At 54.9% G+C, this 56,969-nt stretch carries 54 protein-coding genes, 4 tRNA genes and 3 pseudogenes; 26 read left to right on the plus strand and 35 right to left on the minus strand.

Translation table 11 applies throughout. The features are described from left to right. Positions 1 to 653, plus strand: a 653-nt coding sequence (locus tag ACR0LF_RS20385) for an ABC transporter permease (protein WP_480579178.1), incomplete at its 5' end; no start/stop codon positions are given. Positions 654 to 822: 169 nt separating this feature from the next. Here the strand turns inward: ACR0LF_RS20385 and ACR0LF_RS20390 are convergent. After that, the gene (locus ACR0LF_RS20390; RefSeq protein WP_480579175.1) at positions 823 to 1,578 is read right to left on the minus strand and encodes a carbonic anhydrase; all 756 of its coding nucleotides are present in this window, start codon (positions 1,576 to 1,578) and stop codon (positions 823 to 825) included. A 334-nt stretch (positions 1,579 to 1,912) separates the two neighbouring features. Between ACR0LF_RS20390 and ACR0LF_RS20395 the strand changes: the two genes are divergently transcribed. From ACR0LF_RS20395 to ACR0LF_RS20425, 7 genes are all read left to right on the plus strand, one after another. Further along, the gene (locus tag ACR0LF_RS20395) at positions 1,913 to 2,806 is read left to right on the plus strand and encodes a LysR family transcriptional regulator (RefSeq protein ID WP_480579172.1); all 894 of its coding nucleotides are present in this window, start codon (positions 1,913 to 1,915) and stop codon (positions 2,804 to 2,806) included. Positions 2,807 to 3,174: 368 nt separating this feature from the next. Further along, positions 3,175 to 3,519, plus strand: coding sequence for a peptide-methionine (R)-S-oxide reductase MsrB (msrB, locus tag ACR0LF_RS20400; protein WP_480579169.1), 345 nt, complete (start codon positions 3,175 to 3,177; stop codon positions 3,517 to 3,519). Positions 3,520 to 3,537: 18 nt separating this feature from the next. Beyond that, on the plus strand, positions 3,538 to 4,671 hold the full coding sequence (locus ACR0LF_RS20405; protein ID WP_480579166.1) for a DUF4331 family protein: 1,134 nt from the start codon (positions 3,538 to 3,540) through the stop codon (positions 4,669 to 4,671). 75 nt (positions 4,672 to 4,746) lie between these two features. Further along, the gene (locus ACR0LF_RS20410) at positions 4,747 to 5,313 is read left to right on the plus strand and encodes a cytochrome P460 family protein (protein WP_480579163.1); all 567 of its coding nucleotides are present in this window, start codon (positions 4,747 to 4,749) and stop codon (positions 5,311 to 5,313) included. 366 nt (positions 5,314 to 5,679) lie between these two features. After that, positions 5,680 to 5,916: a competence protein CoiA family protein gene (locus ACR0LF_RS20415; RefSeq protein ID WP_480856461.1), complete on the plus strand. Its 237-nt coding sequence runs from the start codon at positions 5,680 to 5,682 to the stop codon at positions 5,914 to 5,916. A gap of 72 nt (positions 5,917 to 5,988) precedes the next feature. Next, positions 5,989 to 7,005 (plus strand): hypothetical protein, encoded by a 1,017-nt coding sequence (locus tag ACR0LF_RS20420; RefSeq protein WP_480627501.1) that lies wholly within the window; start codon positions 5,989 to 5,991, stop codon positions 7,003 to 7,005. Between the two features lie 965 nt (positions 7,006 to 7,970). After that, entirely contained in the window at positions 7,971 to 8,219 is a 249-nt protein-coding gene (locus ACR0LF_RS20425) for a hypothetical protein (RefSeq protein ID WP_480579154.1), read from the plus strand. Positions 8,220 to 8,684: 465 nt separating this feature from the next. Here ACR0LF_RS20425 and ACR0LF_RS20430 read toward each other — a convergent pair whose 3' ends face one another. Then, positions 8,685 to 9,353, minus strand: coding sequence for an acyl-homoserine-lactone synthase (locus ACR0LF_RS20430; protein ID WP_480579151.1), 669 nt, complete (start codon positions 9,351 to 9,353; stop codon positions 8,685 to 8,687). 186 nt (positions 9,354 to 9,539) lie between these two features. Here ACR0LF_RS20430 and ACR0LF_RS20435 point away from each other — a divergent pair, with 186 nt between their 5' ends. Both ACR0LF_RS20435 and ACR0LF_RS20440 read left to right on the plus strand, forming a co-directional pair. Next, entirely contained in the window at positions 9,540 to 10,070 is a 531-nt protein-coding gene (locus ACR0LF_RS20435) for a hypothetical protein (protein ID WP_480579149.1), read from the plus strand. A gap of 58 nt (positions 10,071 to 10,128) precedes the next feature. Next, positions 10,129 to 10,233 (plus strand): annotated as a pseudogene (locus ACR0LF_RS20440) (IS5/IS1182 family transposase); the annotation flags it as partial. 68 nt (positions 10,234 to 10,301) lie between these two features. On the opposite strand, the gene ACR0LF_RS20445 reads toward ACR0LF_RS20440, so the two are convergent. After that, the gene (locus ACR0LF_RS20445) at positions 10,302 to 12,581 is read right to left on the minus strand and encodes a calcium-binding protein (RefSeq protein ID WP_480579146.1); all 2,280 of its coding nucleotides are present in this window, start codon (positions 12,579 to 12,581) and stop codon (positions 10,302 to 10,304) included. Between the two features lie 230 nt (positions 12,582 to 12,811). On the opposite strand from ACR0LF_RS20445, the gene ACR0LF_RS20450 reads away from it, so the two are divergent. Together ACR0LF_RS20450 and ACR0LF_RS20455 are read left to right on the plus strand one after the other, a co-directional pair. After that, positions 12,812 to 13,678: a transferrin-binding protein-like solute binding protein gene (locus tag ACR0LF_RS20450; RefSeq protein ID WP_480579143.1), complete on the plus strand. Its 867-nt coding sequence runs from the start codon at positions 12,812 to 12,814 to the stop codon at positions 13,676 to 13,678. A 292-nt stretch (positions 13,679 to 13,970) separates the two neighbouring features. After that, positions 13,971 to 14,390: pseudogene (locus ACR0LF_RS20455) on the plus strand (GFA family protein); the annotation flags it as partial. 277 nt (positions 14,391 to 14,667) lie between these two features. On the opposite strand, the gene ACR0LF_RS20460 reads toward ACR0LF_RS20455, so the two are convergent. The 4 genes from ACR0LF_RS20460 to ACR0LF_RS20475 form a co-directional block, all read right to left on the minus strand. Next, the gene (locus ACR0LF_RS20460; RefSeq protein WP_480579140.1) at positions 14,668 to 15,483 is read right to left on the minus strand and encodes a hypothetical protein; all 816 of its coding nucleotides are present in this window, start codon (positions 15,481 to 15,483) and stop codon (positions 14,668 to 14,670) included. Positions 15,484 to 15,509: 26 nt separating this feature from the next. Then, a complete protein-coding gene (locus ACR0LF_RS20465) occupies positions 15,510 to 16,256 on the minus strand; it encodes a hypothetical protein (RefSeq protein WP_480579137.1) in 747 nt (248 codons plus the stop codon). Positions 16,257 to 16,324: 68 nt separating this feature from the next. After that, positions 16,325 to 17,965, minus strand: a complete 1,641-nt coding sequence (locus tag ACR0LF_RS20470; RefSeq protein WP_480579134.1) for a sulfatase-like hydrolase/transferase — start codon at positions 17,963 to 17,965, stop codon at positions 16,325 to 16,327. A gap of 23 nt (positions 17,966 to 17,988) precedes the next feature. Continuing rightward, positions 17,989 to 18,231: a hypothetical protein gene (locus ACR0LF_RS20475; RefSeq protein WP_480579131.1), complete on the minus strand. Its 243-nt coding sequence runs from the start codon at positions 18,229 to 18,231 to the stop codon at positions 17,989 to 17,991. Between the two features lie 116 nt (positions 18,232 to 18,347). On the opposite strand from ACR0LF_RS20475, the gene ACR0LF_RS20480 reads away from it, so the two are divergent. Continuing rightward, positions 18,348 to 19,712, plus strand: a complete 1,365-nt coding sequence (locus tag ACR0LF_RS20480) for a tetratricopeptide repeat protein (protein WP_480579127.1) — start codon at positions 18,348 to 18,350, stop codon at positions 19,710 to 19,712. A gap of 272 nt (positions 19,713 to 19,984) precedes the next feature. Here ACR0LF_RS20480 and ACR0LF_RS20485 read toward each other — a convergent pair whose 3' ends face one another. Further along, positions 19,985 to 20,530: a P-loop nucleotide/nucleoside kinase family protein gene (locus ACR0LF_RS20485; protein WP_480579124.1), complete on the minus strand. Its 546-nt coding sequence runs from the start codon at positions 20,528 to 20,530 to the stop codon at positions 19,985 to 19,987. 438 nt (positions 20,531 to 20,968) lie between these two features. On the opposite strand from ACR0LF_RS20485, the gene ACR0LF_RS20490 reads away from it, so the two are divergent. From ACR0LF_RS20490 to ACR0LF_RS20500, 3 genes are all read left to right on the plus strand, one after another. Further along, positions 20,969 to 21,664, plus strand: coding sequence for a hypothetical protein (locus tag ACR0LF_RS20490; RefSeq protein WP_480856459.1), 696 nt, complete (start codon positions 20,969 to 20,971; stop codon positions 21,662 to 21,664). Between the two features lie 278 nt (positions 21,665 to 21,942). After that, on the plus strand, positions 21,943 to 22,995 hold the full coding sequence (locus tag ACR0LF_RS20495) for an adenylate/guanylate cyclase domain-containing protein (protein ID WP_480579119.1): 1,053 nt from the start codon (positions 21,943 to 21,945) through the stop codon (positions 22,993 to 22,995). 150 nt (positions 22,996 to 23,145) lie between these two features. Next, the gene (locus ACR0LF_RS20500) at positions 23,146 to 23,706 is read left to right on the plus strand and encodes a hypothetical protein (RefSeq protein WP_480579116.1); all 561 of its coding nucleotides are present in this window, start codon (positions 23,146 to 23,148) and stop codon (positions 23,704 to 23,706) included. A gap of 367 nt (positions 23,707 to 24,073) precedes the next feature. Here ACR0LF_RS20500 and ACR0LF_RS20505 read toward each other — a convergent pair whose 3' ends face one another. The 3 genes from ACR0LF_RS20505 to acdA form a co-directional block, all read right to left on the minus strand. Next, positions 24,074 to 24,913 (minus strand): alpha/beta fold hydrolase, encoded by an 840-nt coding sequence (locus ACR0LF_RS20505; RefSeq protein WP_480579113.1) that lies wholly within the window; start codon positions 24,911 to 24,913, stop codon positions 24,074 to 24,076. Between the two features lie 413 nt (positions 24,914 to 25,326). Then, positions 25,327 to 26,949, minus strand: a complete 1,623-nt coding sequence (locus ACR0LF_RS20510; RefSeq protein WP_480579110.1) for a thiamine pyrophosphate-binding protein — start codon at positions 26,947 to 26,949, stop codon at positions 25,327 to 25,329. 8 nt (positions 26,950 to 26,957) lie between these two features. Beyond that, a complete protein-coding gene (acdA, locus tag ACR0LF_RS20515) occupies positions 26,958 to 28,175 on the minus strand; it encodes a 3-sulfinopropanoyl-CoA desulfinase (RefSeq protein ID WP_480579107.1) in 1,218 nt (405 codons plus the stop codon). Positions 28,176 to 28,270: 95 nt separating this feature from the next. Here acdA and ACR0LF_RS20520 point away from each other — a divergent pair, with 95 nt between their 5' ends. Continuing rightward, positions 28,271 to 29,146 (plus strand): LysR family transcriptional regulator, encoded by an 876-nt coding sequence (locus ACR0LF_RS20520; protein ID WP_480579104.1) that lies wholly within the window; start codon positions 28,271 to 28,273, stop codon positions 29,144 to 29,146. A gap of 123 nt (positions 29,147 to 29,269) precedes the next feature. Here ACR0LF_RS20520 and ACR0LF_RS20525 read toward each other — a convergent pair whose 3' ends face one another. Continuing rightward, a complete protein-coding gene (locus ACR0LF_RS20525) occupies positions 29,270 to 29,875 on the minus strand; it encodes a pyrroline-5-carboxylate reductase family protein (RefSeq protein WP_480579101.1) in 606 nt (201 codons plus the stop codon). A gap of 419 nt (positions 29,876 to 30,294) precedes the next feature. Beyond that, complete coding sequence (locus ACR0LF_RS20530; protein WP_480579190.1) at positions 30,295 to 31,269, minus strand: LysR family transcriptional regulator; 975 nt, start codon at positions 31,267 to 31,269, stop codon at positions 30,295 to 30,297. Positions 31,270 to 31,294: 25 nt separating this feature from the next. Here ACR0LF_RS20530 and ACR0LF_RS20535 point away from each other — a divergent pair, with 25 nt between their 5' ends. From ACR0LF_RS20535 to ACR0LF_RS20560, 6 genes are all read left to right on the plus strand, one after another. Continuing rightward, on the plus strand, positions 31,295 to 32,023 hold the full coding sequence (locus ACR0LF_RS20535; protein ID WP_480579097.1) for a TSUP family transporter: 729 nt from the start codon (positions 31,295 to 31,297) through the stop codon (positions 32,021 to 32,023). A gap of 6 nt (positions 32,024 to 32,029) precedes the next feature. Further along, complete coding sequence (locus ACR0LF_RS20540) at positions 32,030 to 33,097, plus strand: D-cysteine desulfhydrase family protein (RefSeq protein WP_480579094.1); 1,068 nt, start codon at positions 32,030 to 32,032, stop codon at positions 33,095 to 33,097. A 22-nt stretch (positions 33,098 to 33,119) separates the two neighbouring features. Then, a complete protein-coding gene (locus tag ACR0LF_RS20545) occupies positions 33,120 to 34,082 on the plus strand; it encodes a TAXI family TRAP transporter solute-binding subunit (RefSeq protein ID WP_480579091.1) in 963 nt (320 codons plus the stop codon). 193 nt (positions 34,083 to 34,275) lie between these two features. Beyond that, on the plus strand, positions 34,276 to 35,409 hold the full coding sequence (locus ACR0LF_RS20550; RefSeq protein WP_480579088.1) for a TIGR03032 family protein: 1,134 nt from the start codon (positions 34,276 to 34,278) through the stop codon (positions 35,407 to 35,409). Positions 35,410 to 35,446: 37 nt separating this feature from the next. Further along, entirely contained in the window at positions 35,447 to 39,058 is a 3,612-nt protein-coding gene (locus tag ACR0LF_RS20555; RefSeq protein ID WP_480579085.1) for an autotransporter outer membrane beta-barrel domain-containing protein, read from the plus strand. A gap of 127 nt (positions 39,059 to 39,185) precedes the next feature. Further along, positions 39,186 to 39,512, plus strand: coding sequence for a hypothetical protein (locus ACR0LF_RS20560; protein WP_480579082.1), 327 nt, complete (start codon positions 39,186 to 39,188; stop codon positions 39,510 to 39,512). Between the two features lie 74 nt (positions 39,513 to 39,586). Here ACR0LF_RS20560 and ACR0LF_RS20565 read toward each other — a convergent pair. Continuing rightward, positions 39,587 to 39,980, minus strand: a pseudogene (locus ACR0LF_RS20565) (IS5 family transposase); the annotation flags it as partial. 221 nt (positions 39,981 to 40,201) lie between these two features. Beyond that, positions 40,202 to 40,277, minus strand: a tRNA-Thr gene (locus ACR0LF_RS20570). A gap of 494 nt (positions 40,278 to 40,771) precedes the next feature. Here ACR0LF_RS20570 and ACR0LF_RS20575 point away from each other — a divergent pair. Together ACR0LF_RS20575 and ACR0LF_RS20580 are read left to right on the plus strand one after the other, a co-directional pair. Next, positions 40,772 to 41,683 carry a hypothetical protein gene (locus ACR0LF_RS20575; protein WP_480579079.1) on the plus strand — a complete coding sequence of 304 codons (912 nt, stop codon included), beginning with the start codon at positions 40,772 to 40,774 and terminating at the stop codon, positions 41,681 to 41,683. Positions 41,684 to 41,912: 229 nt separating this feature from the next. Continuing rightward, positions 41,913 to 42,245 (plus strand): YegP family protein, encoded by a 333-nt coding sequence (locus tag ACR0LF_RS20580; protein WP_480579076.1) that lies wholly within the window; start codon positions 41,913 to 41,915, stop codon positions 42,243 to 42,245. Positions 42,246 to 42,674: 429 nt separating this feature from the next. On the opposite strand, the gene ACR0LF_RS20585 is transcribed toward ACR0LF_RS20580, so the two are convergent. From ACR0LF_RS20585 to ACR0LF_RS20665, 17 genes are all read right to left on the minus strand, one after another. Next, positions 42,675 to 43,502 (minus strand): class I SAM-dependent methyltransferase, encoded by an 828-nt coding sequence (locus tag ACR0LF_RS20585; RefSeq protein ID WP_480579070.1) that lies wholly within the window; start codon positions 43,500 to 43,502, stop codon positions 42,675 to 42,677. A gap of 802 nt (positions 43,503 to 44,304) precedes the next feature. After that, positions 44,305 to 44,379, minus strand: a tRNA-Phe gene (locus ACR0LF_RS20590). Positions 44,380 to 44,458: 79 nt separating this feature from the next. Further along, positions 44,459 to 44,641, minus strand: coding sequence for a DNA gyrase inhibitor YacG (locus ACR0LF_RS20595; protein WP_480579067.1), 183 nt, complete (start codon positions 44,639 to 44,641; stop codon positions 44,459 to 44,461). Continuing rightward, complete coding sequence (locus ACR0LF_RS20600) at positions 44,638 to 45,660, minus strand: ribonuclease E/G (RefSeq protein ID WP_480579064.1); 1,023 nt, start codon at positions 45,658 to 45,660, stop codon at positions 44,638 to 44,640. The genes ACR0LF_RS20595 and ACR0LF_RS20600 overlap by 4 nt, the downstream gene beginning before the upstream one ends. Next, positions 45,657 to 46,235 (minus strand): Maf family protein, encoded by a 579-nt coding sequence (locus ACR0LF_RS20605; RefSeq protein WP_480579061.1) that lies wholly within the window; start codon positions 46,233 to 46,235, stop codon positions 45,657 to 45,659. Before ACR0LF_RS20605 ends, ACR0LF_RS20600 begins: the two co-directional genes overlap by 4 nt. 11 nt (positions 46,236 to 46,246) lie before the next feature. Continuing rightward, positions 46,247 to 46,465 carry a translation initiation factor IF-1 gene (infA, locus tag ACR0LF_RS20610; RefSeq protein WP_005978431.1) on the minus strand — a complete coding sequence of 73 codons (219 nt, stop codon included), beginning with the start codon at positions 46,463 to 46,465 and terminating at the stop codon, positions 46,247 to 46,249. 91 nt (positions 46,466 to 46,556) lie between these two features. Beyond that, positions 46,557 to 47,432 carry a carbon-nitrogen hydrolase family protein gene (locus ACR0LF_RS20615; RefSeq protein WP_480579058.1) on the minus strand — a complete coding sequence of 292 codons (876 nt, stop codon included), beginning with the start codon at positions 47,430 to 47,432 and terminating at the stop codon, positions 46,557 to 46,559. A gap of 68 nt (positions 47,433 to 47,500) precedes the next feature. Beyond that, complete coding sequence (locus ACR0LF_RS20620) at positions 47,501 to 47,770, minus strand: DUF4242 domain-containing protein (RefSeq protein ID WP_480579055.1); 270 nt, start codon at positions 47,768 to 47,770, stop codon at positions 47,501 to 47,503. 63 nt (positions 47,771 to 47,833) lie between these two features. After that, positions 47,834 to 48,427: a GNAT family N-acetyltransferase gene (locus ACR0LF_RS20625; protein WP_480579052.1), complete on the minus strand. Its 594-nt coding sequence runs from the start codon at positions 48,425 to 48,427 to the stop codon at positions 47,834 to 47,836. After that, positions 48,420 to 48,818, minus strand: coding sequence for a ketosteroid isomerase-related protein (locus tag ACR0LF_RS20630; RefSeq protein ID WP_480579049.1), 399 nt, complete (start codon positions 48,816 to 48,818; stop codon positions 48,420 to 48,422). Before ACR0LF_RS20630 ends, ACR0LF_RS20625 begins: the two co-directional genes overlap by 8 nt. Positions 48,819 to 48,820: 2 nt before the next feature. Then, complete coding sequence (locus ACR0LF_RS20635; RefSeq protein WP_480579046.1) at positions 48,821 to 49,273, minus strand: arsenate-mycothiol transferase ArsC; 453 nt, start codon at positions 49,271 to 49,273, stop codon at positions 48,821 to 48,823. Between the two features lie 3 nt (positions 49,274 to 49,276). Then, a complete protein-coding gene (locus ACR0LF_RS20640) occupies positions 49,277 to 49,756 on the minus strand; it encodes a UPF0262 family protein (protein WP_480579043.1) in 480 nt (159 codons plus the stop codon). Positions 49,757 to 49,854: 98 nt separating this feature from the next. After that, the gene (gene hisD, locus ACR0LF_RS20645) at positions 49,855 to 51,156 is read right to left on the minus strand and encodes a histidinol dehydrogenase (protein ID WP_480579040.1); all 1,302 of its coding nucleotides are present in this window, start codon (positions 51,154 to 51,156) and stop codon (positions 49,855 to 49,857) included. Between the two features lie 61 nt (positions 51,157 to 51,217). Beyond that, positions 51,218 to 51,739, minus strand: coding sequence for a GNAT family N-acetyltransferase (locus ACR0LF_RS20650; protein WP_480579037.1), 522 nt, complete (start codon positions 51,737 to 51,739; stop codon positions 51,218 to 51,220). After that, positions 51,740 to 52,216, minus strand: coding sequence for a DUF2948 family protein (locus ACR0LF_RS20655; protein WP_480579035.1), 477 nt, complete (start codon positions 52,214 to 52,216; stop codon positions 51,740 to 51,742). It lies immediately after the preceding gene. After that, on the minus strand, positions 52,213 to 53,481 hold the full coding sequence (gene murA / locus ACR0LF_RS20660; RefSeq protein ID WP_480579033.1) for a UDP-N-acetylglucosamine 1-carboxyvinyltransferase: 1,269 nt from the start codon (positions 53,479 to 53,481) through the stop codon (positions 52,213 to 52,215). The genes ACR0LF_RS20655 and murA overlap by 4 nt, the downstream gene beginning before the upstream one ends. Before the next feature lie 6 nt (positions 53,482 to 53,487). Continuing rightward, positions 53,488 to 53,643 carry a hypothetical protein gene (locus tag ACR0LF_RS20665; RefSeq protein ID WP_480579030.1) on the minus strand — a complete coding sequence of 52 codons (156 nt, stop codon included), beginning with the start codon at positions 53,641 to 53,643 and terminating at the stop codon, positions 53,488 to 53,490. 83 nt (positions 53,644 to 53,726) lie between these two features. On the opposite strand from ACR0LF_RS20665, the gene ACR0LF_RS20670 reads away from it, so the two are divergent. Next, a tRNA-Thr gene (locus ACR0LF_RS20670) sits at positions 53,727 to 53,801 on the plus strand. Between the two features lie 343 nt (positions 53,802 to 54,144). On the opposite strand, the gene ACR0LF_RS20675 is transcribed toward ACR0LF_RS20670, so the two are convergent. The 3 genes from ACR0LF_RS20675 to ACR0LF_RS20685 form a co-directional block, all read right to left on the minus strand. After that, positions 54,145 to 54,221: transfer RNA gene (locus tag ACR0LF_RS20675), tRNA-Met, on the minus strand. Between the two features lie 72 nt (positions 54,222 to 54,293). After that, positions 54,294 to 55,280: an alpha/beta fold hydrolase gene (locus ACR0LF_RS20680; RefSeq protein ID WP_480579027.1), complete on the minus strand. Its 987-nt coding sequence runs from the start codon at positions 55,278 to 55,280 to the stop codon at positions 54,294 to 54,296. Beyond that, on the minus strand, positions 55,281 to 56,753 hold the full coding sequence (locus tag ACR0LF_RS20685) for a flavin-containing monooxygenase (RefSeq protein ID WP_480579024.1): 1,473 nt from the start codon (positions 56,751 to 56,753) through the stop codon (positions 55,281 to 55,283). It abuts the gene before it with no gap. Between the last annotated feature and the right edge of the window lie 216 nt (positions 56,754 to 56,969).

Genomic DNA, 56,969 nt, shown 5'->3' on the forward strand with positions numbered 1-56,969 from the left:
CAAACCGGCAGGTGCCCACCTTCGAGGTGACGCTTTACTTCAACCCCGAGCAGCGGTCGGCGGTCAATATCGTGCCGGGTCTTGTCGGCGTAATTCTGACCATGACGATGATCCTGTTCACCTCAGCCGCCATCGTCCGCGAACGCGAGCGGGGCAATATGGAGATGCTGATCAACACGCCAATCCGATCGATCGAACTGATGATCGGCAAGATCATCCCCTACATCTTTCTGGGCCTGATACAGGTCGCAATCATCCTCGGCCTCGGGCATGTCCTTTTCGATGTCCCGATAAACGGCGGATTGGGCACTTTGCTTGTGGTGACCTTGTTGTTCATCATCGCCAGCCTGTCGCTTGGACTGGTGATTTCCACGCTTGCGCAGAACCAATTGCAGTCGATGCAGATGACCATCTTTGTCCTACTGCCCTCGATCCTGATGTCGGGCTTCATGTTCCCCTTCGACGGCATGCCACAACCCGTCCAGATGATTGCTCAGGTCCTGCCGGCAACCCATTTCATGGATATGATCCGCGGCGTGGTCCTGCGTGACGCGTCGCTATACGAGTTGCGCTGGGGAATTCTCTGGATGATCGGATTTGGGGCATTCGGATTGTTGGCGGCCACTCTAAGGTTCAAGAAACGGTTGGGTTGAAGACGGCCCAATGCCGTCATTCAACCCGTAGTTGGGTCGCTGCGTTGCGGCCCGTCAAATCCGCCGTTCGCTGCGCACGCAAAATCACCCTGCTAACGAATTCACTGATTGCGGGACAATGCTTTCACTCATTGCGTTGAGACGAATGGCCGCTTTAGCTGCCAACGCCTTAGTCAGTGGCCAGGATATATCTGCGTCCTATCTCCTGAACGGGACGCACGTTGGAAGGAAATGTTGAACGCAATTCTTGGAGTTGTTCCGGCGAAAACGTAACCGTGTCGCTTACAATGTGCCATGTGATTATTTCAAAGCATCCCGGCGTGGTCAAAGAGCCCTTGTATCTATACCCAGCAGGGTGGCCGGGTAACAGATTTTCCGGAGACATCACAATTTCTGGTTTTACGAATTGCCCCTTGGCTGGGACGTGTTGTAGCAAGCTGTCCACTTCAATATTCGCCGCGCCGGTCTCTACCAGCACTGCAATTACGAGCAAATCGCCTTCGCCGGATTGGTGCACGAAATGGATTTCCGCATCCGCCTGCTTGCTGTTAATACGGTGTTCAGAGCCGTGGTGGAAATGGAATTGGACAAATTGGTACTTCCGATTTCCTATGGCGGCGCTACCAGCTTGGCCTTGAGTGCTGACTTCCAGAGAACGCCCGCTATTCATGATCGCTGGAGCGAACGCCTGCCAGTGCAGAACCAATGCTGGCGGCTCAGCCTTGACGGTCATTGATGTCTTGATATCGATTGGCGATTGTTCGTGACCCTCAGAGCAGATACTCAGCGCCGGGCTTAATTCTCCCCAATGTTCAGGGCCAGTGTCGCCGACGTAGCCCCAGTTGGTTTCTTCCGCATGTGCGTGCTGTGATGACGAAAGCATGAAGATCACACCCAACAAGAACGCTATGGAGTGCCGTACCATCAGTTTTTACTCCTGCTTGTTCTTTCACTTTACTTTCACCCGTTTGCTTTCGGCATCTGACAGATCTGCCGCTGCCCATTGCGACGTGCCTAGGTGTTTCCGAGGAAGATTAGTTTTTTTGGCAAACCGTTTTGAAATAACGATTTGATCGAAGACGATAGGCTCCGCTTATCGGGCGCGATTAAATTTCCCAACGAGAGCTCTGAATTTTGCCTGTAAGCGAGTATCGGGAGACTTGACGCAAAGGAGATGGGCCCGCCACATCATAGCGGTGTCTTGCCATCGAATGGCTTCTGCGTGACATTTGACGGCCAAACGGGGGAGTTCGGACATCATGGATTTCAATCAAATACGATACTTTTTGGCGCTGGCTGATACGCTGAACTTTACGCGAGCGGCCGAGCAATGCTTTGTGTCACAACCAGCACTGACACAAGCAATCAAGCGGTTGGAAACAGAGCTTGGTGGGGAATTAATCCACCGAGATGGTCGCGAGAATGAACTGACCGAGCTTGGCAGATCATTACGGGCACATTTTGAACAGATTGACCGAACCCGGCATATGGTTCGGGCAACTGCCAATGCCGTGAATGCGGGAGAAATCGCTGAGCTTAATATTGGATTGATGTGTACAGTCGGTCCTGGTGTGCTGGCCCCGATGTTGGATGAATTTCGCATCACATATCCGATGGTCTCCATTTTGCTGCATGACGTTGCCCCCGCCTCCATCCCCGATTTGTTATTGTCCGGCGCTCTGGATGGGGCCTTTTGCGCCCGACATGGCCCTCCCCATCCGCAATTGGACTATGTTGAGCTGTTCGAGGAGTCGATGGTCATTGCGTTTCCGTCTGATCATCCGTTTTCCAAACTGGACACAGTGCCTTTGCGTGACATTGCCAAGCAGCAATATGTCGAGCGGCTTCACTGTGAGTTCCGCGAAGAAGTTCTGGAATATTACCGGGAACTTGACCTTGAGCTTGAAGTTGCTTTCAGAAGCCAACGAGAGGATTGGATACAGGGTCTGGTCAGGGATGGTGTGGGGGTCTGCTGCATCCCCCGATATTCGCTTTTGCGTCCCGAATTGGAGCATCGACCAATTGTCGAACCGACGCTGTCAAGAAAGGTCTCCTTTGCCACTGTGGGACAATCGACACCAACGCCTGCTCTGAAGGCGCTTGCAAAACTGGCAGAGGCGCATGAGTGGCCGGAGTACCAGCCAGCCGATTGACCTCCTTACGGCCAATCGAGTGCCCAAGCCTATCGACAGATCACCCCACATCGCCGCCTATGACCATAAGCGTTGCCTATCGTCTTCGATCAACTCAATATTTCCGTTCAAATTAACTGCGACATACGATCTGCCCAACAACAGACGCTTGCGTCTGTGTAAGGCTCAAGGAGGATCGTAATACACATCTGCTAATGGGTAGCCGAAACCGACGCGGAACTTGCAGTAAATGCAACCATCATTGACTTGTAGCGAGACGCTTCGGTCAGGTTTCAGGTTTTAGCCTATTTCTCATCTTGCGATCCAAAACGGCGACGTGTTCGCGGGTTTGAGGCACGCCTAGAGCCTCAAGTGCAGGAGGGAGTCCGTTGCCGGTTGAGGAAACAGAAGCCGCGTTCGAAAACGAATTTTGGGATCACTGGGAGGTCGGCATCTATGTTGAAGCCACCAGCCGGGAACCTTTGTTCGCGTCATACGACAAATACGATGCCGGAAACGGATGGCCAAGCTTCTTACGACCGATAGCGGAAGAAAAAATCGTGGAAATCAACGAACGCGAACATGGTGCGATACGCATCTTGCTGCGTTCCAAGGCAACAAACCGGCACATCGGGTATCTGCTATTGGACGGGCCGGAACCCACCGGGCTGATCTACTGCATAAAGTCTTCGGCCATTCGCTTCGTGCCAATTGACGAGCTACCCCGGTCATAACGTCGCGCCCAGAAATCCATGCGCGGCATTGAGGCATGCCAGTCATCACAATCTTCAAAATCACACGGGAGAACCAAAATGAAACATGTATCCAGGTCTGCTTATCTGACTTTTTCAACAGCATCTCTGGCGGTGGCAAGCGTTACCGGAATGGCGCTGGCATCAGGGCACTTTATCTCAGGGTTGCAGGGGCAATACCCGGAATACGACCTGAACGACACCTATGTCTTTCAATCCAGTAACGATGGCTACACCACCATCATTTCCTCCGCAAACCCAAGCACGCCGGGTTCAACGGACTCTCCTGCCGGAGTCACGTTCGGCAATGAGGGCATCTACAATATCCATATTGCGCAGGATGACAGCTTTGAAACCGGCATGACATTTGCATTTACCTTCGACGGCGACAGTATCGAAGCTCACAAGATCGGCTCCCCTAATGCAGAGATTGGCGAAAAAGGGGAGACTTTCGGCGAAGGGAACGTCGGCGATTTACTAACGCTGCCTGGTGACATTCGGGTCTGGGCCGGGCGCGGTGAAGAACCGTTCTTTGGCAATGGCATCGGTTTGGCCAAGTTCAATGCCGCTAAGCAGGGCGGAACGTTTTCGCCGGAAATCTTTCAAGAGGACGGGGATTTGTTCCTGGGTGCAACTTCCAGCTTTATTGTCATTGATATCCCGAACTCAATGCTGAGCGATGAGATCAAGGTTTTCACGACAACGGCAGTTCCGCACAAGGGCGAATGGAGCCAGGTTGATCGACATGCCAACGTGCTGTTCCCGTACGTATTCTTGTCCGATACACCAGCGGTCCAGGAAGATCATGAGCAACACCGACCGGATCTTGACGTGGAAGAACGCCGCCAAGCAATCGTAAACAACGTGTTTTGGGCGGTTTCTGCATCCAAAGCAGATGTTGGCAACGGTGTGGACTACGCGGAGAAAGTCGCGGATATGGTCATGCCGGACGTGATCACCTATCGCCCGGGATCAGAGGCCAGTTACGCCGTCGACGATCTGAACGGCCGCGCGCTGCAAGATGATGCGATGAACACTGTGTTGCAGCTTATGATGGGTGTGCCCGTCGATGACAACGCCGATGACAGCCACCGCTACACGGCTGAGTTCCCATACATCCTGCCCACAAACTAACTCCAACCTCGCACATCGACGCTCCCGGCCACTGACCATCGTGGCCGGGTTAGCTACCTAAGCCGGAGAATTGTTATGAAAAAGCTTGTTGCTGGCGCAGCCGCTCTGACCTGCATTGGTGTTGTATCAATGGCCGAAGAGTCGATCCAATTACCAGTATCCTTTAATGCTGATGGAGCCGTAAACCGGCCTTTGAATCACAGACAATGGGTAAATGTTGGTACGACCTTGATACCACAGGGTGAAATCAACATTATCGACGACCTTCCGATACCAACCAGCGAATACATCGACACCTATGTCGAACCCATGGCATTTGCCATATACATGGCTACCGGAACCTGGCCCAATGGCACGCAGATCGTAAAAGAGTTCACGGCTACGAAGCCAGCCGACGCTGGCGAAGTGTTGACGGAGAGCCACTACAACGGGTTGGCCATGTTGGTGAAAGACGTTCAACGGTTTCCTGCGGAAACGGGCCACCTTGGATACTTCAACTTTGGCCATCATTCTGAACCCTACGAGACTACATCACAGGTTCTGCCTCGCGAGCAGTGCTCGGCGTGTCACGAGGCGTTGGCGAGCGAGCAACAGTACATTTTCGCAGACCATCACATTGGATTGACACAAAACTCGAACTGACCGGATTAATAGTCACATGCGGGAAACCAAGAAGGATTGACGGCGGACATTCAATCAGTTTGCAGCGTTCATCACGTTGGGCTCTGAGCAGCCATTCTGTGCAGTGGGTTCAGACAGGTGGTATGAGCCCTGAGCCGTCATTGCTGATCCAACAGGGCGCTGCGTACGCATTCGGCAGGTCGCAGCCCCAAAGCGGACAATGTGGTTTGCTTACAGTTCTCAATAATGTTCCATGTCTCAGGGCTGGCGCGCTTTGGCAGCTATATGGCATTCTGGAGCATGCGCGCGAGCAAGAGTAGCAGTTCACCCAATCCTCAAGAGAACCGATCTTTGTCCGCAATCCACGAAAAACGTCCTGGATGGGGCATGCGGGCATTGGATGGTCGTTTGGTTCATGTGAACGACGTGCAGAACGGCCTGGAATGCGGATGTCTTTGTCTAGCCTGCAAGTCACCCTTGATCGCGCGTCAGGACAAGCGTCGGATTTGGCACTTCGCCCATGTATCAGAAGTGGACTGCGACAGCGCGGGCGAAACCGCACTTCACCACGCACCTAAGCAGAGCCTCGAAGATCTGAATGGGCAAATACTGCTACCGGAGTAAGTCATTCGCAAAACAGGCTGGCCATCCCTAGACCAACGGGCCAGCAAACCTATGGCAAAACTGGACAATCTGATGACGCATACGATCCCTGAACGTCGTGCATCGGAATCCAGTGTTCGCATTGAGCCACAGGATTGGAGGCATCAGGGGTTTCAACCTGATGCGATTTTGGAGAAAGACGGTAGTGCGTTGCTCATCGAAATTCGTGTGACACATGAGGTCGATGCAGAGAAGCGGAAACGGATGCGGGAAGTGGGGCTTGGTGCCATCGAGATTGATCTCTCGGAAACAGACCGCGATATCGCACCTGATGAACTTGCAAGTCTCGTAATCTCAGAGGCTCCTCGCAAGTGGCTGGTCTCCGGAAGGAACGAGACTCGGAAGAAACTGGAAGCCGAGTTCACAAAGATACTCGAAACTGAAGCCTCCCGGCTCAACAGGATGGTTCCGCGCGACCTGACCCGGCATTTCTACGTCAATGCCTGTCCACGGAGACATGAACCGGGCTTTGCATCGGTCTATGTCGATCAGTGTATGAATTGCGACTGTTGTTGGGGACATCTTGTCAAGTTCATGGAGACACCACTTTGGAACATACTTGATGAGCGGTTGAGACATGCGCAGGAAAACTCGGTACTCTGTGCGCACAGAGACAACTCCGTCAATCTGCCAACAGAAAAGCAAAAGGAATTCGTCCTTGAGCTCGCACGTGATGATCTGGACCGGGAAGAAGGTCTAACGGCATGCCTTTCAAATGGCTGGGAGCGGGACGAGAAGTTTTGCCAGACGTTCATTTCCGCGCATCCTGATTGCAACAGATGTGGGGCGAAGATGGTCCTGCGGCGGAATGCACAAGAACAGCTATTCTGGAGGTGCCGCAATTACCCGGGTTGCTGGGGTTCATCCACATGCAGCCTGGGGCCACCTCTGGAATTGATCGTAACATCGCACGAGCATGAACGCCGTAAGGCACAGGAGGCGTGTGAGGCGATCGCTGCGGAGCGGGCGGCGCTAGCCAGATCTGAAGCTGACCCGGATTCCCTATCGCAAATAGCGACGCCTTCATCTCCCCGGCCTTTGAAAGATTAACAAAAGCACATACCCGCGCCGGAAAATCTGCCTGGATGGCCTGAGATCGGTTCATCACCTGTTTCCCGGTTTCTGCCTTTGTTCCCGCTATGTCTCGGGAAACTTCCAGGCCAAGTGGTTGTTGTTTAACGATCCGCGCCAAATTTAGGTTCTGGCGCCGCAAGGTGTGGGGGTTCAAGTCCCTCCACCCGCACCAAAATTTTAATTAAATACCTTTTAAACCAATATGTTATAGGCATTGAGGAAAGATCAGCTCCATCAATAGACCCACTTTTATGCGTTGGTACTCTTGCTTTGTCTGGCGCATACACTGGCGGCGGATCACGGATCATCAGTTGCCAGTAGGTACCGCATGGAAAACTGTATCCACGGCCACGATTAGCGCATTCTCCCATTAGGCCGGTCGTGCTGACGTCAACACTACTTGTCACCGAAGAGTAATTGGTTAGATCGTAGACTGCTCGCGAGGTTCTGGGCACTGAAGCTTTGGCAAGTAACCAGCGATCAATAGGCTCATGAAAGCATACGACGCGTTCGTTAACTTGGGTTACTGTGGATGGTCAGGCAACAAACACAGGTGGTTTTTCAGATTTAGCTTGTTCAAACAGGCACATGTTGTGCCTGATATCCACCAGTCACGGATTGGTGACCACGTACGTGTGACAGTTTACGAAAATTTAAGGATTTCTGAAGAGTTTAGATAAAATTTACTTGGTGGGTGAACAAGGGGCTGTACCTATGGACGAAAAATTTCTGCAAAGAGCGAACGGTATTGAGTTGAGGCTGGAAGCGGAAGGGTTCCATCTCACGGCAATTGCTATGCGCCAAGTGATTGATTCCTACATCCAAAGCCATACACATCAGAAACCTGAAACATTATACGAAAAGTCTCAAAACCATACGCTTAGTTAACTTGACGTTAACCATGGCACCCCGAAGCTGGCCAAAACAAAACGAGGGGTTTCATGAGTAGTAATCATTGGTTTGTAGAGGCTATGTCTGAACTTGTCGAAGATGCAAAGAAAGACAATGAGCCAAATGTGTTAAATGGCCTAGGTGCCGCGTTGGAGATTTTCTGCTTAGAGTCAAAACTAAACGTAGAACAGATGCGACAGATACAACAACTGGTCTCAATTGATACGCGACAGGGAAACGAGGCCTATTTGGACGTTGCCGATGCAAGAATTGGACGTGATAGACGCATGGATGCATGACATTGAGTCGCTGCTGTAAAAAAAATCCTTTTGCACACTGTGAGTTGACTGAAGGGCATTGCCAAGTTGTTTGCTAGTAGTTGAAAAGAGCCTTGTAGGGAGCGATGAGTCCGTCAACTCGAGGGCATAGCCATTCCAAAGATTGTGCGCATCATTGAGAACATGTATGTCGTATCGGACAAGTAGCTTGGTAATTTTACCTCACGGCGCTAAGAGCTGATTGAAGACGGTCCACAAAAGTATGGCTGAAGGCTCAGCTGGGCGACGTCCTGTCGAAAGAACAAGCCCGAAGGTCACTAGAGATTTCACGTCGGATTTCTCTGGATTGGGTTTTCTTCCGACGTTCGCGAAATGATAACGGATAGCTTTTCGAGGCAAAGGCAAAGGCAAATGCGATGCGCCGGTCGGTTCCTCAAAGACTGAACTCTTCGAAGACACAGTTTTCCAATGACAACTTCGGTGCTCCTAGGAGACATTGACGTGTTTGAATTCTGCCGGCTGTTTCAAACTGGGAAAACAGGTAGCTTTTCCAGCGAAAGAGGCCCTTAACCATAGCCGTGACAGATCTCGCGAAATGTCCGCACGTTTGGCCACGCGATTACAATCCCCGGCTGAATATGGCCACAACCCAACTGAAATCTGATCGCGACCCTTGCCTTCTGCCCCTAGAACAAGGGGTGAAGACCCAATCAATCGGTAAATCCGGATCATGCGTGCATCGAAGACACCCGCAATATGTGTCAGACCGAACCATTCCATCAACTCGCCGCCGCTGAGCATAATTGCGCCCGCCGTACGCGGGCCGGCTTTGCGGGACAGACAAAATCGTGTCACCTCCCAGATCAAAGGGCTACAAATTGGTCTGCCGCCGATCAAATGCCCAAATATCTCATTAACCATTACAGGCCCTGTGGTAGGTAGAACACGCATCGAGCCACCGTGGCTGCCGTCCTCTTCTTCCCAAATGACATAGAGAGGGTTTAGATCATCGTACTGATCCTTCTCCTCTCCATTTTCGTTGACGTGAACGTCCCAGCCCAACCGAGTTTTAAACTGGTCCGCCCGATCCCGGAACATACCTTTAGCTAGCTTTGGGAATTTATCCAATTCTTCTGCGAACACGTACCTTAACATTGCTTGCCCCTTGATTCGAACACAGGGCAAGTAGTGGGAAATTATAGTTAACCGTTTTTTAGCAGCCGCTTTAGCCAGTAATCTTTCGTAAACGAGTCATGTAAAAAATTATCCCCCTAGCACTCGTTAAGTAGATTTTCATAAAATTCGCAAAAAAAGGCACGACAACTTTAAGGAGAACGTCCTTTGTTTTGCACAACAACAACACCATTTAAAATTGAGGATGTAGTTGCAACATTAGGCAAACCTACCTCTACAGTGGAGGGTGCGTGGAGATTGCTTCAAGCAGACTTCGGCGCACAGACCATTTTCGGATGTGGCCGTGTCGAACCAATACCCAACTTTTATGATGTTGTTGCGATGGCCGTTTTGATAGCAGTCCTGGCTAAACCTGCGGAGGTTCAGTTTGCTACGGAACTTGCTTTAGAAGTCGCCGATGAAACCTCCCTGGTGCTTGAAAACTCCGATGATGAAAACACATTTAGCCAGCGCAATCAGTTTTGTGTTCTAAAGGACATAAATGTTCTGTTGGATCAGCACTCAATTAGCTCACAATCAAATCTCGACCCTAAACGAAAGCATGACATTAAGGCATCAATATCTTCAATCTTTATTCGCATGCGAGCCAGTTTAGCCTCTGCGCCTAATTATCAAACTAAATCATCTTCTGCATTGAACTTACACTCAGGACCAATTGGTTTCCGGCCCACGGTGTGAATCAGGTCTCAAAACCGAGTGGTCAAAGTATCAAATTATTTGATTGCGCGATGAGCAGATGGTGCGTCTTTAGCCCTTCTTTCCAAAGTCCCACCGTGAGCCTCGCGTTGATGACAGACGAGTTCTGAGCGGGACTTTCTTTATCAATCGTTATGGCTTCCGTAGCTTGTCGATATTGGCTGCCCGAGCAAAGCCTTTGAGAAGGTTTCGCGAATCAACCTTGGATGCACTTTATACAAAGACGAAATCATCTTCCGAAAGGACAATCGGCGCACCGGCGATTACGGCAATAGGGGAATCATCAAGGCTTATAACGGTAGACGAATCCAGAATGGTGATAGTCAGGTCCTCAAAGTTCGCCCCGGGTTGGTCAATTTTGATTACGTCAAGCCCGTCCTGGAAGTCTAGGATTGTGTCAACACCTTCGCCTGAGCGAAAAACAAATACGTCGGCGCCGTCGCCGCCAACTAGCACGTCATTTCCCACCCCACCTTCCAGAACGTCATTATTGGCTCCTCCTTCCAAAAAATCGTTTCCTGCCCCTCCCGTGAGTATGTCGTTACCCTTTCCTCCGGAAAGCACGTCCTTGCCGTCTCCACCTGCCACAACGTCATTTCCACCTCCTGCCAACACCGTGTCATTTCCGCTACCACCATCGAGGGCATCATCGCCGGAGCCTCCAAACAAAAAGTCATCACCGGCACCTCCAGATACAGTGTCGTTACCGACTCCTCCCTGGACAATGTCGTCTCCGCCTCCGCCATCCAACGTATCGTCACCACCACTGCCAACAGCGCTATAGCCGCCATCACTAGCATCCGTGGCGCTGGCGATATTACCGGAAACAGCAATAGCAATCTGAGGTAGTGTTACGGGACTGTAGTCGCCATAGTATACATCCCCTGCATCCAAGGTGACTTCGACAACTTCGTATGGGTCCAAAACAAAGTTTACATCGGACAAATCGTCGAATTCGTACTCTTCGACCTCTACGGTTACATCGACTTCACCAGCAAAATAGAAATCATCCAGACTTGTCGCAGTTTCAGATGTAACTCCGGGTTTAAGTAGTATCGTGGATGGTGGCGGCAAATAGGTGCGGTAAGTTCCTTCCTCATAGGGGCTGATAACTCCGCTACTCAAAATTCCCAGTTTGAATAGGTTTTTTAGTAAATTTTCGAGTTCCAGCTTCTCAGCCTCGTCGATCCTGCGAAGCTTGTTTCGCGAATTCGGAACTAAATTTCCCTCGTCGTCATATACCGCCCTATCACTGAGACCATTTGAGCTACCATCCTGTATTCCAAGTTTTCGGACCGACGCAAAAGTGCTGTAAGGAGCCAGGAAAGACAAATTCAAACCAACATTGACCCCAAACTCATTTGTCCTGCTGGAAATGTAGAGAACAGTTTTTACGCTGTTAGTGTAAGCGTTTATTTCGATGGGCCTATGGTTTTCTTGAAGCCCACCAAGATCCAAGAGAGACAGGCCTTGTCCTTTATCATTGATCAGACTTTCCCTCATCCAAGCGAAAACCTGACCGGCGGGCGATAAGTGAACCGGACTTTCCTCCGTTATTCCTCCGGCGAAAGCATTGTAGTTACGATTCAACACCGACCAGACATCAGCGGCATCAACTCCCGCTTCAATCATGTTTTCGAACTGCTCAAGTACTACAGAGGCGGCCTTTAAACCCTGTTGGCCAATATTCGCATTCTGGACGTTCCATTCGGTTACGTGATAATCGAGTTCCTTTTCAAAAAAACTCTCCCACATACGAATCCGGGAATCGATGGCTCGAGTTTCATAGTACCCGCCGGAAAAAGTGTTATCACCCTCGAAACTTTTGTTAAAATAGTAATGAGAAACGATCCCGTCGATTGCTTCGCTAGCTACGGTGGCTTGGAGGCCATCAGACAAATCTTGGTTCGCATCAAAATACTTTATAATTTCCATGTTTTTCTGATCAATGGAGCTGTTCTGCCCGACGTGCCAAGGCGGCGCGGTTTGTACTAGAATCTTGGGATCATGGTCGGAACCAGATGACGATTGATTGTAAGATTCGATGGCATGGGAGAGGTATTCTGCTGCTTTCGAAGCATCTTGACCGTACTCGGAAGCTTCCTGAAATCCCCAGTATTCGTTGCCAATTTCAAAGTTTTTTAAGAGATAGCCGTCAGGGCCGAGCTTTTCGTAAACTGCGTCTACAAACTCAATCATCTGTTTTTGTGTAGCCAGTAGATCTCCGACAGGAACGCTCAACGTAAACGGTGTGCCCCGCTCCACCACCCAATCTAAAAATTCGGTTAGCCTTGCATTGAGTTCACCGTCTGGCAGGAAAGTAATATTTTCTCTCTGTGCACTTCCGGCAGGATAACGTAAATGTGTGACATCCAGCAGGTCGTATGCCTCGCCAATGTTCGGAAACATATTCCTAAAATTAGCACCAAAATGTTCAATGTTTACGGTGTTGGAAGTGGATCCAGGAGTAAGTGTAAATTCATATGACGCCATGTCTTTCCCCTATTTCCGAGACGTACTCGAAACTAATAGTCCTAAAATGATAACTCTTCGGAAACGGTCAAATAATTTGGCGGTAAATTATGTTCCAAAAATTAGTAAAAAGCGCCTCAACTTACACAAAGTTACTGAGCTAGAGGCATTCAGGTAACTCTAAGTTAATAAAATTTTTTTTATCCTCTCACAATCAAGGCGATTCTAGCTTGTGCGGAAAGAGGGTTTTTATGCAGCTTACTGAACTTCGAGCTTTCATTTCAGTCACGTCACTATTGTTATTGCCCGCCTGTCTTGGTGGTGGGTCAGGCTCGAGTGCTCCTTCCCTCAGCATGCCGCAAAACGTCACCCTAAGCCTTGATGGTCAAACCATTACGGCCGCCTACACAATTGATGTAAATTCAGGGAAAGCTACTATTGCTGGCACATCCGAATCTGCAGAAGGCCGTGCCAGCATTACCACCAGAGACGGAAATTTAATCGGGTGGAGCGCTGGTGGTTCTGATAACTCGGTCACGTTTAACACATTGGTCGGCGACACTTTTACTACTCAAGGCGGTGTGATCCTTGCAGAGACCGCGGATAGGCAGAATATCGGCATCTTTGTTGACCCGTCATCTCACGGCTATGTACATCAAACTTTTGGAGCTTGGATGACTGGACTGGGCACAGCCTCAGGCAAAGTCGGAGTTGGCTCCTTTGGCACAAGAACAGAAACCGGAAACGTACCAACCGGCACGAACGCAACATACAGAGGTGCCATGACAGGTGTCGCAACTCTTGCTGACGGGCAGAGGTATATGACCAGTTCAGAAGTTTCTGTCGCCACGGATTTTTCTGACCTGACCTTTTCCAGTACAGGCACGCAAACTGTTAACGTCAACACTGGCGCCATCCAAACGACCCCGGAACTGGATTTTGTAGGTTCTGGGAGTGTTGTGGATGCAACTTTTTCGGCCAATGTTACTGGTTCTGGAACAAGCGGCAGAGTAGACGGAGTTTTTTACGGTCCGCAGGCTACCGAAATTGGAGGAACATTCCACACTTCAGGCCCCGGCGGTATCAATCACATCGGCTCCTTCGGCGGAAAACAGTAAATCGGTCAACGTAAACTTTACTGGCGCAAGCTACTCTAAGGAGCCATTGAACTACGTTCGGAGGCATAAATCACCAGCGGAAAACAGGGTTTTTTTGCTACACTTCACGTCTGTGAACGTGCAGCAAGTCACAAGCCGCGAGAACCGGACATTCAGCGCCGGACTGTAAATGGGTGGTGGTGGACAAATCTGCCGTCTGGATTTTTTCGTTGAACGCCTGATACGGTCAAACAAACGTTAGAAAACAGATAATTGCTGATGGCTTTATCCATACCCCCTTTTTGAAGGTTCCTGCCTGTGCGGATCCGTACAGGTACATGTCAAGTCTCCGCCGCTTCTGACCTTGGCGTGCCATGGCCGTAGCTGTCAAAAATTCACGGCTAGCGCATATTCACTGACAACCATGTTTCCACAGGAGAGTTTTTCATTCACCAGCGAACTTATCAAAAGTGGCCTCGGTTCGAGCGGAAAGGATCATTATTTTTGCAAGTCGTGCTTGAATTTTGTTTACTCCCAAATTGGCGGAGCAAGTTATCGAGTCAACATGCGCACATCAATTTTAGACAACGCTGCATACTTTGAGCCATATGTTGAAGTAATGACCGACGAGAAAATGAGTTGGGCAACTGTCCCAGCTAAACATAGCTACGCTCAAGCCCCGGAAAGCCTAGATGAATTGCAAGTTTTGATGGATGACTACAAGAACTCTTAAAGTTGTTGTTAAACGACATCTGACCAAGAGCTGACGTTTACGCGCCGTGCAGCATCGGTCACTTTGGGCTCATTCCGGACCTCGGTGCCGTTGCAGCACAGGCCCCTGCCCCACCGTCACCTGATCGCGCAGACGGCCCATAGGAGACATTGAACAGGTGCCCCACATGCTGCGGTCGCAGCCCGCTTTCCGGACATTCGCTGCGAGTGCGCCGGAGGCCGAAAGCGCAATAGAGCGACCCTTCGAATACCTACGTTCAATGACCGAATCTTTGCCCTTAGAAGAAAAACTTGATGCCAAAGTAAGGCCCGTGCTGGTCGACGTCATAGGCGAATTCTCCGGAACTCAGCGTATCGCTATAGTCGACGCTGAAATAGCGATACCCAAATGTGAACGCATTATTCTCCCAAGGTTGGTAATCGAACCCTACATTCGTGCCGATCTGGAGGTCATTCCCGCCTGCTCCGAACCCACCAAGCTCCAAAGAGGCAATCCCAGTCCATTTATTATTCAATCGCCACATTCCACGTGCGCCGAATACAGGTTCGATCCAATCCTGATCACCGCCTAGTGCAGGTGGATTTCCCGGATCTGTAGTTGTTATGTCGATTTCTTGACGAATGGAATTGTATCTCAGACCGCCTTGAAGATCGATTGCGTATCGCTGGCTGCTGCCGCCATATACGCCATCTGCAACACGGTAAGCACCCAGCACACCGAACCATTTTTGACGAACGTCGACGTTAACCCCGGCGCCCAAAGGGCCGGGCAAAGTAGTATCTTGTTCGATGCCGACATAGTTCGCATCCACGATGATCCCAAAATCCCCGTTCCATGCCTCGTACCGGCCGGCTGCCGCAAAATCGAGCACATCAAGTACGTCACCAAGGTCCAGATCCAGATCTACGGATTGTCCAGCTACGGTTGACGTTCCCTTGGTTCGCAGGGGTGTGAACAGATAGAAGGAGGCTCCATGACGCCAACCGGTTTCGTCTTGACCAGGCGCCGGTAATGATTGACCAGATACAAACGCTGGAAGAGCCGCAAGGCTTATCGCAAGTATCATGACGCTGTGTGATGCGGTATAGGGCATGACTGCTTCCTTTAGGAAATCGCGACTTAATAATTGAACCTAAGACCGATCCCGGCGCCTTGGTCATAGGGGCGATCAGCACCAATCCCGATCAACACATCTGCATAGAGGGCTACTCCGGGGCTCAGGTTCTTTCCGATCTGGAATTCTGCGGTCGCGGGCCAGGCGTCATTCTCCCAATCATAGGGCGCTTTGATATCCGCTTTGATCCAATACCCCTCACCAAACGGCTGAAGCGCAATAAGGCGCATCGCGGTTTGGCTTACATCGGTCGGTCCATTGTAAGATGCGAAATGCTGGATCAGAGGGATCAGTGTCAGCCCCCTGTTTGCGTTTGCAAAGGCGAACCCTCCGAACGGAGCGATTTGATCAGACCCGGTGCCAATGCCTTCATCGGGGTCGCCGAAATCAAGTATCCACTCCAGACCAAGCGCGGACTTGACGGACCATGTGTCATTCAAGGGCATTTGGGAGGGGAAGTAGATCAGCTTGAAGCTGGTCTTTTCGAACCCATCGAACCTCTCACCCGTCACATTCGTTGAATTGTAATGAAGCTCGTACTTTAGCTTCAGATCGGGGCGCAGCATGTATGCACCATCAATGAACATGTCCTGACGGCCAGCGCCGCCTTCCAAATCGAAGTACTGGTAGCGAATGTCCGTGTTGTTAACCGCCGCCAGCGGATTTGACGCGTTTTCCTCGGCTTTAGTGGTAGAAGCCATTACGAGCAACGCCGAGGTCAAGACCGCCAGATGAAGGTAGATGCGGGTCATAGTACACCTTGGAAAAATTCATGCGACCAGTTAGACGGCGGCGTCTCGGCACCGCCGTCTCACGTTCGTCATTGCCAGCTAGAAAAGACTTCTCGGGCCAATTCGCTTTCGGGCCTGAGATTTTCAATTCCCTCATAGGGGACACCCTTGCCGAGCGGTTTGTGAGGGTGCTTTTCGATGGATTTCTGGTGGCGCTTCAACATGTCCTGGAATGACGCCCCGGACCACAGCGAATACCCGACAAGCGGATGTTCTTCACGGGGATCGCGATAGATATTGAAGACAGGGGCCGCAGCGCCGGGCTGACCGGGAGCTGGCAGATGCATCTTGAACTCTTGCTTCACGACCGAGCGCAAAACCGGCCCTTCATACACATAGACATAGTCGCGGCGCGAATTGCCTTCTCCCTCAAGCAATAGAGCCGTCTGGTCGATGCCATCAATGACACGGTCGCGTGGAATGTGGTCTGTCGCGCCTGCGAGCCGGGCAAAGGTTGAAAACAGATCTGAGACATGAACGATGTCACCTGCTGCACTGCCCGCCTCGATCGCGCCAGGCCACCGGATGAACGCGTCAGTTCTCACACCGCCTTCAAGGTGCTGTGTCTTGCCGCCGCGATAGATCAGCTGGTTTAAGCCCGATGTCCCTTCGTAGTGATACATCAAACCATTGTCAGCCATGATCATAACGACGGTATTATCTGCCTTGCCGGTTTCATCCAGCTTGGCCAGAACCTCGCCGATCCAGCCGTCCAGAACCTGCAATTTGTCGGCATGAAATCCGCCGTTGCGGGATACAGCTTGATCAGGATAGGCAAAGTTCAGAGGATAGAGTGGCCAATATTGCATAAAGAATGGCGCGTCCTGTGAAGCCAGCCGCTCTAGCTGCTCCAATGCTTGACGCTGATAACGCAAGTTCATTTCCTCGTATTTCGCTTGGGTCCATTCTTCGCCGGGTGCCATGTCGACTTCGCGAGCCAGGCCGCCGGCTTCACCCTCAACGCCGGTCACGAGACCATAGGGTTTGAACCGCTCGTCCAATTGAAACTGGTTGGACTGACCTGACGGATGGTAACCAAGCATATTGTTGGCGACCATTGCATCCCGCGTCATCAGGCTAAGCTGAACCTGTTGGTGTAAGGGAAAGGCCGCCCAGTCGAATCCCTGATTGTGTGGGTAGGCCTGTTCAATATCACCCTGATGCCATTTTCCAACATGCGCAGTGTTGTACCCTTCTTCCTTCAGAATTTCGGCAATCGTTACCTCTTCGGACGCAAGACCTTCGCCAACCAGGGCAACCTTGACCTCTTCAACGCCCGCACGCACGGGGTGACGACCGGTCAGCATCGCCGTTCGTGTCGGCGTACAGGATGGCTCAGTGTACATCCGCATCAAAGACATGCCTTCCGCGGCGAAATCGTTAATGTTTGGCGTATCGAACCCGGTGACGTAATTCATCGTTCGGTTGCCCATCTGACCAAAGCTAACATCGTCGATCAAAATGTAGAGGATGTTGGGTGGCTGACCGCCATTGGCATCGCGGATCCCGGCAAGTTTCGCCTCAATCTCGGTGTCCTGCGCATCCCATTGCTCGCCAAACTGTGCGCGAAGGAACTCAAACTCTCCATCATGAATTATCGGCGCATCCTGCGCAAAGCTTGCGCTTGCCATCAGCACCATGACTGAGCCTTGTTTCAGTATTGATCCCATCGGTATCCCTTCCCCTTTTTGAATTACATCTTCCCTGCACGCCGCAGCGATTGAGCAATTTCTTCCTGAAGACCTTTCAGCGTTTCGCGGATGTCGCAGGCAATTTTGAGCGATTGGCTTCCAGATTCAGTGTTCAAGGCAAGGTACTCGTCACTGAGAAGCAGATAGTCCCGGCAAATTTCATCGAAAATAATGTCTTCACGCCGTAAGTCCGCAATTGCGGCTCGTTGATCAGGAAACAGGGTATCAAGGACGATACCTTTCATTGCGGAGCTCGTTCGATGGATCAGCAGGCTTAGGGGAGTGTTCGCCGAATTCACTTCTCACAAAAGGTTTATCGGGGCATAATACGGTATAATCAGAGATGTAACTTGCTGAAAAAATGGAATTATCCAAAAGCACATCGACTATTATTAGTAATGGCAAAGCGCCTGACGCCAAAGACGTGCGGGCCGCGCTTCAGCGACTTGTCGGGTCCCAGACTTTCGCTGGATCACAGCGACTGCAGGATTTTCTTATCTACGTCGTCGAGGAATCGCTCAACGGTCGAGCCGAAGACATTCGTGCCAAAACTATCGCCATGGATGTCTACGGCGCTAGCATGTCCGAGATGGCGCGTCGAGAAAATGTGGTTCGGGTGGATGCTGGGCGCCTGCGTCGCAAACTGGCCGAGTATTATGTCGAAGATGGCCGCGATGAAGTCACTGTTTTCGATCTGCCTAAAGGCGGATACGCACCTGAGATTTCGATTAGGTCGCCCAGGACGGATCAGCCCGAAGTACCCGAGAGGGAAGCCAGGACGTATACTTGGCCACGCCGATTCATTGGGATTGCAGGGGTTTTCCTTATTATCTCTGTTGCAGCGGCAATTGCGTTTATGTCGACAAATCGTGGCGTTCCAGTCAGCCAGCCAGTCGATAGCCTGAGCCAAGCTGAACGCAGCGCCATATTTGATGCATCCCCCATGCGACTTCAGGCCGTTAACCTGGCCAATTCGGGCCGCGATTTGATCTTTCCGGCCTTGGAGCCCGCGCGGCTAAAGGGAGCCCTGACAATATTCCAGGGGGCAATCGAAAACGACGACAGCTATTTCGGAGGCCATGCAGGGGCTGCGCAGGTTGCAGCAACAATAGCGCTGGTTACACCGGACGCTGATCCGACCGGGGATATGCTGCGTTACGCAGACACTCAGGCCGATAGAGCGATTGAATTGGCACCCGAAACAGGGTGGAGCCAATCTGCAAAGGCCTGGGTCGAATTTACCAAGGGTAACTGGCCGGAAGCTATGGAGTTCTCGTACAGGGCGCAGCGGTTGGCACCAAACGACGTGCACGTGCTGGAGTTCGTGTCATTGATCCTGTTGTACTCAGGTGAGTTCGAAAAAGTCGTGGCGATCAGCGAAGATGCACTGTCGAAAATAGATTTGGACCGAGGTTATGTGTTTCAGAACGCGATGGGGTCTGCAAAGTTCCATCTGAAGGATTTCGAAGGTGCCGTTTCTGCCTTTGAACAGGTGACCCAAAAGGGTGGCCCTGTCGGCCCTGTTTCTGTCGCCTATCTGATGGCGGCTCATCAGATGCTGGGGAACGAGAGTGAAGCTCAAGCCTTGTCGGATAAACTCTCGCGTGAATGGCCTGACAGTAGGGTGGATATTTTGTTTCAGAGACTATTTGCGAATCCAGAATACGGGGTGGAACTTGGTGACGCTATGAAACAAGCCAATTGGAAGCCAAAAGTTGACGAATGAAGTTCGTGTCTGGGCTATCGAGGCCATTCCAGTGCGAACTGGCCACAGTAGATGCTAATTCATGCATCATTCCCTGCCACGGGGCGGTATAGGCCCCTTACCCATTGCCGCTGGATTTCGTTGGCGGCCCAAAGCTGCCACTCACACGGTTGTTCGACTTCTGCAGTCGCAGCCCGAATTGCCGCCATTCGCTGCGCTAGCTCGATCACGACGGCGGCAGATGTCTGGACGGCGGACAAAGCGGTCTTTCGACTAGCAAGTATCAACAGCAGCTATCGGGCGTCTGACAACGCTACTCGAACCTCTTCGATCAAAGAACAGATGTTCACCGAATTCTCCGTTTGGACCTCTACCAGAGTGCCTACACCGAGTGGAAATCGGTGTGACCATGTTGCCATTCGTTGCTGAAGCTCGTCAGGATCACTTTGAGTGTCCAAGTGGCTTGGGTGCCTTGCTCTGGAAAGAAATCTCTTGAGAGCGACTTTTGGAGAACACTGGCAAACAACTTCGACAATTCGCCCGTATTCTTGGTCCAGCCAATCCGATGAGGTACCGCTGTCATCGCCGTCCCGCAAGGATCGCCAATGTGACACCAGAACGGCAGAACCTGATCTCATAGCCGCATCTTGGAAAGCATGATCGCTTTGTCTGCTAAGCTGCTTCCTGTCATCTTGAGAACGAACCTCAAAGCGTTGAAATAGATCCTCAAGGAAATCATCTTTGTCTAGAAGTTCAAAGCTCAATTGCTTTGCTATTTCGCGAGCGATCGTCGTTTTACCGCTCGCAGGAAGTCCCGTTACAATCACACCAATTTTCATGGACAGATCAGCGCTTTTGAATTCCACATGACTTAAGACCTACCATAGGCCACATCGCCGCGCGACCAAAGACTTGGCCGCAATGATCCAGCTAGAAAAGCAGACATTCGTGCAAACTGCAGTATCCGGTAAAAAGGCCTCATACCGGACTTGCGGCGGCGCAGCAGCGCGCAATCAGGCTGGATGGTCGATCTGAGGAACAAAGGCGACGTTGAACACCTCACATCTCTGGTAGATGATTGAGAGACGAGCGAAGCTGACTGAATGAGAAGCGAGGTTTAAGCAGTCATAAAGCAAGGGCGTCGAGGTCCGCAGCTTCACAAACCAAAGCATGTTTGCAGGTACTCAGAAATAGGGGCGGAATTTTCCTGCCCTACCCTTCTTTCACTGCCCGGAAAACACGTGAATATGGCTGAGCAGCAAACGAGGACGATTGCAGTGACGGACGATGCCGGATTTGATCCTGACTTGTGCGTCTGGATCTCAACCACGACCAACAGAATTCACAACGTTACTCCAATCGAACGACCCGAGTTCATTGAATCTACGATGGACAAATTGAATGCTGAAGAGCGTGAGACATTCAAGGCGTTCTTCGATGGAGTCTATCAAGGGTGGAAGCGTGGTGACATCCTAACTTCGGATATGGTCGGTGACATCTGGTACTATAATTCCAAAGCCGAATACTACACCTCTCCGTTTGTTTCCGGTGGCGGATTGCCGATGATCTCAGACGCGGCCAGACGGGTTCTGGAGATGTTTGAACTTGGGAATACAGTTCTGCATCCGATCACGCTCATGAATTCGGAAGAAACCGAGCGCACCACATCTGAACCCTATTACCTGCTGAATGTCGGCAACACACGCGCGATGGGGAACTACGAAACCCTTGGACCGGAAGGGGACAGGAAAGCACCACTCAGAAATAATGGTGCCGAAGTTCGCTATCGGCCTCGTAGTGGTCAGGAAACAGAACTTGTTGTTGTTCCCGACGCGTTGGGTGGACCTGATATCTGGCTTGACCCGAAGGTTCCGGAGATACTGTTCCTTTCCGATGCGTTGGCACAAGGCCTCAAGGAAGCAGGTGTCGATGACGGTCGGGGATTGGAGCGCTGTGCGGTGGGTTACCTCTGAGCGCGCTGAACTGAAATCATATGATAATCATAGTATTTATAGGTCTTAGCATGGGCGAATTTGCTTTCCAGATTCTCCACGTTTTTCATCATGATCTGTTTGGAACGACAGAGCCTGGGCTCAGGACCCATTGATTTCCGCCGTTTGGCGTGAATCACCGCGCCCAATGGCTGTTCAATCGGTGCGCTTCCCCACCCCAACAGCCTGCGTCGATGGACTTGCATCAACCTGAAATGTAAGATGATGCTACTGAACCGTGACCGGGAGAAACCGGTGCTATGACGGACAACCAAGTTCAAAGAAGGCTCACGACTATCCTTGCAGCCGACGCGGTTGGATACAGCCGCCTCATGGATTCGGACGAGGAAGCGACTCTGCGAACGCTCAAAGTCCATCGCGAGACCATTGACGGAAAAGTTGCCACCCATAACGGGCGTGTTTTCGGAACTTCGGGCGACAGCGTGATAGCCGAATTCCCGAGCCCGGTGGAAGCCGTGCGATGCGCCATTGAAATTCAGCAATGCCTCGAGAGGAACAACTCAGGCTTTCCGGACGACCGCGTAATGTGCTTTCGCATAGGCATCAATCTGGGCGACGTGATGGTCCAGGGCGATGACCTCCTTGGCGATGCCGTGAACGTCGCGTCCCGGCTCGAGGCGCTGGCCGACGCCGGGGGTATTCTGATCAGCGGAGCAATTTACGATCAGGTTGTAGGCAAGGTTACTCAAGCGCTGGAAATTATGGGTGAGAAAACTCTCAAGAATATTGAGGGTCAAGTACGCGCGTACCGCGTGTCCACTGAAGAGGTGAAACGGGAGACGTCCGCGCGTGTTTCCGCGCTTGAATTCGACCCTCCGGACCGGCCTTGCGTCGCAATTGTCCCTTTCAAGTGTCTGGGGTCCGAACCCGACAAGGACTATCTTGCGGACGGCCTCAGGTTCGGTATTTCAGCGACGCTGACGCAGCTTTCCGGACTATTCCTGGTACATGCGCCGGCCCTGAACTCCTATCGCGATAAAGACGTGTCTGCACCTTCGGTGGGTGCAAAATTCGGAGCCCGCTTTATCCTTGAGGGCGCCGTTCAGCAGGCCGGGAACCGCGTTCGGGTCACGGTACAGCTGACCGATGTCGACATGGGACAAACCATATTCGCGCAACGCTATGACCGCATTCTTGATGATATCTTTCTGGTTCAGGACGAAATCACCCGTGAGATCATCTCAGCGCTGAACATAGAGCTGGCCACGAACGAACGGAATCGTATTTGGTTCGGGAAACTCAACAGCCCGGAAGCTGTCGAGCACTATTACCGCGGAGCCAGTCACTTCTAGGAACTGAACCCGCAGGACAATGCGACTGCTCGCGGCTTGTTTGAAGAACTTTACCGAGTTCAGCCAGACTCGGTGGTTGGTCCGAGCTACGTTTCGGTCACGCATTGGATGGACGGCTTCTTCAGGTGGACCGACCCTGCGGCCGGATCCATGGAACTCGCAGCCAGTTGGGCTCAGAAGACCATGGAATACGAAGACAACAACGGCATCGGCCATGCTGTCTTGGGACACCTTCTGCTTCTCGAAGGACGGTATGACGAAGCGCTGACGCTGTGTAAAACCGGAGCAAAGCTTCGGTCGAGTTGCCCGCTAGCGCATGCCCTGCTTGGCCTCGTGTCAAATTATTGCGGCGACTCGCAGTCAGCCGTCGAAAGCGTGAAAGAGGCCCTTCATCTTGAGAAAGTGTATCCTGTCTGGTTAATTGATATACTTGCGGCTGCTTACCGGGATTGCGGGGACGTCGCGCTTTCGATCCCAGCAGCGAAGGAGTCGTTGCGGCTCAATCCCAACAACAATGACGCGCGCATCATTCTTTGCAGCGACTACGAGCTTACGTGCGCGCGCGACGAGGCGCGGCGTATTGCCGATGAAGTCATCACAAGTGATCCAAAGTTTTGTCTTTCCGACTATGCCAAAAGCCAGCCTTATAAAGACCCGGTTACGCTTGACCGCCTGATGCACGCCCTTCGCGAAGCTGGCCTGCCGGACTGAGCAACGCCCATAGGTTTCAGTCCGCTCCTAAGTGCATTTCAGCTGGCACGGTATTGAAACGAAAATCGTACGTTCGGTTGCCGCCTCTATATTGATAAATTGAAGTAAGGTCTGTCGCCAGGGATTTTGGGATAAGTGGCCGCCTGAGCTAAGAGAGGATCTGGCGCATCTGGTCGGTTTGATGATGCGGCGAACCATTATGACGACAGCTCACATTTTTCCCAAGCACCGGATTAAGGGGTTACCTCAGAGTATAGGTCTTGGCGTCGCTGTTCGCTGCCTTTTGCATCAGTGATTGGAGGCGGAGCGAAGCGGGAATTCACGTTCAAACCGTGTAATTCCAAGATGCAGGCGAAGATGGCGATTCCTAGTGACCTGTTTGTTCAACAGAGCCGACTCCTGATTTCACAGTTCTCTGAATTGTGCGTTCTATTAACGCCGTCACCTGGTCTGGTGTTTCTATTGAAGAGGAATGGCCTGCTCCCTTGAACACAACCAATTCTGAGGTTGCGATTGCACGATGAATACGACGTGATTTCTCCGGAACCGTTGCGATGTCTTCGTCTCCAACGCCTATGCCGACTGGAACCTCTATCTTTCCAAGCAGTTCGGTGCAGCCTTCTCTGTCAATCACCCCGTTGACCGCCCGTGTGATCCCGATCCGATGGTTGCTCATTATTGCCTTTGACCACCTGCGCCTTTCTTCTGCGCAGTCTGGATCGGTGAGAAATGTGCGACCGAACATTATCGGCATGACCTGATTGATGGCGGCCCACAATCCGATCCATCGCGCTACAAAGTTCAAAATTCGATACTTGGGAACGTTTTTCGGCTCTTCAGGATCAGCGCTGGTTTCGAGCAAAGTCAACGACTTCAGAAGACTTGGCTCACGAGCTGCCAATCTCATGCCCACAAAACCGCCCATGCTTAGGCCGACAAAATGGCAAGGTACCGCGTCCAGAGTTCTGATTAACTCTTCAGCATCGGAGGTCAGCGAGTCGATATCATACCCACCTTCGGTCACGCTACTTTGTCCCTGACCCCTATGGTCATATGTGATGCAGCGAAAGCGGTCCCTCAAACGAGCAACCTGCGGTTCAAACATGGTCCCGCTGAACAGGAGGCCATGAGAGAACAAGACCGGCTCACTTTCTCCGCCAGTATCTTCAAAATGAATTTTCGCGCCGTTCAGTTTGGCTGTCGGCATGATTTCCCTCATTCAAGCAGACGAGTAGATTTTAGCACAGCCATAATTTTAAAGCATGCTGCTGCAGCCGACGTCCGCTGCAGGCTCGATTGCAGACCTTTAAACTGTCTCAGCACCGACCCCGCCTTCTCCTCCAGGATTTAAACAACGGCCCAAACCGGTCACTGGCGAACTGGACGAGATGCTGCTTTCGCAGCCCGTATTGCGGACATTTGCAGCCTGTACAATGCAATCAACCACGTTCTGGCTGGCAGTGCGGGCCCAAGTGACAATGAGATTGGGGTTTAATTCTAGTGTTCCCGTCTCTCTGGAAAACCGTCGCAATGCAAATCGGCTTTCTATCGCCTGAAGTGCATTGAACACAAAACAAAAAGATACCCTTTGACTTCTATCTTTTGCGGTTCGCAAACATGTTAGATTCGTCCATCATACGCTCTCCGGTCGATGACGGCAGCGATGACCGTGAAACTGTCAGCATCCTGCGCGGCAGCAAGAGCGGCCTTCAACTCCGTGCCGGACCCCACAGTATGCCCCACACCGCCAAAGGCCTCTGCCAAGCGCGCAAAGTCGTGCTGCGCGAAATCCACGCCTGAGTTCTCAAGTTGCCGCCCGCGCTGTTTAATCTCAATAAGGGCAAGGCTGGCGTCCACTAAGACCACAAAAATCGTTTTCAGACCAAGTTCTGCCGCCGTCGACAACTCCCCTGCCACCATCAGCATTCCGGCATCGCCGGAGAATGAAACAACCTTGCGATCTGGTTCGATCAGTGAAGCGCCCATAGCAAGCGGCGCGGCACAACCCATTGTGCAAAAGGCCGACGACTGCAGCAGGCTTTTCGGGGCGTAGCAGCTCCACTTCTGCGAAAGAAGAATGCGGTGCGCACCGGAATCGACTGTCGCTACGGTTTCCTTTGGCAGCACTTCGCGGCAGATGTCGATGACCGCCCCCGGCCCCCAAACCTCCGTCTCGGCAAATGTTGAGGTCAGGCTCTCACGGACCGAGTTGATCTTGCCGTCAGACCAACGGGATTTTGCCGCGACCCCTTTTGAGATAGCGTCCAACGTGCGCCCGACATGCGAGACGAACTGAAGGCTCGATTGGTGCATATAATGAGTATTTGGCTCCGCCGAAATATCGATAACATTGACTGTCTCTGTGTCCCAGACGTCGCGCCAACCGACCCGCATTTCAATCGGGTCGTAGCCAGCACAGATGATCAGGTCGGCCTCCTGTACGAACGGTAGCAGGACTTTGTCATTCTTGGGTGACAGGCCCGCGCCACCCAGGCAAAGGGAATGATCTTCAGGGACAATCCCCTTCGCTTTGTAGGTCGTGATGACCGGCACGTTCTGTGTTTCGCAAAAACGCAGGATAGCGGCACTTGCATTGTCTTTGAGCGCATCCAGCCCCACGATCATGACCGGTCGTTTGGAAGTCGCCAGCCACGATCGGGCCAGTGTCAGATCGTCATCCGCAGGAACAACGGCACTCACTTTCGAGCGGCGGCGCTTCTTAACAGGGCCAGAACGCGCGTCAGCGACAGAAATCGGTACATCGATATGGACAGGGCCGTCGCGGCCATCAGTTGCGATAGTAACCGCTTTGTCCGCAATTGTATCAGCCCCTTCTGCGGTCAGCATAAAGCTGGCCTTGGTGATCGGGCGGAAAACAGCCTGGTGGTCAAGAACCTGGTGTGTGTAGGTCAGAGCCTCAGTCGCGTCGACACACCCGGTCAGGACGATAAGTGGCACACGATCTTGATGTGCGTTGGCGACGACATTCACACCATTTAACGCGCCAGGGCCAACCGTTGCCACGAGAATACCTGGTACTCCGTTCATGTGATGCGCCCCTTCGGCCATAAAGCCGGCGCTGTTTTCATGTTTGCAGAGAACGAATGCGATACCAGCCTTTTCAAGCGCATCGACAATCGTCAGCACCTCTCCACCGGGCATGCCGAACGCGTGCCGGCAGCCAGCATCATAAAGCCGCCGCGCGAGAAGATCGGCGGCCCGCAGGTCATTGTCAGTTTTCATGGGGCCTCCTATTCAGCCGCGTAGCGCGCCATGTCGGCTAGGCGCGTATATCCGTCCCGCGTCTGTGGTGTTTTCATGCCAAGAATGTTCCCGGCGACTTGAGTTCGAAGGATCTGTGCGGTCCCGCCACCGATGGTGAACATGCGCACATCGCGATACATCCGTTCCAGAGGTTCACGATCACTGTAGCCACGTGCGCCGAACATCTGCAGCGCGTCGTTGACCACCTTTATAGCCATCTCGGACGCAAAGAGCTTGGCGCGGGCGGCCATCGTCATGTCTGGATACTGACTGCCGTTTGGACCACGCGATCGCGCCGCTTCATGGAGAAGCAGCCGGGCTGCATGAACTTGCGTGTCCATATCGGCGAGCATCCATTGAAGCCCCTGGAATTCTGCGAGTGGGCGCCCGAACTGTTCGCGTTGGAGGAGATAGCGTTTGGCCTGTTCGAGCGCCCCTGCCGCGACACCCATGGCAATGGTACCGGCACCGACGCGCTGCGAATTGTAGGCATTCATCAGGTCTGCAAAACCGCGCTTGAGACCCGCGGGTGGCTTGACCAGCCATTTCTCGTCGATCTCGACATTCTCGAACCGCAATTCTGCTTCGGGCATACCGCAAAGGCCCATCGTGTATTCGCGGCCCACCACAGTGAACCCCTTTGGCATATTGCCCGAGATTGGATCGGCAAACAGAATGAAACCACCAATCCCCTGTTCGACGCCTGCCTCATCAAGCACGCGCGCAAATACCAAGTGGAGCTTCGAGACGCCGCCTCCGGTGATCCAGTGCTTAATCCCGTTGACGATGTAGTTGTTACCTTGTTTCCGGGCGGTCGTTTGCATGTCAGTCGCGGCACTTCCTGCGTGAGGTTCCGTGATGCAGATCGCGGGCTTGTCCCCTGCCAACACATAGTGGGCACAAAAAGCCTTTTGATCGTCATTGCCGTACCCCATTATCGCGCTGATGCCGCCCATGTTACCTTCGACAACGATGCGGGCCGTCAGGGCGCAGGCTTTCGCGATCTCTTCCACCACCAAGGCCACATCCAGAAAACTCGCGCCATGTCCGCCATACTTCTTTGGAATGGTCATACCCATGAGGCCCGCATCGGCCAGTTCACCAACGTTCTGCCAACAATAAGAACGCGACTTGTCCCACTTCGCGGCACGTTTCTCAAATCTTGGGGCCAGTTCTCTTGCAACGGTCACAAGCGGATGCGTCATGGCGTGTCCCTCGTTTCTAGTTTCACCAGAATACGCTTGCAGAAATACAACTCAATGGAATAAGATTTGATATCAAATGCAGTATTTCTTAAGTTATGCAGACACGCTCTCTCAGAACTCTCATGCGGATTTCCAAAGTCGGCTCCTTTGTAAAGGCGGCCGAGCAACTAAACATGACATTGTCCGCAGTTTCCATGCAGATGAAGGCGCTCGAAACGGAGCTTGGCGTTGACCTTTTTGACCGCACCGTGCGACCGCCGCGACTTACGCCAATCGGTCGAACCATCCTCGAGGCCTCAATCCCGATCCTGCAGCATGAAGATGACCTTCTTGAAATCTGCCGTCCGACAGACACCCTGGTCGGACATTTCCGAATTGGATTTGTCACAACAGCTGCCGTTCGCCTGCTGCCGGACTTCCTGAACAACGCAAAACATCACGCGCCGCAAGCGACCTTCTCGTTTGAAACCGGGCTGTCCAAGGCACTACAGGAAAAGGTCGTGAGCGGACAGCTTGATGCCGCACTTGTCACGGATGCCGAAGGTGTTCCCGACGCGCTTACGGAATTGGTGCTTCGAGAAGAACCCTTTGTTTTTGCGACCCATGAGAGATTGCTGAAAGACGGGCTCGCAGGTTTGTTGAGGGCGCAGCCCTTCTTTCACTTTATGCCTGACACCGGGATCGGAAAGCTCATTGCTGGCGAGATGCTGAAGCACGAAAGGCCAAAGGGTTCCGAGACGATTGTCCTCGATAATCTTGAAGCGATCATGGAATGTGTCTCGGCGGGTCTGGGTTTTACGCTCCTGCCTGCCCCCGATGTGATGCGATATCGATCTGCCGACGTCAAAAGCATCCATCTTCCTCAAACGTCGGCCAGAAAACTCGTTCTTGCAACCGCGTGCGAGGGCGCGCTGTCTGGAAGGGTGACGGTACTCGCGGGACTGTTTTCGGCCGGCGATACTGACGCTTAGCATGAAAGTATGAACTTTTCCTACGCTTGAGGCATTTCGCAATCCAAGCGATTGTGACTGTGCGACACTAATAAAGATGCCCAAGGACCATAGCTGCAACGGGTCACTTTGAGATTTTGGATATCAATTCCCGTCAGTGCTTTGAGACAGCTCAACACTGCGGCTATGAGCAGCCCGCGCAGTCCTTCGCAGTAGAGGAAAGACCCCATTCTCAAGGGACATCAACTCGTGAAGCGCGGCTTCCGTTGTCCCGTTAGGTGATGTGACCTGATTTCGAAGATCAGTCGGCGACTGGGGTTTGACCCGCATCAAATCACCGCTCCCCGACACCACTGCAGATGCTAACTTGGCCGAAACTTCTGCGGCCAAACCCAACTCTCTTCCCGCTTCTGTCAACGCTTCCGTCATCGCGAACACATAGGCCGGGCCGCTGCCAGAGATCGCGGTCACAGCGTGAAGCATGCCCTCATCCTCCAGGATCACGGTTTCTCCAACTGCCTGCATCAGCTGTATTGCAAGTTCCATATGACTGACCGCCGTGCAGGCATTGCCCACAAGAGCGGTGATGCCAGAACCAACCGATGCAGGTGTGTTTGGCATTGTGCGTACAATTGGCGTCTGCGTACCCAGCAACTCCTCATAGGTCGAAATCAAAGTGCCAGCGGCGACCGGTACGAAAAGAGTTTGCCCGGACCCAAATGAATTCAGATCCGACAAAGCAGAGGTCATGACCTGGGGCTTCGTCGCAATTACCGCAACAGCAGGCGGTTCTTCCGGTTGTTGGTTTAGTCGCAGGCCGCGTTGCGTAAAGCGCTGTAGCCAGTCAGACGGACGCGGGTCTCCAATTGGCTCCAGTCGCGAACAGGTTAGGCAAATACTTACGCTTGGATCGAGCCCGTTTCACTTGATAGGCAACATGTTGCAGTTGAACCGCTTGAAAGAAAGCACAGTGATGACCTCACCCGGGCCGCCGCCGATGGGGATGTGCATCGTCTCTGGTATACGATGGTCCCAACACCAGAGGTGTGTACCGGAAGAGATTGAGCGCCGCCTGACCTTGCGTGAAGCGGGTACAATATCAGATACAATTAAGGGTGCGCGCATGATCGCTCGCTTTTCAGACAACGATGCGAGCTACACACCTAAAACTAGTGGGGTAAACCCTGATACTCTTTCAGTTCTTTCGTGAATCTTTTCAAACCAGGAATGTCATTTGATGCGGAGAAAGTGATTATTCGAACCGGCCAACTGAGGTCGGTTGTTAAAGGCACGGCAGAGACATTGTCTGTTAGCGACGAGCTCAAAATTCCTCTGTCGACGATTGCGCGGCCTGCACCCTGAGCTACCATGCGCACCAAAGCGGCCTGTGTTTGGGCTTCGGCTCTGACCTGAAACGATACCTCACAGATGTCGAACATTACCTCCACTGCGCGGCGGAATGGACTATGAGGTGTCAGCATGATTTGAGGAGCCTCAGCGAGTTCGGCAGCCGAAACTCCGCGTGCCGTAGCCAACGGATCATCGCGGGGAACAATTACCACGGGTTGAAGGTCGGCCAGCCGAGTGCAAGCCAGATTTGAATCGCCGGGATCAGACGATACAATTGCGCAATCCACACGTCCTTCGCGCAAAGCGGCCATTCCGGCCTTCTCGTCCAGAACATCGACGTCGACCCTTAGGGCAGAGAGTTCCGCCATGAGTTTGCCAGCCACGACCGCAACGCGGGTATCGGCCAACGCCGGAACTGTTGCCACACGCAGATGCCCACCTGTACCAGAGGCGATTTGGATTGCAGTCTCCTGAATACGTTCCAGCCCCTGATAGTGTTTTTGGACCGCCTGCTGCAAACTGTGCGCCGCCGAAGTTGGCTCGAACTTACGTCCCGATCGGTCAAACAGCGGCACACCCATTTCTGCCTCAAGCTCAGCGACGACACGGCTTATGGCGGGCTGAGATATGTGCAGGGCATCAGCTGCCTTTCGCGTGGACCGGTGCCGGTAGGCCATCTGGAAAAGCTCAATCTGTCGGGCAGTTATACGCATATGAGTTGATAACACCAGTGTATCAACAAATACAATAAGATGATTTTTCATTAAGTCGGGCTGGCGGTACGTTCCGTGCATGAACTGCACTACAATGGATCGAAACGTGCCCGCTGACCTGCTGATCTTGCTTCTGGCCATCGCAACGGGTGCTGCGATTCAGGTTGGAGTCGGGATTGGGTTCAGCATCGTGGTAGCGCCTGTGATGATGGTGTTGCTAGGAACGGCCACGGCTGTTCCCGTATTGCTCATGCTGAACACGCTCGTCTCGCTTGTTGCGTCGAACAGGCAGGTGTGGTTGCAGAACAATGCCCTGATCCGGAACGCCGTGATTGGGTGTGTTGCGGGCATAGCATTGGGTCTTGTGATTTACCCCTACCTGTCGGAACGCATGGTGTTGGTCCTGACAGGCGTTCTTTTGCTCGTCGGAGTGGCCACTTCGTTGTTGCCGCAAGAAAACAGGGTCGGTCCACGGGGATTTCAGGCAATTTCGGGTCTGTCCGGCCTTGCCACAGTATGGGCCGCGACCCCCGGCCCCTTGATGATTCTGGGCTTTCTGGCGTCGGGTCGAACCCCGCATGAAGCGCGTCGGTTGGTACAGCCCGTGGCACTGATCGCATATGGTTCCGCCTTTGCGTTGCACTGCCTGTCGGACTGGACGGCCTTTGCCAGCGCTCCATGGCTTTGGCCATTTGTCGCGGCCACTGTTGCGGGCAGTCTTTTGGGGCACCTGATCGGCCCGCTGCTGCCACAACAGGCAATCTCCCACGCCATTCGAATAATCTCGATCCTCGCATGCGCGGCCCTGTTCCGCCGCGCCTATCTGGTTGGATGACGCCTGATGACTGAACAGATGAATATCGACCAGAAACTTTCCGAGTTTCCGCGCGTTCGCTTGATGACCGAAGTCACACCGGTCGAAAGGCTGGATCGCCTGTCTGACCACCTTGGAATTGACCTATGGCTTAAGCGGGACGACCTGACCGGGCTTAGCTTTGGCGGCAACAAGACACGTCAGTTGGAGTTCTATTTTGGTGAAGCGGTGCAACAGCAGGCCGATACCGTACTGATTACCGGCGCAGTTCAATCGAACTTTGTGCGCACAGCGGCTGCTGCCGCGGCCCGTCTGGGGATGAATTCCGTTCTGCAACTGGAAGAGCGGGTGCCGGGAATGGAAGAGCAATATTACCACTCGGGCAATGTCCTTCTGGCCAGAATCCTGGGCGCTGAACACATGCACTTTCCGGTCGGCGAAGATGAAGTCGGTGCGGACAATGCCCTGCATGAAAGGGCCGATCAACTGGTTGCCGCTGGCCACCGACCCTATGTCATCCACCTTGGCATCAACCATCCGCCCCTGGGCGCACTGGGCTATGTGCAGGGTGGAGCCGAGCTGAGCGCGCAATTAAGCGATTTCGACGCCGCAGTCGTGCCTTCGGGCAGCGGCTCGACCCACGGCGGGTTTCTGACGGGGCTGCGGCTGTCCGGGATGAGCGCACCTGTCCACGGCATCTGTGTGCGTCGCGATCAGGATCAGCAGTACGCGCGCATGGAAAAAGTTCTCGGAAGATTGGCCGCCTTGATGGATTTCGACCCGGCGATCGTCACGAACGGCATCAACGTCTGGGATGACGTGCTCGCGCCCGGATATGGGCAAGTCGGAGAAGGAACGCTTGATGCCCTGACCCTCATGGCGCGAACCGAAGGCATCTTTTTGGATCCGGTCTACTCGGCAAAGACATTTGCCGGGCTACTGAAGCTGCTGGACGAGGGAGTGATCAGCAAGGGCCAGAGGGTCGTCATGCTGCATACCGGAGGGCTTCCGGCACTGTTCGGATACCAGGACGTGTTTGGATCAATCGACAAGAACCGGGTGCAAAAGCACCGCACACATGACCAAACAAAATAATAACGAGAGAAGGGAGTAAACGATGAGAAAGAACCTGATACTGGCCTCGGCCATGACGCTGGCGCTTGGAAGTGTGGCTGCGCAGGCAGAAGAGTTTGTCACAATCGGCACAGGCGGCGTGACCGGGGTTTACTATCCCACCGGCGGATCAATCTGCCGTCTGATGAACAAGAACCGCAAGGAAACCGGCGTGCGCTGCACGGTCGAATCCACTGGCGGCTCAGTCTACAACATTAACACCATCCGCGAAGGTGAATTGGAATTTGGCGTTGCGCAGTCCGACTGGCAGTTCCATGCCCTGAATGGCACATCGAAATTCGAAGAAGCCGGACCATTCGAGGACCTGCGCGCAGTGTTTTCCGTCCACGCGGAACCGTTCAACGTGATGGTTCGCGCGGACTCGGGGATCGAGCATTTTGACGATCTGGCAGGCAAGCGGGTCAACATCGGCAATCCCGGCTCTGGCCAGCGTGGCACCATGGAGGTGCTGATGGACGCCAAGGGCTGGAGCAAAGACACCTTCGCCCTTGCCGCCGAGTTGAAATCAGCAGAGCAATCCAGTGCCTTGTGCGACAACCAGATCGACGCGTTTATCATCACGGCCGGCCATCCCTCGGGTAACCTGACCGAGGCTGCCACCACCTGCGACGCCAAGCTGGTGCCAGTAACGGGTGAGGCAGTGACGGGTTTGATCGACAACAACGCCTATTACCGCTCGGCCACTATACCCGGTGGTATGTACCGCGGCACCGACAACGATGTTGAGACCTTTGGGGTTGGTGCAACACTTGTGACGTCGGCCAACGTATCGGATGAGGCAGTCTATGCTCTGGTGTCGTCCATCTTTGAGAATTTCGACGATTTTCGCACCTTTCACCCGGCTTTCGCGAACCTGACCAAAGAGGAAATGGTAAAGGCCGGGCTTTCAGCGCCGATCCATCCGGGCGCCCTGAAATATTATCAGGAAAAAGGGCTGTTGGAATAAAGCGATAGGGTTTCGAACCCTCTCGTCCAACACCTGCCGGGGCCGCGTTGATCCGACGCTGGTCGAGTGGCCCCGCATAGGCAACACCAATCTCGAACAGTGAATGATTTAGGTTCGAACGCAACCAAAGCGGTCGAAGCAATTGGTAAGGCATCAAAACAAAAACGCGAGTGCCAATAAGGCTTCATTGAGTATGCAGAACACAATAGAGCAGACCACCGTCCGTCCCAAATCCAATGGCGATGGACATAAAGGCAACACAGCGGGTTCTTCTGCGGAGACACCCAAAGTTGACTACTCGGTCTCACCGGGTCTGGCCGACCGGCTTGGAGGGCTTGGGCTGTCCATCGCCTTTTCCTCCTACCAGGCGGGGCTTCTTTACATGGTTGGGGTCAAGCCGGGTGGTGGGATCAACATCCATCAGATGGCTTTTCCCCGACCAATGGGTGTTCACCGTCATGGAGTGCACGGATTGTCGCTGGCAGCAGACGATCAAATCCTGCACCTGCAGAACGTGCTGGATTCGCAAGAGCGCGTGAATGATCTGTTCGACGCCGCCTTCATCCCGCGTCAGAGCGAGTTTACCGGGCAACTGGATCTGCACGACCTTGGCGTCGACGCCGCGGGCAAGGCGATCTTCGTGAACACGCGATACAATTGTCTCGCAACACCGGACCCGCGCCACAGCTTTCGTGAGGTCTGGCGGCCACCGTTCATCTCATCGCTGGTGGATGAGGATCGTTGCCACCTGAACGGGTTGGCGATGAAGGATGGGCACCCTCGATACGTCACAGCCGTCAGCCGGTCGGACACGATCGACGGCTGGCGCGACCGACGTGCGGATGGGGGCATCGTTATAGATGTCGAAACGGGAGACATCGTTTGCGACAACCTGTCGATGCCGCATTCACCGCGATGGCATGACGGACGGTTATGGCTGCTGAACTCAGGGCGTGGCGAATTGGGCACGGTGGAGTTTGACGGGAACGGAAAAGGTCATTTTGAGCCGCATGTTTTTTGTCCCGGTTTTGCCCGTGGTCTGGCGGTGCACGGTCGTTACGCCTTCGTCGGCCTGTCCAAGCCCCGTTACAAGCGGTTCGAGGGGCTGGAACTTGAGACCCGCCTGACTGAGGCCGACAGCGCGCCATGGTGCGGCATTCAGGTAATTGATCTTGAGACCACGGCTTGCGTGGACTGGCTGCGGATAGATGGCGCGGTCGCCGAGCTTTATGACCTTGAGCTTTTGCATGGTCACCTCTGTCCCATGGCAGTTGCGCCCGGCACCGCTGAGGCCGCAACGCTGATCACCCTGCCGAAGCAAACATAGAAAACCCAACAAGAAAATCAAAATTGGCACGGACATAATGAGTAAAATAGAACAGGGCACGAACCTGCCACACGTTCGGGCAATCCGTCTGCGCGGTGGTCGAATGGCGAAGTATAAGGGACAAGTGGCAAGTTACTCTCCGGCGCTGGGGCGCGTGCTTTCGGGCGTTTCTGCGGCGGCACTTGGTACGACCGCACTCCTGACTGCAGGCTCTGCGCTTGCGGGTAGCTGCGTCCCACAGGTCCCCGGCATTTTTTTGTGTTCCGGACCGGCTGATCCGGTAAACGACATCAGTGTGACGATCATCAATGGTGCGCCCATAACCGTGGAAACGGCGCCGGGCTTTGGCATTGAGCCATTCAATTCCCATAACGCCGTTGATCTGTTCAGTAATTCGGGCATGACGTTTACCGACAACAATGAGTCAACGATCATTTCGAAATCCAATGACGCGCTTCGAGCCGTCGTTTATGGCTGCGGTGATTTGACGGTGACCACGACCGGCACGCTTAGCGGAGCGCGCCACGGTATATACGCTCGAAACACCAGTGTGCTGTCGCAAGGGAGTCTCTCAATTACAGCGGCGAATGTCAGTGGAGCAGCGGATGATGGAATTTATGCCAGAAACGACCGCGGCACCGACCTTTCAATCACAACCTCCGGGATCGTTTCAGGGGGCCGGTCTGGCCTATTTGCGCTAAACACCGGTAGTGGTGCGACGACAATCTCGGCCGCAGGTGTCTCCGGTGCAACAGGTGACGGCATTTCGGCGGCGAATTCCGGTAGTGATCTTTCCATTACTGCAACTGACAGGGTCATCGGCGGCGATCGGGGGATTGCAGCCACAAACAATGGCAGCGGCGCATTGACGATTGCTGTTAAAGAGGTCGTTGGTCAGGGCGCAGAAGGAATTTCCGCGCAAAACAGAGGCACCGGCCTTACCATTTCTGCGACCGGACCGGTTCAGGGCAACTCATTTGGTGTTTACGCCCTCAACGGCGGCACCGGAGCCCTGACAATCACAACTGCGGAAGTCACGAGTACCAACAGCTTTGGGATAAGGGCGGCGAACCACGGCCCAGGCACCAAACTATCGGTTACGGCGTCGGGTACTGTGACAGGTGCTCGTGACGCGATATACGCAAGTGGTCGCGGAACGACCGGAGGTATAACGATCGACGTCAAAGACGCGATCAGCACAGATGATGGGTACGGTATAAATGCCCGCAACTATGGCAGAGGATCGTTGGTGATCTCTGCGGCCAACGTCACCGGAACCGCCAACAATTCAGGCATTCTCGCCGTTAACAGAGGCACCGACCTTTCAATCACGACAAGCGGGCACGTGACCAGTAGCTGGCGAGGGATCTCCGCAAGAAATACAGGTACCGGCGATTTGACACTTTCGGTCGCGGATGTGACATCAACGCGCCTGAACGGGCTGAACCTGAATAACTATGGCGCGAACCTTTCGGTCACATCCACTGGCACAATCAGCGGTGCTACCCACGGGATCCAGGCACGAAATGACGGCACCGGAGCCCTGACGATTGCAGCCAAGGATGTCACAGGAACCTTAGGTAATGGCATCTATGCCCGAACCTTTGGGACAGATATTTCAATAACATCGTCGGGAACCGTGTCAGGTGGATCGTTCGGAATATACGCGCGCAACGATGGCAGTGGCGTGTTGACGATTGAGGCTGCGAATGTCAGCGGTGCCCGCTATGGCATCCACGCCCAAAACTTTGGTTCAGGTCTGACATCGATTACCGTGTCCGGCGCTGTTTCAGGGGGAACCAATGCCGGGATTCTGACCCGGACGACTGCCGGGTCGAGCGTGATCACTCTCAACAGCGGTGCGTCGGTCTCCTCCTTGTCTGGCGAGGCGATTGTCGACAGTGATGGCGGCAGTAGCCATGTCGTTCTGCGGTCGGGATCAGCGATCGCCGGTGAGGTGCTGTTGAGTGACGGTACCGACGCGCTGACGATTGAAGGGGGTGCGAATATCAGCGCGGCAACCCTGTTTGACGGCGGCATTGGCACGCAGGACTCGCTGACCTTTTCGGCCTTCAATGGCAATTTAGATGGCGGTCTGTTCACCAATTGGGAAAACCTGACAGCAGACAATGGAAGTGCCCTAACTTTGGACAGTTCAGCATCAAGTTTTATTTCTCTCGCGGCAAACAACGGATCAACCATCGCAGCAGGGGTGGCAAACCTGTCCCTGAACGGTAACCTGCGGATCGACGCAACCAGCCGTTTTCGGGCCGGGTTTGGCGACTTGGGCGTGGTCAGTGTTGATGGTGGTGTCAGTAACGACGGTCTTGTCAGCTTGATGGATGGGCGCGGGGGTGATCGCCTGACTATTGGCGGCGATCTGACAGGGTCTGGCACCGTGGCGCTTGATGTCGATTTTGATGCCGGAACCAACGACCAGTTGATTGTGACAGGTGACAGCACAGGAGCGCAACAACGCCTGCAGGTTCAGAAATCCGGTACTCTTGCAAATCTCCAGACCTTTGCGCTCGCCACGGTTTCCGACACGAGTTCTGCCAACGACTTTCGTCTGGTGAATGGCGATTTCGTGACCAAAGGCGGAGAAGCCGCTATCGTCGGAGGCCCGTATACCTTCCTGCTTGATTACGACCCGGTAACCGGTGAATTCAACCTCACGCCCTTCACTGCGAACGGAGGGGTGAACCTGAATCCGAACCGAGCCTTCCTTGCAACTGGTGTCCAACAGTTCAGCGACCAGGTTGCCTTGGATGGGGCGTTGCGCCGCCTGACCGGCAGAACAGGTGCAGAAGACGCCAATACCGTCAGCCGATCCCTGGCAGAACTCAGCGCGACAGATCGACCACTGGTGTGGCTGAACGCTGAAGGTGGGCGCGACCGTTATACATCCGGTGATCGTACGAATGAAACGACCAGCGGCGGTCTGCGTGTCGGCGCCAGTCTTCCATTTGCCGAGGTCGCCAACGGCTCTGTGATCGGTGGGTTTGAATTCGGTGCAACAACACTTTCGACAAACAGCGAAACATCATTGGCTGACGGCAAGATTGACACCGACGCCTACGATATGACACTGAGCGCGTTGTGGCTGGGCGATAGTCAGCTCTATCTGGACGGCCAGTTGCGTTATGCGTTCTTCGACAGCACAACCAGCCTTGCCGGAGGACAGGAGGTCGATACGGACGGGAATGGCTATGCCGCTTCGATCGAGGTTGGCAAGGTGTTTGCCCTGAACAATGGGCTGAACCTCATTCCTCAGGCGCAACTTCTCTACAGCAGCGTTGATGCCGATGATCTCAACGATGTTTCAAGCGGTACCGCTGGAACAGTCTCTGACGGCGATACGCTGAGCGCGCGCATAGGTCTGCGGGCCGAGCGTGAGTTTGGCACCAGCGTCCTCTTTGGCCAGTTCGACTATTACCGTGCGTTTGATGATGAAACCTCGGTGTCTTTTGGAACCGACACGGTTCTGACCGAGCGCGGCAGGAACAACCTTGCACTGACACTAGGGGGCCACGTGGACATCACAGCACGCACCACATTGTTCGGAGAAGTTTCCGCCCAGACTGGGTTTGGCAGCAGCTCTGACGACTACGGTGTTGCTGGCCAACTGGGTTCCGAACTCCGGTTCTAAAGCGTTCACCACGAGACAAAGACGGCGCACTTCCCCTCGCACCATCCGTTGTGGGCCACCGCATCGCTTACTCACGGGCAAAGGTGGCCCACAACCAATTTACCGATCAAACAGAAGGATCAAAACGATGAAAACTCTAATCTCTACGGCACTGTCAATGGCGGCATTGGCCGTTCACTCCCCAGCTCAGGCGGAAGATCTGGAATTCCTACTCTACAACGACAGCAGCGCCGACCTGGTAGAATTCAACGTCTCCCCTGCATCATCCGACGATTGGGAAGCAAACCTTTTGGCGGGCGGTTATCTCGCCCCTGGATATGAAATCGGCGTGGATATCGCAGACGGGCTCACGACTTGTTTCTATGATATCCGTGGTGTCTTTGCCGATGGTTCCGAAGCAGAAGATTATTCGCTGAACCTGTGTGATCTGGGTGAGTATACATTCTCCGACTAGGTTCCGGACTCATTGATTTACAGCCAGAACAAGACGGCGGCTGCGAGCGCGATGGCCGAGAGGAAGACCTTCGGTCATCGATCATAGCGAGTGGCGACACGACGCCAGTCCTTCAGGCGTCCGAACATAATCTCGTCCCTGTTGCGGCGTTTGTAGCGGCGCTAGTCGTACCGGACAGGCTGGTCGCGTGATTTTCGGCATGGGATGCAGGGCTTTACCCCCTTGTCTATCAGGTCTTCACGGAACCAGTCCGCATCATAGCCGCGATCACCCAGTAACCATTCAGCCGATGGTAGGCTGTTCACCAGAGCCCTGGCTCCTGTATAGTCGCTAGCTTGGCCAGCAGAGATGAAGTGTCGAATAGATCGACCAACACTGTCGGTGACGGCGCGCAGCTTTGTGTTCATGCCACCTTTGGTCCTACCGATCAGTCTGCCACGCCCCCTTTTTCAACCGCAGGCTGGAGGCTGCAGGACGGATCTGAGAACCATGTTGTCTTGGTTGTGGACAGCTACTTGAGCGTCGAATCCGTGAGCTTAATCTGCGGCATACCATGTCCTTGCAATGACCGTTTCGTTACAAGGTTCACGTTACGTTCTAACCATAATCAAACCCAACCGCAGATTAAGAGCGCGCCTCAAATAATTGAGGAAACATCTTATTTTACCGGTGTTTGGCTGGTGTTTAAGTGGTGCCCCCACACGGACTCGAACCGCGGACCTACTGATTACAAATCAGTTGCTCTACCAGCTGAGCTATAGGGGCACTTTTCCGCCTCGCCGCTTCGATTTAGCCAGATCCACATTTCTTGCAGATCAAGCCAATCGCTTGGCCAAGCTTCAAAAGTCAGACGCGCTTTGGAACATATTTGCCTATGTTCGGCAGGCACCGCCTCACTGGATGAGCAGGCATATATGGTAAAAATTTCAGGCCCGCAACCCGCTAAATTGACTCTGTTTCCGGTCCATCACCCGGCCACAGGTTTGTTCCAGAAGGTTCCCGTATCAACCGTCAGTTATCGTTCGGCATTGGGCGCGAGACTTAGATGCCGAATTTGGTTTGAGACTGGAATTCTTGCCTCCGAACCTCGGCGTTGTCGGTGCGCATGTGCGTGACTACAGAGGCTTAATCTATTGATTATGTCCTCTGTGAGACGACAAGATTCAAACTACAACGTGAACTTTGGGATTGCCCGAATTTCTGAGAACGTGCAAAAAAACCGCACAGTGAATGGAGGGCGCTTTCCCGCTGAAAGCAACGTGAATGACGATGCAGAAAAGCCAGAGGACACAGTAAACAAGATGCAGGTTGTTATCCATGCCGGCGCTGCTTTTACTGATGAAGGACACGTTTTGTCCTCACTTCTGGCAAACAAACGGATTTTGGCAGATTACCGCGCCGGGGCTCTGGGCCCGCGTCGGTCTCGTCAATTCGTCAAGGTGATTTCAGATTCGATTTCGCTGGGTTCACCGACACCTGAGGTTCGGGACAGCTTGAATGCGCTTTTCGCCGACGCTCCGAATCTGGACCGCGTGATTGTATCAAGCGACAAGTTCTTTGGGCCCAGACGTACTGCCTTGCAGGATGGCCAGTTCTATCCGTTCGCCGGAAAAAGAACAGCGTATACCGAAGCTTTGCTTGACGTTGCCCAAGTCGAAGTTTTTGCAGGCCTGGTAAACCCCGGAATATTCATCCCAAAAATCCTGATGTCCATCCATGAGGACTATCGAAAGGATATTCTGGCCAGCACAGATCTCAGCTGCCTCAGTTGGCTGAGTATGATCGAAGACCTAAGGGACCTTGCGCCTCAGGTTCAACTCACCCTGTGGGAGAATGAGCATTCACCGTTGATTTGGGGAGATATTATCCGGTCATTGGCCGGACTGCCGGACGACGCCCCGATTGACGGTGAGTTTGCATTTTTGTCATCGCTTCTCACTGATGCAGGACAACACCTTGTTCCGGACATCTTGCGGCAAACCGGTTCCACTGATCACAAGAACCTGCGCGAAGAGCTTGCCAATGTTCTGGACGAACACGCTCGTCCGGAACAAGTCGAAGAAGAGCTTGATTTGCCTGGCTGGAATGCGGACATAGTTGATGCGTTTACAGACCTGTACGAGCAGGACCTAGCCGCGATCCGGTCTATGCCGGACGTTCGGGTGTTGTAAATCTGATCAGTAGCTTGGCAGATCGAAGATGCGAAACGTTGGTCGCCTGATGATCGAGCGAAACTGAAGCGCCGCATGAGTGGCGATAGCAAGAGCAGCATCTGGAGCCCCCCAAGACGAGTGACTCTGTTTTACCCTTGTAGACGGTTACAACTTTTGTCTTGTGGCCTTGTGGCAAACGTAGCAACTTCATGGTGAATTTTGGTTCAACAATAATGAGGTTGGTCACATGGCTGGAAAATTTGAGCTTTATGAAGACAAGGCTGGTGAATATCGGTTTCGTCTTAAGGCCGGGAATGGCGAAATCATCTTGGCCAGCGAAGGCTATGTTCAAAAGGCCAGCGCTGAGAACGGAATTGCGTCGGTGAAAACAAATGCTCCGAATGACGACAGGTACGAGCGCAAGGAAACCAAGTCCGGCGGCCATATGTTCAACCTGAAAGCCAGCAATGGCCAAGTGATCGGCACCAGTGAAAGCTACACCAGCGCATCTGGACGGGACAACGGTATTGAATCCGTCAAGCGCAATGCTCCCGATGCAAGTATCAATGACTTAAGCTGATTGCATTTAGATACTCGAAGTAAGGCTGGAGTTCATGCAGGTCAGCACGTCCGAAGCCGGACAGCCTGTTGGCCTGTCAGGTGCGGCCCTGTTGACGGGCCTGCATCGGCTAGCGGCGCATCTTCACCCAATCGGGTTGGCCGCGCCTGCGCCTCGTCCAGATTGTCATTGACGGTACCTTGCCTGACGATCCGTGCGGCGCTGGAAGCCCAGGGCATTCAGTTCCGGGACGAAGGCGATACAACTGACGGGGTTGGAGCGGTGCTTCCCAAGAAAGGTTCGGAGTGAGGCTTCCAAAGGTCTTCACGCGAACTGAAGTGCTATGTGCTTTGTTGCCGCTAAGCACAGCGATGGCTGGAATAGTCGTAAGCCGCACGAGTACTATTGGTGCGCTGATTGGGCCGATAAAGTGATAGGTGCTTTGAGGCATTAAACCGCCACTGCCGCAGTCACCACAGCGGGAATGGGTACGTTCCACACCGGCCCCTCGCCATGTTTCTTCAGCACTTCAGCCACAACGGCCGACCGGATGGCTGCTGCATTCTCGGGAGGTTGTGGACGCAACAATGCACCACCTCTTGCTGTACCATCACGGAAAAAATCAAAAGGCGCACCCGGGTCATCTACACACCACATCGATGCAATTACGGATTGAAGGCAATCAGTAAAACCGGCGGATTCCAAAACAGGAAATGCTAAAGCAGGATCAGCATAATCATGTGCACCCGGGCCCGGTGGTAAAACGATGCCCGGAGAACCGAGGCGCTCAATCGCACCAAACACATATCCAAGCGCAGTATCCACCTCAGGCCCACACCAGACCGAGAAGGCCAATCGTCCACCGGGACGCAAAACACGGCGAGCCTCAGCAACAACTTTCGGAGGGTCCGGTACGTGAGGCATCCCAAAGCCGATTGTGACCGCATCAAATGATGCATCGTCAAAGCCCAACACCATCGCATCGCCTTCAACGAACAGAACTTCGGGCACGGCAGAACGCGCCATTTCCAGCATTACTGGTGAAAAATCCAGGCCTGTAACCGAGGCGCCTGCTTTTACAAGGCCAGAAGATACGTTGCCATGCCCACAGCACAGATCAAGGGCTTTAGTTCCGGGGCCGGCTTCAACTGCATCAACCAAATGCGGTACAACCAAATCCGCCGCCTTCGCAAACACCTGTGCGTACGATTGAGCTACATCCGCCTTACCCCATTCGCGCTTTTCGAGTTCGGCAAATGCTTCAGATTCACCAGGCATAAGAACATTCCTCCCACTTATCGTTGCAGAGTCACAAAACGCTTGTTCTAGGACCCATTATATCGGTCAAAGTTCATCGACGTTTAAGCCAGTTCCAAACATAGACAGCCCACCAATTCATAATGCTTGATTGAACGCGACTCGACCAGTTCAGCTTCCTGTGGGTCTACATGCGGGCTGGATGTATCCTCTCCAACGAACGCCTTAAGAGCTTCAAGGCTGCCCCAAATCATGCCGAAGCTAAACTCTCTGGGAGTGTTGACACGAGGGGCCCCGGAATGCCCTGGGCGATCCCTTTGGTTCCCTTCATGAGCGAGATCGCCGTCTCGTGAATGAACTTCCCGAATTCTGTTCTTTCCCCGGTCGCGTTACAACCTGAAATTTTCGAATGGTCATGCAATCACCGTTTCTCTGGTATGGTTCCTGCATGAAAGCCGCCTCGAATACTCTCGTTTATCATGTAAAGCTGAAGTGGTCTGCCAAGGGTTCAGAGCAGACGTTGCCGAACCGTCTACTCCATTTCCTTCTTCGCAGCATCAAGAGCATCTTTCACCGGGACCCGAGAGTGCAGCGTCGTGTCGGCCTCTCTCAGCAGCGCTGCGATCCTGCGATCCTGCGATCCTGCGATCCTGCGATAGCCATAAGCGATCCGAGGAGATGTGTAGTGATCTCTAAGCTCTTTCGGGATGCGGCTGCTGAAGTAAAAACACCGTCTTTTGCTAAGGTGAAAGGGCGCGAAATGGTCTACGGCTCCAAGCAGTTGCTAAAAGCTGGAGTATAAACATAGGCTTAACTGAAGGAATGGTGCCCGGGGGCGGAATCGAACCACCGACACGAGGATTTTCAATCCACTGCTCTACCCCTGAGCTACCCGGGCACGGGAACGGCTTTTGCCGTTGGGTGGGGGCCTTCTATGACTTGGATCATCCAGTGTCCAGAGGCTTTTTGACATTTTTTTAATGCGGACGTGCAGGGCTGTCCTCGATGTCGGGAAGGTCGCTCTCAACGTCCTCTTCGCGCTGGGACGGAACGGCATAAGAACCGTTTAGCCACTTGGCCAAATCGACATCCGCACAGCGTTTGGAACAGAAGGGGCGGAATTTCACAACCGTATCTTCGCCGCAGATCGGGCAGCTCATTTCAGCACCTCATTCAAGGGAATACGTCCGCGTTTGCGTTGCAGTTCGAAATGTCCCAGAGGCGTCCAGCCAGCCAGTGTGGTCTCGACAGGATCGGCCTTGAAGGCGGCGCGCAGAGCCTGTTCAAAACCGCGCCGGTCCTTCTTGGGCATGGGCGCCAAGTCCAATGTGATCTGTCCACCTAGCCCCCGGACACGCAAAGCACGGGCCAGCGCTTTGGCACAGGCGAAATTGGCTTTGGTTCCAGCCGCCAGCGAGCTGTCAGAGCCGGTATTCACATCCACCGCCACCAGCGCACGGGTGGCCTCAATGAATAGGTGGCCACCGCCTGTCAGCGGCTCCGAAATGCCACGCGCGACATCCAGAGCATCCAGCACACCGTGCGTTTCGAAGCCACCTGTTTCGGTGACAACCTCTGCCGGGTCGGTCCAGTCGCGCCAGGCCAGAATATGGGGGCCGTCGCCCTCGCTCAGCGCCTCGGGTTCGGTGCCGGGATCGTTCAGAACCTGTTCGGCCTGCACCAGCATGGCGTTGATGTCTTCGGCGATCTCATCCACATCCTCACCCAGACAGCACGAGCGCAGGATCAGACCATAGGGGCTGTCCCCCATCTGGTCATGAGCGATCTCCAGCAGGCGGTCGCGTTCGTCCTCATCCCGGATACTACGCGAGATGTTCAGGCCCGGCGCGTCCGGCGTGACGATGGCATAGCGGCTTTTGAACAGGATGCGGTCGGTCACCGGCAGGGCCTTGCCCGGTTCGGCATAGCCCGTCACCTGCACTAGCAGGTGGGCGCCGGGGGCCAACCCTTTGACCTGACGCAGAAAGGCCGGACCATCCGGTGTGGTCAGGAACATACCGCCCTGCCCTTTGACGGGGCGGTCAGCACGGGCGCGATAGATCGTGCCGGGGGCAGGCGCGTTCCCTGCGATCAGGAAATCATCCAGCTTGCCGTCGACCATCAGGGCTGCGGCCTCGCGCCCTTCGATATGGTCCAGAACGATGGTGCGGCCTTTCATGACGCCTCTCTGTACAATGGATAGCCGATGGCCCGAAGCAGTGCTGTCGTTTCAGACAGCGGCAGGCCCACGATGCCGGTAAACGAGCCCGAAATCCATGGAATGAAGGCCCCGGCTGGTCCCTGAATCGCATAAGCTCCGGCCTTGCCCTGCCAGTCGCCGGTGGCGAGATAGGCGTTCACCTCGGTATCCGACAGGCGTTTGACCTTGACCTGAGAAACCACCTCGCGTTGCAGCACCCGATCCCCCCGACGCAGCGCAACCGAGGTGACGACCCGGTGCCGACGCCCGGACAGGGCGTGCAGAAACTCGGCCGCCTGCCCTGCGTTTTCGGGTTTGCCCATAATGCGGCGACCCAGCGCCACCGTGGTATCGGCACACAGAATGATATCATCCGCATCTGCTTGAACCGCCTGCACTTTTTCGCGGGCAATACGGCTGCAATAGGGAACCGGAAGCTCACCTTTCAACGGGGTTTCGTCGATGTCAGGGGGGCGGATGGCATCGGGCTGCACGCCAAGCTGGGCCAGCAGGTCCAGCCGCCTTGGGCTGCCCGATCCTAAGATAAACGCCATTACGGCAGGCGTTACTTGAAGCGGTAGTTGATCCGACCCTTGGTCAGATCATAAGGGGTCATCTCGACCTGAACCTTGTCGCCGGCCAGAACACGGATGCGGTTCTTGCGCATCTTGCCTGCCGTATGTGCGATGATCTCATGGCCGTTTTCCAGCTCGACCCGAAACGTCGCATTAGGCAGGAGTTCCTTCACGACACCGGGAAATTCGAGCGTATCTTCCTTGGCCATGTTGTCTCCATCATTACGTTGCACCCGCAGAATCTGCGGGGATGTGCGCTTAAATGAGCCCATTTTGGGCTTATTTCAAGGGCGGAATCGCCTAAAGGGCGGATATTGTGACCGATTCGACTCGGGGGGCTTGTTCTTCCCAGTGGGTTCGGTTCAGTACGTGGCCATCGGCGCGGACCTCGGCTATGGCGGACAGGTCGACATCCGCATAGGTCCAGCCGGGCTGGTTCAGAGTGCCCTCGGCCAGCACTCCGGTCGCCGGAAAGCCCTTATCGGGCGGGCCGAATACGCCACCCGTTCCGGTGTTCATATCCACGGCCTCGGACCAGTCGTTGCTGCCAACCAGCGAAGCCATGACGGTAACACATTGATTTTCCAAGGCTCTTGACATCGCACCGATCCTAACACGCCAATACCCCGACAGCGCCTCGGTACAGGACGGGACGAGGATCAGGTCTGCCTCGCTCAGCGCGCGGCCCAGCAAGGGGAACTCGCTGTCATAACAGATCAGCACACCAATTTTACCCAGCGCTGTGTCGAACAGCTTGAGCGGACCGCCCGGGGCGATGTCCCAATCCTCGCGCTCGAACCGGGTCATGATCTGTTTGTCCTGATGGTCGCAACTGCCATCCGATGCGTAGAAGGCAGCACGGTTTACCGGGCGACCCTCGCCGTCCACAACTGGGGCGGATGCACCCAGAATGTAGGTTTTGTACGTCTTTGCGAGGCGGCAATGCAGGTTTTGTACATCCTCGATCCGGTCTGATACGGCTCGGATCGAACGTTCCAGATCGCCCGCAACATCGGCCCCATCGAGAGTCGACAACTCCATCGCGCCGTATTCGGGAAAGACCAGCAACTCGGCCCCCTGCCCCGCAGCCTCGGACACCCAGCGGTTCAGCTTGTCTTCGTATTGCGCCCAACTGTCGAGCCAGGTCAGGTCATAAGCGGCGGTTGCGACTTTCATGGCAGCGTCCCGGTGCGGTCAAATTCGCGCGACCTTAGTCGGGGACACCGGCCAGAGTACAGCCCCATTTAGCCAGCGGTAGTCGGATCGATGATCGTGGTAACTTCGGTAACCGTGTTGGCCGGAAAGCCGCTGAGTTCCGCGTGTTTGTGGATCGCGTCTTCGCTTTCAGCCAGATAGATGCAGAAGGTCTTGTCGCCAGCCACGTAGGAATGTTCCCACTGCACGCCGGGTATCTGCTCCAGCGCTTCGTTTGATTTCGCGGATGCGCCGCAGAGTTCTTCTCCGGACATGGAACCAACACCCGGCAGATCGCGTTCGATAACGTAGCGTTTCATCGCACTTCCCCCACAGAAAGCCCAACAATACCACAATTCGAGCATTTTTTCTGCGCCCGGGGCTCAGAGGTCCCTGATCCAGAATTGCAGCGGCTTCAGCGTCTCGCCCTCTTCGCCGATATCCTTCCACGAAAACTGTGCGATGGCGCCGGGCAAAGGAGCGTAGCCACGGGCGCGCCAGAAGGCGTCCAGCGGGCGGTAGGTCTCGGGTCGCATCGGGTGATCTGCCGGGCGCTGAACACTGCAAAAGGCGCATTTGGTAAAGCCCAGCGCGCGGGCGTGGGCTTCGCGTTCGTCAAAGAATTTGTGGCCAACCCCCTGCCCGCGATACTCGGGCAGCAGGACGGATTCAGCACAGTAGAAGATGTCGGTCAGGTCCAGACCCGTGCCCTCGAACGCTGTGGCAAAATCGTCGGCGTGATCGGCCAGCGGTGCTCCGGTCGAGGCCCCGGCCAGCGTGTCGCCGTCGAATGCACCGACCACGATCGCCCTGTCGCTGTCGCGATAGGTTTGCAGGTAGGTGCGTTCATAGTCCAGATCGCCATCATAGAGATACGGCCAGGCGTGGAACACTTTGATCCGCAGACGCGCCACATCGTCCAGAGCGGCCTCAAGCGACGCTCCGGTCAGGGGGCGAACGCCGGTGATCTTACCCATTCGAAACCTGCTTGGTCCAATCGGCAAGGTTGTAGAAGGTGGTGACGCGGGTGATCTTGCCGTCCTTCAGATCAAAGAAGGATCCAGCAGGCAGGCGGTAGGTCTGGCCGTGGGCCTCGGGCAGCCCTTCGTCGGTTTCCAGATAGGTGCCGTTGACGATGAACTCGGCCGCCGCGCGGGTGCCGCCTTGGGCGTCGAACACGACAATGTCGGTAAGGTTCTCTTTGTAGCAGCGGTTCATATGGGCGCAGAAGGCCGCGAACTTTTCCTTGCCGGTGCGAATCTGACCTTCGTTGACGTGATGGGCCACGTCGTCGGACAGGCAGGCCAGCATGCCATCGACGTCACCTGCGTTGAAGGCTTCGAAATAGGTTTTGACGGTCTGGTTCATGGTCACTCCGTAGGTTCGCCCCAGCGGTCTTTCAGATGTTTGATGATCTGATCGCGGGTTTGTCGGTAGTGATGTAGCTTTTGATCGCGGGTCTCGCCCATCCCAGTAGGGTCCATTATTGGCCAGTAATCGACATCGAGGTGAAAAAAACGGGTCAGTTCCAGCGCTTTTCGCTGGCTTGCGGGTGATAGTGCCACGATCAGATCGAACGAGCTGAGATCGTCACCCCATTGTTCCATCTCGTCGAAGGATCGGGACCGGTGGCGCGACAGCTCGACACCGACCTCGTGACAGGCGGCGATGCTGAAGCCGTCGATTTCCAGATCGTTGTGTACACCCGCGGACTGAACATAGGTGCCGGTGCCGTAGAACTTTTTCATCAGGCCTTCGGCCATGGGCGAGCGAACCGAGTTATGGTCGCAACAGAAAAGGACCGACTGCGGCAGAGGCTTCACGCGTCAGCCCCCGAAATGCAACACGCAGATCAGCGTGAAGAGGCGGCGGGCGGTGTCGGTGTCGATGTCTGCCTTCCCTTCAAGCCGTTCCTGCAGTACGCGGCTGCCTTCGTTGTGGATGCCGCGGCGGGCCATGTCGATGGTTTCGATCTGGCTGGGCGGCAGCGATTTCACCGCGTTGAAATAGCTTTCGCAGATCTGGAAGTAATCCTTGACCACCTGACGGAACGGGCCCAGCGACAGGTGGAATTCAGCCGCCTTTTCGCTGGCTTCGGTTGCAATGTCGAAGACCAGGCGCTTGTCGCGGATCGAGAGCTGCAGGTGATACGGACCATCCGGCACCTCGCGGTCCTCGCGGCTGGGCAGTGCAAAGCTGTTTTCTTCCAGCAGATCGTAGATGGCAACCTTGCGCTCCTGCTCGATCTCGGGGGTCGGCGGCGGCAGGTTTCGGTCATCCAGTTCGATATGCGAAATGCGGGTCATCTTTACGGTCACAATCCTTGTGTCAGCACAGACCTATAACAACGGAATTCCGTCGGCAACGCAGAGAAGCGCCATATAGGTCCGGTCTTTGCGTCATTTCAGCCATTCAGGCGGTTCAAACGTGCGGTGACAGACAGGCCATGCGCCTCGAGGCTTTCCGAATTCGCCAGTTGTTCGGCGGCGGGGCCAATGACGCGCAGGGCTTCGGGGGTCATCTGGCTGAGCGTGGTACGTTTGAGGAAATCCATCACGCTGAGCCCGGACGAGAACCGGGCAGATCGGGCAGTCGGCAGCACGTGGTTGGGGCCGCCGACATAATCTCCGATGGCTTCGGGGGTGTATTGGCCCAAAAAGATCGCTCCGGCGTGGATGGTTTTTTCGCTGAGCGCCACCGGGTCGGCAACGCAAAGCTCAAGATGTTCCGGGGCGACGCGGTTGGACAGAGTCGCGGCCTCGTTCAGATCGCGGGCGGTGATGATGGCCCCGAAGTCGCGCCAGCTGGCCCCGGCGATGGCGCGGCGCTGCAGGGTTTCGAGACGTTTTTCGACGGCATTGGCCACGCTTTGACCAAAAGCGGCGTCATCGGTGATCAGGATCGATTGCGCGCTTTCATCGTGTTCGGCCTGGCTGAGCAGGTCCAGCGCGATCCAGTCGGGGTCGTTGTCCTTGTCGGCGATGACCAGAATCTCGGAAGGGCCTGCGATCATGTCGATGCCGACCTTGCCGAAGACGCGCCGCTTGGCGGCGGCGACGAAGGCGTTGCCCGGGCCGGTGATCTTGTCGACCGGTGCGATGGTGTCGGTGCCATAGGCCAGCGCGGCGACGGCCTGCGCACCGCCGATGCGATAAATCTCGTCCACACCCGACAGTTGCGCCGCCAGCAACACCAGCGGGTTCACCTGCCCGCCCGGCGTGGGCACAACGATAGCCAGCCGTTCTACGCCCGCCACTTTGGCCGGGATGGCGTTCATCAGGACCGAGGACGGGTATGAGGCCAGCCCGCCCGGCACATAGAGACCTGCGGCAGAGACCGCCGACCAGCGCCAGCCTAGCGTGGCCCCGGCCTCATCCGTCCAACTGTGATCGCTGGGCATCTGCTTTTCGTGATAAGCCCGGATGCGGGCGGCGGCCAGTTCCAGCGCCGCGCGATCCTCGGCCGAGACCTGCGTCACCGCGTCCGCGATTTCCTGAGCGCTGAAGGCCAGCGTTTCGGACGTCAGCTCCAGCCGGTCGAATTTCGCAGTCAGCTCGATAACCGCCACGTCGCCCCGGCTGCGCACATCGTCGATAATCTGCGCCACAACCGCATCCACATCCGGACTGTCCTCGCGCTTGGCAGACAGCAGGGTCTGAAAGGCGGCTTCGAAATCGGGCGATGTGGTGTCGAGGAAGACGGGCATGATCTGGCACTCCGGGCGTTGCGCCACGGGACATATCGCCCGAGGGGCGTGGCCTCAACCCTCAGTCCGTGGGGTGCAGCGATTTGCGCATGGGGTATTGCGGGATGCCGTTCCAGTCGCCTGTCGTATTTTCGGGGTGCCACCCTTGTTTCAAGTAGAATTCCCGCGCGGTCCGGGTGGCATCCAGATGCGCCTCGGTACAACCGCACGCGGCCAGTTGCTGTTCCAACCGGTTGAGCAGTGCGGCCCCGACACCGAAACCTGTGTGATCCGGGTCGACATATAACAGAGTTATTTTCCCGGTCTCGAACAGGCCCCCGGCAGCGGCCACCTGCCCGTCCCGCTCAGCCAGCCAGATCTGCGAGCCGGGCTTGATCCAACCCCGGACGGTGGCCGGGTCCTTGTTCGCGGTCCACTGCTTCAGATGCTCGGGATCGTTGTTGTGATCGGCCACGCAAAGTTCCGTGATCGACCGGATCAGAACGCGGCTGAGGTCGAACACGTCAAACACGGTGGCGGGACGCAGCGCGACGCCTTCGAGTATTTTGGAAAACGCCTGAGAAATGCCGCGCTTGTTCTGCATCTATTCAGGGTGATGCGGGGCCTGACCGGATGGCGCCTGATAAGGGCGCGTGACGTCCTTCAGCGTGACATCCAGCGCTTCGACTTTCAGGCGGATCGCACCGTCGCCTGCCAAGGTCAGAAGGACGTTGCCCGCGCCATCCTCGCCGGGTTCGAAATCGACCGACAGCAGCGACATGACCATGTCCTTTTCGCTGCGGTCGATGCCCTGACTGGCCACCGACAGAACCGAATCGAAGACCAGAACCGACTGAACCCGTTCGAACGGGCGATCACGGCGGGAGGCTGCGTCCTTGTCTTCCCAGCGGAAGCGATTCAGCAGCAGGCCAAAGCGGCGCTGTGACGGCTGCCATCTCATCTCGGTTACGGGGAACACCGCGTCCTGCGCCAAGGTCGAGATCACCTGCAGGTCATCCGCATCCTCGGCGCCCAGATTCAGCGGGGCCTCGCGCCCGTCTTCAAAACTTGCGTCTGTCATTCGCCCTTGATCCGTTCGATTTTTGCGCCCACGCCTTCCAGCTTGCGCACCACATGTTCATATCCGCGATCCAGATGATAGACCCGGCTGACCGTGGTTTCACCCTCTGCCGCCAAACCGGCAAGGATCAACGAGACCGAGGCCCGCAGATCCGTCGCCATCACCGGCGCACCTTTCAGGTTTTCGACGCCTGTAACGGTCGCAGTGCCGCCATGCACTTCGATATTCGCGCCCATACGCACCAGTTCCGGCGCATGCATGAAGCGGTTTTCGAAAATACGCTCCTCCAGCACCGAGGTGCCTTCGGCAGTACACATCAGCGCCATCATCTGCGCCTGAAGGTCCGTCGGGAAACCGGGGAAGGGTTCGGTCACCACATCCACGGCCTGCACCCGGCCATTCTTGCGGGCCACTTTCAGGCCGCCTTGGGTTTCCGTGACGCTGACGCCGGCGGCGTCCAGCTTGGCCGCAAAGGAATCGACCAGCGACATGCGCCCGCCCAGAAGCTCAACTTCGCCGCCGCAAATCGCGGGGGCCAGCATATAGGTGCCCAGCTCGATCCGGTCGGTAACGACCTGATGGGTGGCCCCGTGCAAACGATCGACGCCCTGAATTTCGATGGTCGAGGTCCCCTCGCCCGAAATCTGCGCGCCCATCTTGCGCAGGCATTCGACCAGATCGACGATCTCGGGCTCGCGCGCGGCATTCTTCAGAACCGTGGTGCCCTTGGCCAGCGTGGCAGCCATAACGATGTTCTCGGTCGCGCCGACCGAGGCAAAGCGCATCTCATGCACCGCGCCTTTCAGACCACCCGGTGCATGGGCGTGCAGATAGCCGTCCTTCAGCTCAATCTCGGCGCCCAGCGCTTCGAGCCCTTCAACATGCAGGTCCATCGGCCGCGCACCAATCGCACAACCGCCAGGCAACGACACCACCGCCTGACCGAACCGCGCCAGCAACGGCCCCAGCACCAGGTTCGACGCACGCATCTTTCGCACGATGTCATAATCCGCCGTCTGGCTGGTCAGGCTGTGGCTCGACATTGCGATCACCTGCCCGTCCTGAAGCGACGACACCTCGGCCCCCAAAGACTGCAACAGAGCCGTCATGGTCTTGATGTCGCTGAGCCGTGGCGCATTGGTCAGCGTCAGCGGTTCTTCGCTCAGAAGCGTTGCGGGCATCAATGTCAGACAGGCGTTCTTGGCCCCTGCAATCGGTATTTGCCCGTTGAGCGGACCGTTGCCCGTCACCAGAATCGAATCCATCTGCTCTTATCCCTCGTCCTTGTCGGCATTGTCCGTGGATGCCGCCCGCGCCTTGGCCTGCGCCTTGCGCCGCGCCATATTCGCCTTCAGCGCCGCCTTCAGCCGCTCTTCGCGGGCATCAGTGGATTTGCCTTGTTTTTTGGGTGAATTTTTATCCGTCATGATCTTTCTCTACAGGAGGCGAAAAAAACCGTCCAGACACCCTTGCGCCGCGTTTCGTTTGAGTCTAATCACCCGCCCACAGCGCTGCTGTAGCTCAGAGGTAGAGCACTCCCTTGGTAAGGGAGAGGTCGAGAGTTCAATTCTCTCCAGCAGCACCATCCAATCACTCTTGTTTTTATGGTTGCCCCTGCGTGTCAGGGAACAGCGCTGCCGTGTCGGTCACGCTGGTGTCGTGTGTTGAAGCGAGTGAACATGGCGCTAAACCTTGGGTGCAAAGGCGACCACCCCGATGAAAGGCAATCGGGGCACTTTCGGTCAGGATCAAGGTCGCCATGACCTTCTGCGTGCGCAGGAAACCTGAATTCTATTGGCGGACTTCACTACAGATGTGCCCATGCACGGCCTGCCCTTAACATCGGCAACAAAAAAACCCGTGAATTGTGGCTGACGGTTCGATCTTGCGAGAGACGTCTGTATCTTACGTATGGTGAGTGAGGGAAGTGGTAGCGGAGGAGGGACTTGAACCCCCGACACGCGGATTATGATTCCGCTGCTCTAACCAACTGAGCTACTCCGCCTTGAGTGAGAGGCGATGTAAGCGAGGGGCCCGGGAGGGTCAAGAGGGAAATCAACCCAGTTGCAGAATTCTTTCACGCGTCTTTGGACGGAGGGGTTTGCAAGGACCCTCGGGGGGATGTCGTCGCCTCTGCCATCCTGCGGATAAAGGCGGCGCAGGTTTCCGGTTCGGTGATCAGGATCATGTGGCCGAACCCGTCGAGTTCTTCGTAGCTCAGCCCGAAATCGGTCATTGTGGGCCCATGCAATGGTGGGGACAGTATGGCGTCCTGACGGCCGTACAAAATGCCTCCGGGTACAGTCAGGTCCGGATAGCGCGCAACCTGTGCGCCTATGCTGGCATCGACGCCGACAATGTCCTGGGACGCTGTGACAAAGGCGGAAGGCCGCAGCCCGAGCGCCCCACCTGCCCGGTCCAGAAAGTCATCAGGCGGGGTTTCAGGATCAAACACCGCGCCCAGCGTATGCGGCGCGGTTTTCGAGGCCAGAGGAACCGCAAGCGTATCGCCGATCAGGCGGCGCAGCCATTCGGCCCGGATTTCGAGCGGTTTGAACACGGCGGGGGTTTGGGGCACCTTGTGCGTCAGCGGTGCCAGCAACGCCAGACCAGAGACCCGGTTCGGATGGTCCAGAGCCATTGCCAGAGACAGCGCGCCGCCCAGCGAGTGGCCGACCAGAACCGCCTGATCCACGCCTTTGGTTTCCAGAAATTCGGCGATCATGCCGGCTTGTTGAGGCAATTGCGCCAGCTCTGCCGCGTCGCGGGTTGAATATCCGCATCCCGGCCGGTCGAGCGCGATGACGTGGTAATCATCCGCCAAAAGGTCCACCAGCGCGTAGGTGTAGTGCTGCAACTGCCCGGCCAGACCGTGGATCATGACAATGGTCTGAGCCTCGGGGTTGCCCTTTTCGACATAGTGAATGCTGCCGCCGCGCACCGGTGTGATCTGACCCAGTTGCGGCACGGTCTGAAGGCCCTGGCGCATCAGTTTCCGGGTCCACAGGTTCATGGCAAACAGGAAGGCCGCAAGGATGGCGATCACGATCAGAACGGTTGTCATTCAGCTCTCTCCCTTGCCGTGGGCGGCGGGTCGGTATTGTTCCAGCCCCGATTGTGCCATGCGTTTCTGAAACTCGGCAACTGTGCCGGGCCACAGGGTCGTGTTCCGGCCATCCGCATCCATATACCACGACGTGCAGCCCCCGGCCTGCCAGACGCTGTCTGAATGGCGGTCCTGCATTTCCTGCGTGAAGGCAGCCTGCCTGGCCGCGTCAGGAGTAATCGCGGACAGGCCTTGGCGCTGCATCCCGCTCAGGACCCGACCAATATGCCCGACCTGCGCCTCGATCATCAGCACGACCGAGTTATGCCCCAATCCGGTATGTGGCCCCAGCAGCAGGAAGAAGTTGGGAAAGCCTGCAATCGCGGTGCCCAGATGCGCGCACATGCCATCCGACCAGGCAGAGCGCAGCGTCAGCCCGTCGGACCCGGTGATGTCCAACCGCTCGACCACATTGGTGACGTGAAACCCGGTGCCCCAGATCAGGGCATCCGCCTGGGTTTCGGTGCCATCTGCCGCGACCACTTTATCACCGTCAATCCGCGCGACGCCCTGCGGCACGACAGTGACATTGTCGCGGGCCAGCGTCGGGTACCAGTCATTCGAACTGAGAATGCGTTTGCAGCCGATCTGGTAATCCGGGGTCAGAACTTGCTGTTCCGCCGGATCGGGAATCGCGCGCTCCAGGGATTTGCGCCACATCTTCATGGCAAAGTTCACCATGCGCTTTTCGCCGCGAAAGACGCGGTGGCGGTGTTCAAAGATCATGAAGATCAGCTTGCGCCGAATCCGCGGCAAGATGGGAAAGCGGGCATAGAGATTGCGCACCCATCCTGCAATGGGGCCGTCCGGGCGCGGCAACACGTATGGAGCGCTGCGCTGAAAGATCGTGACATGGCCTGCGGTCTTGGCAATCTCGGGCACAAACTGAACAGCGGACGCGCCGGTCCCGACGACCGCCACGTTCTTGCCGGTCAGATCGACATCGTGGTTCCATTCGGCAGAGTGGAAACAGGGGCCGGGGAAACTGTCTGCGCCGGGAATATCGGGAATGCTGGGGTGATGCAGCGCGCCAATGGCCGAGACCAGAAACCGGGCTGACCAGTGCTGGCCATCCATGGTTTCGACCTGCCAGCGCGTGCCGTCCCATCTGGCCGATTTCAGCTCCTGCCCGAAGTGGCACAGATCATAGAGCCCCTCGTGCCGCGCGACGTTTTGCAGATAGGCCTGAATTTCAGCGCCACCGGCATAGGCGCGGCTCCAATGCGGATTGGGGTGGGTCGCCATGGAATACAGATGTGACGGCACATCACAGGCGACACCGGGATAGGTGTTTTCGCGCCACGTTCCCCCGATATCGTCGGCTTTTTCAAGAATCGCGATATCCCCGATGCCGCGTTTGCGCGCCTCAAGCGCCATTGTCAGCCCAGAGAACCCGGCGCCGACAATCAGCATCTCAGTCACGTGGTGCATGAATGCGCGCCTCCTGAAACAATCATTCGTGTACCTGTTGCAAATGTAAGCACCGGATTGGCTGTGAAGTAGATCACACAGGGAGGAATGACCGGACGTCCTTTTGGGCAGCCTATACAGGAAAACGCCTGGGTGCCGGCCGTGTCGCTTCTTGCAAACACATATCGCAATCAGAGAGGTGAAAGCGCGGCGAATCCGTCAGTTTGTTTAAAAATT

It is taken from the genome of Ruegeria sp. E8 (assembly GCF_056533985.1).

Coding starts and splice junctions, on each gene's coding strand:
- ACR0LF_RS20390 (WP_480579175.1), bottom strand. CDS start 1,578: ATGGTACGGCACTCCATAGCGTTCTTGTTGGGTGTGATCTTCATGCTT.
- ACR0LF_RS20395 (WP_480579172.1), top strand. CDS start 1,913: ATGGATTTCAATCAAATACGATACTTTTTGGCGCTGGCTGATACGCTG.
- ACR0LF_RS20405 (WP_480579166.1), top strand. CDS start 3,538: ATGCGCGGCATTGAGGCATGCCAGTCATCACAATCTTCAAAATCACAC.
- ACR0LF_RS20410 (WP_480579163.1), top strand. CDS start 4,747: ATGAAAAAGCTTGTTGCTGGCGCAGCCGCTCTGACCTGCATTGGTGTT.
- ACR0LF_RS20415 (WP_480856461.1), top strand. CDS start 5,680: ATGCGGGCATTGGATGGTCGTTTGGTTCATGTGAACGACGTGCAGAAC.
- ACR0LF_RS20420 (WP_480627501.1), top strand. CDS start 5,989: ATGACGCATACGATCCCTGAACGTCGTGCATCGGAATCCAGTGTTCGC.
- ACR0LF_RS20425 (WP_480579154.1), top strand. CDS start 7,971: ATGAGTAGTAATCATTGGTTTGTAGAGGCTATGTCTGAACTTGTCGAA.
- ACR0LF_RS20430 (WP_480579151.1), bottom strand. CDS start 9,353: ATGTTAAGGTACGTGTTCGCAGAAGAATTGGATAAATTCCCAAAGCTA.
- ACR0LF_RS20445 (WP_480579146.1), bottom strand. CDS start 12,581: ATGGCGTCATATGAATTTACACTTACTCCTGGATCCACTTCCAACACC.
- ACR0LF_RS20450 (WP_480579143.1), top strand. CDS start 12,812: ATGCAGCTTACTGAACTTCGAGCTTTCATTTCAGTCACGTCACTATTG.
- ACR0LF_RS20460 (WP_480579140.1), bottom strand. CDS start 15,483: ATGCCCTATACCGCATCACACAGCGTCATGATACTTGCGATAAGCCTT.
- ACR0LF_RS20465 (WP_480579137.1), bottom strand. CDS start 16,256: ATGACCCGCATCTACCTTCATCTGGCGGTCTTGACCTCGGCGTTGCTC.
- ACR0LF_RS20470 (WP_480579134.1), bottom strand. CDS start 17,965: ATGGGATCAATACTGAAACAAGGCTCAGTCATGGTGCTGATGGCAAGC.
- ACR0LF_RS20475 (WP_480579131.1), bottom strand. CDS start 18,231: ATGAAAGGTATCGTCCTTGATACCCTGTTTCCTGATCAACGAGCCGCA.
- ACR0LF_RS20480 (WP_480579127.1), top strand. CDS start 18,348: ATGGAATTATCCAAAAGCACATCGACTATTATTAGTAATGGCAAAGCG.
- ACR0LF_RS20485 (WP_480579124.1), bottom strand. CDS start 20,530: ATGAAAATTGGTGTGATTGTAACGGGACTTCCTGCGAGCGGTAAAACG.
- ACR0LF_RS20495 (WP_480579119.1), top strand. CDS start 21,943: ATGACGGACAACCAAGTTCAAAGAAGGCTCACGACTATCCTTGCAGCC.
- ACR0LF_RS20500 (WP_480579116.1), top strand. CDS start 23,146: ATGGAACTCGCAGCCAGTTGGGCTCAGAAGACCATGGAATACGAAGAC.
- ACR0LF_RS20505 (WP_480579113.1), bottom strand. CDS start 24,913: ATGCCGACAGCCAAACTGAACGGCGCGAAAATTCATTTTGAAGATACT.
- ACR0LF_RS20510 (WP_480579110.1), bottom strand. CDS start 26,949: ATGAAAACTGACAATGACCTGCGGGCCGCCGATCTTCTCGCGCGGCGG.
- acdA (WP_480579107.1), bottom strand. CDS start 28,175: ATGACGCATCCGCTTGTGACCGTTGCAAGAGAACTGGCCCCAAGATTT.
- ACR0LF_RS20520 (WP_480579104.1), top strand. CDS start 28,271: ATGCAGACACGCTCTCTCAGAACTCTCATGCGGATTTCCAAAGTCGGC.
- ACR0LF_RS20525 (WP_480579101.1), bottom strand. CDS start 29,875: ATGACCTCTGCTTTGTCGGATCTGAATTCATTTGGGTCCGGGCAAACT.
- ACR0LF_RS20530 (WP_480579190.1), bottom strand. CDS start 31,269: ATGCACGGAACGTACCGCCAGCCCGACTTAATGAAAAATCATCTTATT.
- ACR0LF_RS20540 (WP_480579094.1), top strand. CDS start 32,030: ATGACTGAACAGATGAATATCGACCAGAAACTTTCCGAGTTTCCGCGC.
- ACR0LF_RS20545 (WP_480579091.1), top strand. CDS start 33,120: ATGAGAAAGAACCTGATACTGGCCTCGGCCATGACGCTGGCGCTTGGA.
- ACR0LF_RS20550 (WP_480579088.1), top strand. CDS start 34,276: ATGCAGAACACAATAGAGCAGACCACCGTCCGTCCCAAATCCAATGGC.
- ACR0LF_RS20555 (WP_480579085.1), top strand. CDS start 35,447: ATGAGTAAAATAGAACAGGGCACGAACCTGCCACACGTTCGGGCAATC.
- ACR0LF_RS20560 (WP_480579082.1), top strand. CDS start 39,186: ATGAAAACTCTAATCTCTACGGCACTGTCAATGGCGGCATTGGCCGTT.
- ACR0LF_RS20580 (WP_480579076.1), top strand. CDS start 41,913: ATGGCTGGAAAATTTGAGCTTTATGAAGACAAGGCTGGTGAATATCGG.
- ACR0LF_RS20585 (WP_480579070.1), bottom strand. CDS start 43,502: ATGCCTGGTGAATCTGAAGCATTTGCCGAACTCGAAAAGCGCGAATGG.
- ACR0LF_RS20595 (WP_480579067.1), bottom strand. CDS start 44,641: ATGAGCTGCCCGATCTGCGGCGAAGATACGGTTGTGAAATTCCGCCCC.
- ACR0LF_RS20600 (WP_480579064.1), bottom strand. CDS start 45,660: ATGAAAGGCCGCACCATCGTTCTGGACCATATCGAAGGGCGCGAGGCC.
- ACR0LF_RS20605 (WP_480579061.1), bottom strand. CDS start 46,235: ATGGCGTTTATCTTAGGATCGGGCAGCCCAAGGCGGCTGGACCTGCTG.
- infA (WP_005978431.1), bottom strand. CDS start 46,465: ATGGCCAAGGAAGATACGCTCGAATTTCCCGGTGTCGTGAAGGAACTC.
- ACR0LF_RS20615 (WP_480579058.1), bottom strand. CDS start 47,432: ATGAAAGTCGCAACCGCCGCTTATGACCTGACCTGGCTCGACAGTTGG.
- ACR0LF_RS20620 (WP_480579055.1), bottom strand. CDS start 47,770: ATGAAACGCTACGTTATCGAACGCGATCTGCCGGGTGTTGGTTCCATG.
- ACR0LF_RS20625 (WP_480579052.1), bottom strand. CDS start 48,427: ATGGGTAAGATCACCGGCGTTCGCCCCCTGACCGGAGCGTCGCTTGAG.
- ACR0LF_RS20630 (WP_480579049.1), bottom strand. CDS start 48,818: ATGAACCAGACCGTCAAAACCTATTTCGAAGCCTTCAACGCAGGTGAC.
- ACR0LF_RS20640 (WP_480579043.1), bottom strand. CDS start 49,756: ATGACCCGCATTTCGCATATCGAACTGGATGACCGAAACCTGCCGCCG.
- hisD (WP_480579040.1), bottom strand. CDS start 51,156: ATGCCCGTCTTCCTCGACACCACATCGCCCGATTTCGAAGCCGCCTTT.
- ACR0LF_RS20650 (WP_480579037.1), bottom strand. CDS start 51,739: ATGCAGAACAAGCGCGGCATTTCTCAGGCGTTTTCCAAAATACTCGAA.
- ACR0LF_RS20655 (WP_480579035.1), bottom strand. CDS start 52,216: ATGACAGACGCAAGTTTTGAAGACGGGCGCGAGGCCCCGCTGAATCTG.
- murA (WP_480579033.1), bottom strand. CDS start 53,481: ATGGATTCGATTCTGGTGACGGGCAACGGTCCGCTCAACGGGCAAATA.
- ACR0LF_RS20665 (WP_480579030.1), bottom strand. CDS start 53,643: ATGACGGATAAAAATTCACCCAAAAAACAAGGCAAATCCACTGATGCC.
- ACR0LF_RS20680 (WP_480579027.1), bottom strand. CDS start 55,280: ATGACAACCGTTCTGATCGTGATCGCCATCCTTGCGGCCTTCCTGTTT.
- ACR0LF_RS20685 (WP_480579024.1), bottom strand. CDS start 56,753: ATGCACCACGTGACTGAGATGCTGATTGTCGGCGCCGGGTTCTCTGGG.